This window comes from Actinosynnema sp. NPDC002837 (genome assembly GCF_040295345.1).
Taxonomy (GTDB): Bacteria; Actinomycetota; Actinomycetes; order Mycobacteriales; family Pseudonocardiaceae; genus Actinosynnema.
Genome location: NZ_JBEOVG010000012.1, coordinates 114,645 through 159,248 on the forward strand (window position 1 = coordinate 114,645; position 44,604 = coordinate 159,248).

At 69.2% G+C, this 44,604-nt stretch carries 38 protein-coding genes and 1 pseudogene (1 of these 39 cut by a window edge); 16 read left to right on the forward strand and 23 right to left on the reverse strand.

All coding sequences use genetic code 11. The features are described from left to right. From ABTZ99_RS11910 to ABTZ99_RS11920, 3 genes are all read left to right on the forward strand, one after another. A protein-coding gene (locus ABTZ99_RS11910; RefSeq protein ID WP_499610812.1) for a GIY-YIG nuclease family protein crosses the window boundary here: on the forward strand, nt 1-160 show its 3' portion. Its footprint begins 131 nt before the window's first position; only the last 160 of its 291 coding nucleotides appear in the window; its start codon lies off the left edge, out of view; the stop codon is at nt 158-160. Continuing rightward, nucleotides 138-626, forward strand: a complete 489-nt coding sequence (locus ABTZ99_RS11915) for a DUF4240 domain-containing protein (RefSeq protein WP_499610724.1) — start codon at nt 138-140, stop codon at nt 624-626. Before ABTZ99_RS11910 ends, ABTZ99_RS11915 begins: the two co-directional genes overlap by 23 nt. Before the next feature lie 656 nt (nt 627-1,282). After that, nucleotides 1,283-2,977: an RHS repeat-associated core domain-containing protein gene (locus tag ABTZ99_RS11920; RefSeq protein ID WP_499610726.1), complete on the forward strand. Its 1,695-nt coding sequence runs from the start codon at nt 1,283-1,285 to the stop codon at nt 2,975-2,977. A 486-nt stretch (nt 2,978-3,463) separates the two neighbouring features. On the opposite strand, the gene ABTZ99_RS11925 is transcribed toward ABTZ99_RS11920, so the two are convergent. The 6 genes from ABTZ99_RS11925 to ABTZ99_RS11950 all read right to left on the reverse strand — a co-directional run bounded on the left by ABTZ99_RS11925 (nt 3,464) and on the right by ABTZ99_RS11950 (nt 6,760). Further along, the gene (locus tag ABTZ99_RS11925) at nt 3,464-3,886 is read right to left on the reverse strand and encodes a DUF6346 domain-containing protein (protein ID WP_499610729.1); all 423 of its coding nucleotides are present in this window, start codon (nt 3,884-3,886) and stop codon (nt 3,464-3,466) included. Then, nucleotides 3,829-4,470 carry a hypothetical protein gene (locus ABTZ99_RS11930; RefSeq protein ID WP_499610732.1) on the reverse strand — a complete coding sequence of 214 codons (642 nt, stop codon included), beginning with the start codon at nt 4,468-4,470 and terminating at the stop codon, nt 3,829-3,831. Before ABTZ99_RS11930 ends, ABTZ99_RS11925 begins: the two co-directional genes overlap by 58 nt. A 241-nt stretch (nt 4,471-4,711) precedes the next feature. Next, nucleotides 4,712-5,014 (reverse strand): hypothetical protein, encoded by a 303-nt coding sequence (locus tag ABTZ99_RS11935; RefSeq protein ID WP_499610735.1) that lies wholly within the window; start codon nt 5,012-5,014, stop codon nt 4,712-4,714. Continuing rightward, nucleotides 5,011-5,535: a YbaB/EbfC family nucleoid-associated protein gene (locus ABTZ99_RS11940; protein WP_499610738.1), complete on the reverse strand. Its 525-nt coding sequence runs from the start codon at nt 5,533-5,535 to the stop codon at nt 5,011-5,013. Before ABTZ99_RS11940 ends, ABTZ99_RS11935 begins: the two co-directional genes overlap by 4 nt. Nucleotides 5,536-6,148: 613 nt before the next feature. Further along, complete coding sequence (locus tag ABTZ99_RS11945; protein WP_499610741.1) at nt 6,149-6,517, reverse strand: hypothetical protein; 369 nt, start codon at nt 6,515-6,517, stop codon at nt 6,149-6,151. 87 nt (nt 6,518-6,604) lie between these two features. Further along, nucleotides 6,605-6,760, reverse strand: a complete 156-nt coding sequence (locus tag ABTZ99_RS11950; RefSeq protein ID WP_499610744.1) for a hypothetical protein — start codon at nt 6,758-6,760, stop codon at nt 6,605-6,607. Between the two features lie 458 nt (nt 6,761-7,218). Between ABTZ99_RS11950 and ABTZ99_RS11955 the strand changes: the two genes are divergently transcribed. Both ABTZ99_RS11955 and ABTZ99_RS11960 read left to right on the forward strand, forming a co-directional pair. Next, nucleotides 7,219-12,738, forward strand: coding sequence for a hypothetical protein (locus ABTZ99_RS11955; protein ID WP_499610747.1), 5,520 nt, complete (start codon nt 7,219-7,221; stop codon nt 12,736-12,738). Between the two features lie 53 nt (nt 12,739-12,791). Beyond that, nucleotides 12,792-14,117: a hypothetical protein gene (locus ABTZ99_RS11960; RefSeq protein ID WP_499610750.1), complete on the forward strand. Its 1,326-nt coding sequence runs from the start codon at nt 12,792-12,794 to the stop codon at nt 14,115-14,117. A gap of 231 nt (nt 14,118-14,348) precedes the next feature. On the opposite strand, the gene ABTZ99_RS11965 is transcribed toward ABTZ99_RS11960, so the two are convergent. Together ABTZ99_RS11965 and ABTZ99_RS11970 are read right to left on the reverse strand one after the other, a co-directional pair. Beyond that, entirely contained in the window at nt 14,349-14,522 is a 174-nt protein-coding gene (locus ABTZ99_RS11965; protein WP_499610753.1) for an integrase, read from the reverse strand. Nucleotides 14,523-14,922: 400 nt separating this feature from the next. After that, nucleotides 14,923-15,720: a hypothetical protein gene (locus ABTZ99_RS11970; protein WP_499610815.1), complete on the reverse strand. Its 798-nt coding sequence runs from the start codon at nt 15,718-15,720 to the stop codon at nt 14,923-14,925. 306 nt (nt 15,721-16,026) lie between these two features. Here ABTZ99_RS11970 and ABTZ99_RS11975 point away from each other — a divergent pair, with 306 nt between their 5' ends. Then, nucleotides 16,027-16,437, forward strand: coding sequence for an SH3 domain-containing protein (locus tag ABTZ99_RS11975; protein ID WP_499610756.1), 411 nt, complete (start codon nt 16,027-16,029; stop codon nt 16,435-16,437). A gap of 357 nt (nt 16,438-16,794) precedes the next feature. On the opposite strand, the gene ABTZ99_RS11980 is transcribed toward ABTZ99_RS11975, so the two are convergent. Continuing rightward, entirely contained in the window at nt 16,795-16,935 is a 141-nt protein-coding gene (locus ABTZ99_RS11980) for a hypothetical protein (protein WP_499610759.1), read from the reverse strand. Between the two features lie 123 nt (nt 16,936-17,058). On the opposite strand from ABTZ99_RS11980, the gene ABTZ99_RS11985 reads away from it, so the two are divergent. The 3 genes from ABTZ99_RS11985 (at nt 17,059) to ABTZ99_RS11995 (ending at nt 20,749) form a co-directional block, all read left to right on the forward strand. Beyond that, the gene (locus tag ABTZ99_RS11985; protein WP_499610762.1) at nt 17,059-18,126 is read left to right on the forward strand and encodes a carboxypeptidase-like regulatory domain-containing protein; all 1,068 of its coding nucleotides are present in this window, start codon (nt 17,059-17,061) and stop codon (nt 18,124-18,126) included. Nucleotides 18,127-18,921: 795 nt separating this feature from the next. Next, nucleotides 18,922-19,224 carry a hypothetical protein gene (locus tag ABTZ99_RS11990; RefSeq protein ID WP_499610765.1) on the forward strand — a complete coding sequence of 101 codons (303 nt, stop codon included), beginning with the start codon at nt 18,922-18,924 and terminating at the stop codon, nt 19,222-19,224. A gap of 670 nt (nt 19,225-19,894) precedes the next feature. After that, nucleotides 19,895-20,749, forward strand: coding sequence for a hypothetical protein (locus ABTZ99_RS11995; RefSeq protein ID WP_499610768.1), 855 nt, complete (start codon nt 19,895-19,897; stop codon nt 20,747-20,749). Nucleotides 20,750-21,036: 287 nt separating this feature from the next. Here ABTZ99_RS11995 and ABTZ99_RS12000 read toward each other — a convergent pair whose 3' ends face one another. The 10 genes from ABTZ99_RS12000 to ABTZ99_RS12045 form a co-directional block, all read right to left on the reverse strand. Then, on the reverse strand, nt 21,037-21,888 hold the full coding sequence (locus tag ABTZ99_RS12000; protein WP_498786295.1) for a fibronectin type III domain-containing protein: 852 nt from the start codon (nt 21,886-21,888) through the stop codon (nt 21,037-21,039). A 31-nt stretch (nt 21,889-21,919) separates the two neighbouring features. Further along, on the reverse strand, nt 21,920-22,102 hold the full coding sequence (locus ABTZ99_RS12005; protein WP_498786296.1) for a hypothetical protein: 183 nt from the start codon (nt 22,100-22,102) through the stop codon (nt 21,920-21,922). A 527-nt stretch (nt 22,103-22,629) separates the two neighbouring features. After that, entirely contained in the window at nt 22,630-23,637 is a 1,008-nt protein-coding gene (locus tag ABTZ99_RS12010; protein ID WP_499610772.1) for a zinc-dependent alcohol dehydrogenase, read from the reverse strand. Between the two features lie 265 nt (nt 23,638-23,902). Next, nucleotides 23,903-25,594, reverse strand: a complete 1,692-nt coding sequence (locus tag ABTZ99_RS12015; protein WP_499610775.1) for an AMP-binding protein — start codon at nt 25,592-25,594, stop codon at nt 23,903-23,905. Next, nucleotides 25,581-27,575: an FAD/NAD(P)-binding protein gene (locus tag ABTZ99_RS12020; RefSeq protein WP_499610777.1), complete on the reverse strand. Its 1,995-nt coding sequence runs from the start codon at nt 27,573-27,575 to the stop codon at nt 25,581-25,583. The genes ABTZ99_RS12015 and ABTZ99_RS12020 overlap by 14 nt, the downstream gene beginning before the upstream one ends. 55 nt (nt 27,576-27,630) lie before the next feature. Further along, nucleotides 27,631-29,061: a cation:proton antiporter gene (locus tag ABTZ99_RS12025; protein ID WP_499610780.1), complete on the reverse strand. Its 1,431-nt coding sequence runs from the start codon at nt 29,059-29,061 to the stop codon at nt 27,631-27,633. 23 nt (nt 29,062-29,084) lie between these two features. Further along, nucleotides 29,085-29,630: a flavin reductase family protein gene (locus ABTZ99_RS12030; RefSeq protein ID WP_498786305.1), complete on the reverse strand. Its 546-nt coding sequence runs from the start codon at nt 29,628-29,630 to the stop codon at nt 29,085-29,087. Next, nucleotides 29,627-31,282: an NAD(P)/FAD-dependent oxidoreductase gene (locus tag ABTZ99_RS12035; RefSeq protein ID WP_498786307.1), complete on the reverse strand. Its 1,656-nt coding sequence runs from the start codon at nt 31,280-31,282 to the stop codon at nt 29,627-29,629. Before ABTZ99_RS12035 ends, ABTZ99_RS12030 begins: the two co-directional genes overlap by 4 nt. Before the next feature lie 61 nt (nt 31,283-31,343). Then, nucleotides 31,344-31,823: a DUF4904 domain-containing protein gene (locus ABTZ99_RS12040; protein WP_498786309.1), complete on the reverse strand. Its 480-nt coding sequence runs from the start codon at nt 31,821-31,823 to the stop codon at nt 31,344-31,346. Nucleotides 31,824-31,880: 57 nt separating this feature from the next. Continuing rightward, nucleotides 31,881-33,308 (reverse strand): vanadium-dependent haloperoxidase, encoded by a 1,428-nt coding sequence (locus tag ABTZ99_RS12045; RefSeq protein ID WP_498786311.1) that lies wholly within the window; start codon nt 33,306-33,308, stop codon nt 31,881-31,883. Nucleotides 33,309-33,514: 206 nt separating this feature from the next. Between ABTZ99_RS12045 and ABTZ99_RS12050 the strand changes: the two genes are divergently transcribed. Continuing rightward, entirely contained in the window at nt 33,515-36,190 is a 2,676-nt protein-coding gene (locus ABTZ99_RS12050) for a LuxR C-terminal-related transcriptional regulator (protein WP_499610783.1), read from the forward strand. Nucleotides 36,191-36,196: 6 nt separating this feature from the next. Here the strand turns inward: ABTZ99_RS12050 and ABTZ99_RS12055 are convergent, their stop codons facing one another. The 3 genes from ABTZ99_RS12055 to ABTZ99_RS12065 form a co-directional block, all read right to left on the reverse strand. Next, entirely contained in the window at nt 36,197-36,760 is a 564-nt protein-coding gene (locus tag ABTZ99_RS12055; protein ID WP_499610785.1) for a T6SS phospholipase effector Tle1-like catalytic domain-containing protein, read from the reverse strand. 8 nt (nt 36,761-36,768) lie between these two features. Further along, nucleotides 36,769-37,605 carry a hypothetical protein gene (locus ABTZ99_RS12060; RefSeq protein WP_499610788.1) on the reverse strand — a complete coding sequence of 279 codons (837 nt, stop codon included), beginning with the start codon at nt 37,603-37,605 and terminating at the stop codon, nt 36,769-36,771. 1,016 nt (nt 37,606-38,621) lie between these two features. Beyond that, nucleotides 38,622-38,837 (reverse strand): integrase core domain-containing protein, encoded by a 216-nt coding sequence (locus tag ABTZ99_RS12065; RefSeq protein WP_498783172.1) that lies wholly within the window; start codon nt 38,835-38,837, stop codon nt 38,622-38,624. On the opposite strand from ABTZ99_RS12065, the gene ABTZ99_RS12070 reads away from it, so the two are divergent. Together ABTZ99_RS12070 and ABTZ99_RS12075 are read left to right on the forward strand one after the other, a co-directional pair. Further along, the gene (locus tag ABTZ99_RS12070) at nt 38,825-38,959 is read left to right on the forward strand and encodes a hypothetical protein (protein ID WP_498783170.1); all 135 of its coding nucleotides are present in this window, start codon (nt 38,825-38,827) and stop codon (nt 38,957-38,959) included. The two genes, ABTZ99_RS12065 and ABTZ99_RS12070, sit on opposite strands and share 13 nt — an antisense overlap. Nucleotides 38,960-39,301: 342 nt before the next feature. Continuing rightward, nucleotides 39,302-39,520: pseudogene (locus tag ABTZ99_RS12075) on the forward strand (response regulator transcription factor); the annotation flags it as partial. 20 nt (nt 39,521-39,540) lie between these two features. On the opposite strand, the gene ABTZ99_RS12080 reads toward ABTZ99_RS12075, so the two are convergent. Continuing rightward, on the reverse strand, nt 39,541-40,515 hold the full coding sequence (locus ABTZ99_RS12080; RefSeq protein WP_498783165.1) for an AraC family transcriptional regulator: 975 nt from the start codon (nt 40,513-40,515) through the stop codon (nt 39,541-39,543). A 147-nt stretch (nt 40,516-40,662) separates the two neighbouring features. Between ABTZ99_RS12080 and ABTZ99_RS12085 the strand changes: the two genes are divergently transcribed. The 4 genes from ABTZ99_RS12085 (at nt 40,663) to ABTZ99_RS12100 (ending at nt 44,435) form a co-directional block, all read left to right on the forward strand. Continuing rightward, nucleotides 40,663-41,553, forward strand: a complete 891-nt coding sequence (locus tag ABTZ99_RS12085; protein ID WP_499610792.1) for an enoyl-CoA hydratase/isomerase family protein — start codon at nt 40,663-40,665, stop codon at nt 41,551-41,553. Nucleotides 41,554-41,869: 316 nt separating this feature from the next. After that, nucleotides 41,870-42,259 carry an HPF/RaiA family ribosome-associated protein gene (locus ABTZ99_RS12090; protein WP_499610795.1) on the forward strand — a complete coding sequence of 130 codons (390 nt, stop codon included), beginning with the start codon at nt 41,870-41,872 and terminating at the stop codon, nt 42,257-42,259. A 225-nt stretch (nt 42,260-42,484) separates the two neighbouring features. Continuing rightward, on the forward strand, nt 42,485-43,843 hold the full coding sequence (locus ABTZ99_RS12095) for an alpha/beta hydrolase family protein (protein ID WP_499610798.1): 1,359 nt from the start codon (nt 42,485-42,487) through the stop codon (nt 43,841-43,843). A gap of 175 nt (nt 43,844-44,018) precedes the next feature. Further along, nucleotides 44,019-44,435 carry a hypothetical protein gene (locus tag ABTZ99_RS12100; RefSeq protein ID WP_498783157.1) on the forward strand — a complete coding sequence of 139 codons (417 nt, stop codon included), beginning with the start codon at nt 44,019-44,021 and terminating at the stop codon, nt 44,433-44,435. Nucleotides 44,436-44,604: the final 169 nt, after the last annotated feature.

Here is a 44,604-nt window from a genome sequence, read left to right on the forward strand (position 1 = left end):
CGTTTGTGGTACAGACGAGGATCTCTTCGTAGCTGAACACCTGCGCATGCAGGAACTGCGGGGCCAGGGCGTAGAGTTGTCGAACGACTACGCATCCCCCGGCAAGAGAATCCTGGAAAGAAGGAAGGCCGAAAGCTATGAGCAGCTCACCCTTTGGTAGTTCCGGGCTGGACGTGGCTCGCTTCTGGGCGGTGATCGGTACCAGCGCGGTGCGAGATTCCGGCGAGGTCGCTTCTGCCTTGTATGACGTATCATCGCGCTTGGCTACGCTGGCTCTTGGCGACTTGACCGGATTCGTCGAGAGGCTGCACGAAGCGCTATTTCATCTCGACAGAAAGATTTTTGCGCAAATTCCTGTTGTCCTGAGGGGTGTCGAGTTCGCTCAGACGGGCGATCATTTCCTCTATGCCAGATGTGCCTGCATCCTGGCGGGGGAGGAGGTCTACGTGGAAGTTTTGCGGAGTGGTGTTGGATTCACCCCGTTTGTTTCTCCGTCCGTTCAAAGTGCTGAAGGCTTGCTCTATGTCGCCTCAAAGCGATATGAAGAGAAAGCCGGAGCTTCCATGGATACCACTAAGTTTCTCTCAGTCGAGTCGATGTCAAATGTTGACGGTTGGGCTGGGTGACGTAAACCAATTTGTTCTGCACGATTTAAAGATGTGGGATGCGGCTCGTTGACAAGGGTTAGTGGGTTGATGATCGAGGTTTTGGGATTGATGTCAAGCTGGGTCCAATTGAAATTGGTGACGACTCTCTCGCCACTGAGTCGAACAGGACTTTGACGTCAGCATCGAGGTTGTGCTTCTGGTTGGGAAGGTTGAAAGTGTGCAAACACCTCGTCAGCTCCCCCGACGTCGGACACTCGACCCTGCTCCGGGAACGATAGCCCTCGCGGGCGATGTAGCGCTTGAGACGGCGCATGATCTCCTTCTTCGATATGCCGTCCTCAGGGCGTCGGTCATGTAGTGATGGGGGGTGCGGAGGTCCCAGCGCAGGCCGGACGGTGCGACGTGGTGCAGGGCCGCATTGGCGGAAGTCCCCGCCGCAGTTTAGTCAGTGGCGGTTGAGTCGCTCGAGGGCCGGCAGCGGCGCGGCGCGGGGGAGAACTCCGAACACGGACGCGGATCGCAGCCGCTCGGGGTTGCCGCCGCAGGGCGACAGATGACCGGAGGGCAACCGGTCGTCCGATCTGCCGCGTGTACAGCACGAGGGCGGGTTGCTGTGCGACCTACGCCAAACCGTGTGGGGTGTCAAACGTCGCCACGGAGTCTGACCTGCGTTTATGCTGATCCCCGACCATCAGGGCACCAACCAACTGTCCATCGCCAACGACGCCGCGCAGACCGTCACCCAACGTCGCCAAACCCCCTACGGTGCCACCCGCGGCGCCGCCCCACCGGACTGGCCGGACCGCCTGGGCTTCGTCGGCGGACGCAACGACGAGTCGGGCCTGACCCAGGTCGGCGCCCGCCTCTACGACCAGTCCTCGGGCAGATTCCTCTCCGCGGACCCGGTCATCGACAACAACGATCCGCAACAGCTCAACGGCTACGCCTACGCGAACAACAGCCCGGTCACCTACAGCGACCCGACAGGCCTGCTTGTCAACAACTGCGGCCCCGACGGCGTCCTGTGCAATGGCCCGGATAGGGGTATCCAGGGCCCGAACTGGGAGGACGAGAAGACGACCTTCGGTGCTCGTGATCGTGCGTTGCAGCAGGCCAACGCGGGCAACGACGAGGCCGTCCGGTCCCGTCTGGCCGAGGAGGACATCTCCTGGGAGGACTACCAGCGGGCGCTGTCCGACGCGCACAAGACCAAGTGGGATGTGATCAAAGAGGTCGCCTGGGAGGTCATCAAGGACATCTCCGGCTGGAACGACATCGTCGACTGCTTCACCAAGGGCGACATCTGGGCCTGCGGCGGCCTCGTCGCCGGCCTCGTCCCGTGGGGCAAGGCCGCCAAGATCCTCGAAGCCGGCTACAACGCCGTCAAGGCCGTCAGCCGCCTGGCCGGCATCGTCGACAAGGCCAAGGGCGTCCTCCGCCGAGTCCAGGCCATCACCGACGACGTCACCCGGATCGCCGCCGAGAAGTTCCAAAAGCTGCTGTCCAGGGGCAGCGAGGGCTGCGTGACCAAGCACAGCTTCGTCGCCACCACCCTGGTCCTGATGGCCGACGGCTCGACCAAACCGATCAACGACGTCGAGATCGGCGACAAGGTCAAAGCCACCGACCCCACCACCGGCCACACCACCGACCGCAACGTCGTCGCCACCATCGTCCACAACGACGAAGACGACATGACCCGCCTCACCGTCACCAACGCGGACGGCACCACCGGCACCATCGACGCCACCTCCTGGCACCCCGTATGGGTCGAGACCGAGGGACGCTTCGTCAACATCGGCGACCTCAAGCCCGGCCAGCGCCTCACTTCAGCCGATGGCACTTCGCCACAGATCGCCGACATCAAGCGTTACACGAACCTCGAGCTGGTCTACGACCTCACCATTGAAGGCGTCCACACGTACTATGTGCTGGCGGGTAAAACTCCGGTGCTTGTACACAATTGCAGTCCAAGCACTGTTCAGAGCAGGATGTATGTTGCGGGACGCCCTGGCACGGATGCCACCCCGCAGGCCCCCCTCCCCGAGAGTGCAGTGGTGACTAGGGGAGGAAATCTGCAAGACGGCAATTACCATTACGTCGTGATGCCGGGTGGTTCAGTGAGAACGTTTCACGAGAGCGTTTTCGATGAGGGTATATGGGCGGAGCATACAAGCCTTTCTGGAGGTAGGCCTGTGATCATGGCCGGCACGTTTGACGTATCAAGCGGATCCATCACAGAATTCGGTAATTTCTCCGGCCACTATAGGCCGAATGGGTCTGGGATGGAGTCGGTGGCGCGAGATGCTCTGAACAGGAATGGATTTAACGTGGGTGGAGCGAGGTGGGACCCCTTCAACTTCGGTTGAGTTCCCACAAGTCCGCCCCCCGTCCATCCAAGTGGACGGGCGGGGGGCGGACTTGTGGCCTAGTTATGATCTTCCGACTTCAGGTCGCGGGCAACGTCGATCAATCGCCGAAGTTGTCCATCCGATAGCGAGCTCGCAATCGATACTAGCTCGCCGATCTCAGCCGAATTACGGTAGGTTCTGGGGGCGCTGGCGGTTCGCGTTGACGCAAGGCCAGATACTGCGAGCAAATCGGCTTCGGAGATCTGCAATACTGGCGCGATATCTTTCAGTATTTCCGGTGACGGTGGAACACTCCCATGGAGCAATTGCAGAATGGTCGATTCAGCCCGTGCCGATGCGCGGCTAACAGCCCGGGGTGATAGTCCGCGGTTGTCCATGAGGCCCTGCAAGATATCGGCAAACCGTTGTGTCATCCTTGCACCTTACTAAGTCAACCAAGTTTGGCGCCAGCGTTCGAGCCTGAAGGTGGCCCCGCCGGAGTCTTTATTCCGTCGGGGCTTCCGGGGTGTCTGACGGCAACGGTGACGGCAACGTCAGCGGACAGCTGCTGCGCCAAGCAGGTCGTCCCGTCGGCCGCTCGTCGGACTGAGGGCGTTGCCCAGAGTGTCGATGGCCTGGCGCTGGAGACGGGGCCCGCTGCGTCACCTTCGCCGCGCACGTGTACCAGTAGCCGAAGCCCTTGTAGGACACCGGGCCTCGGCGTTCACAGGACTGGGCGACGGCGGCGTAGCCGGACCCGTCGGGGTCGCCGACCTCGATCCTGTCCCAGAACGCGAAGAAGATCGTTGCCCCGACCAAGTAGCCCACGACGGGCAGCAGCACGAACGCGACGAGGCGGTGGAGGACCTTCACCTGCCTCCCGCCTCCTTCTCCTCTTGCTCCTGCAACTCCCGCCACGTCTTCCACCCGCCGTTGTCGATGATCTTCGCTCCTTCCTTGCGGAACTCGCCGACCACCTTCGGCCCGATGTCCGTCGGCAACCCGGTCACGCCGTCGACGACCGACTGCTTGGCCCCCGTCCACGCGTCCTTGGCCATCGCGCCCCACGAGAAGTCGGCCATGTGGCGGGCGATGTCGGCGTCGGCGCCTCGCTTGAGGACGGTGACGAAGTCGTCGCCGCGCTTGGCCAGCGCGGCCTGGGCGTTACCGAGGATCCGGTCGAGCTTGCCGAACAGCGCCGACGCCTTGCCGAAGGCCTTGGTCAGCTTGCGACACCAGTCCAATGCTTTGTTGGCGTACTTGACGGCGGTCGGCACGCATTCCGCGATGGCACCCGCGATCCCGGCTCCGAGCGCCGCGACGGCAGGCGCCCATCGCAGGCAGATGCTGATGAGCTTGCCGATGGCTTCCGAGATCAGGTCGCGCACGATGTCGCGCACGACCTTGAGGATCGTCCGACAAGTGGTGATCAACAACGACATGCCGCGCGCCGCCAGGGCCACCGCGCCGTAGGTGTCGGCGCGGTCGTCGCCGAAGGCCCGGTAGCGCACGGAGTCGGCACCTTCCCAGGCCGCGGTGTCGGTCTTGACGGCGTCTCTGAGCAGGTCCCGACGCTGCCGGCCGCGCTCGCGACGTTGAGCAGTCCTTCGGCCCAGTTGCCGTCGGCGAAGCCGGTCACCGCCTCGGTGGCATCGTGGAACAGCCCGGCGCCTTCGGTGGCTGCGGCGCCCTTCCCCTCGCGAACCAGCGGGTTCTTCGCGGGTGCCGGCGCGGGGCGTGCCTCAGGTGCGGTCATCGGTTGTGGATCCCGTCGAACAAGGCGGTCTGGTCGTCCTCGTTGTTCTGCACGTCCTCGCGCCAGCTGCGGACGCGCTTGACGTGGTCGAGGGCCGCATCGGAGGCTTCGCGCAGTGCGTTCATCGCCATGTGCTGGGCGGCGGCGCACACGCCCATGAGTGGAATGCCGAGCAGCCCGAACGCCTCGGGGTTCGACGCGGCGTCACCCGCGTCCAGCGCCGTGTTCACCCGCTGTCCCACGTCCTCCAACTTCTTGGCGTGGGCGTCCATCTCCTCGGGGCTGATGCGGTAGGTCAACGCAGGAACCCGCGATCGCCGAAGTCCTCATCGTCCTGCGGCGCGCGACGTCGCGGCGGTGGCTGCGGCGCCCGAGGCCCGGGTGGTGGGACGTCGTCCTCGATCGCGCCCAAGGGTCGCGGTCTGGTGCCCCACCCACCGTGGCCGGGCACGTATGTGGGCGGAGGCGGCGGCTGGGCGCTGCGCAGCTTGTCCACCATGAAGTGCATCGCCTCCGAGTCACCGCCCAACACCGGCGCCATCACCTCCTGCACCGCTGCGGCGACACGGGACTGCGCGGCCTGTACGACCCGCAGCACCTCCTGCCCCACGGCCGCGCCGTCCTTGCGCTGCAAGGAGCTGCCCAACTGGAGGTCCACGAGGTTGCCCGCCTCGTTGATCGTGACGGTGATCTGCCCGTCGGAGCTGCGCTCGGTCACCCGCAGGCCGGTCAGGGCTTCCCGGATCGCGTCGCTCTTGCGCTGCGCCTCGGCGAGCTTGCCTTCGTACCCGCTCAAGATCCGCTCAGGATCGGTCATCATCCCCCGGGATGTTCGCGACTCAACGTCACGGGAGGGTAGCGGAACGTGCGAAGCTCCAGGGCCGAATGACCGGATCGACGACCGGCACTTCACCTGACCGGTGGAGTCCGCACCCGACCGCCAGTCGCCGTTGCGCACGGCGTCGAGAATCGTGACACGTTCGAGACCGGCTTGTTGAGCAGTTAGTCGAGGTTGCCTGGCGTCGTGCCCACGGGCCGCGGTTGTCGCATCGGGCGGCAGTTCCGGGGGGCTCCGGCGAACACGTGGGAGCGGGCAGTGGGAGCAGAATGGGAGCCATCGGACGCGTTCAACAACGCAGAGCCGCATCCAACGGCTCCCGATAGTCGTGTATTTGCTGCGGAGATTTTGTTTCCGCTGGTTGGGACGTTATTCTGGCTTCATTCACACCGAAAGGGTCACTGGTTCGATCCCAGTATCGCCCACGGTGTATTTTAGCTGGTCAGTGGCCTGCGGGCAATCGCTTTCTGCAGGCCGTTGATCGTTTGAGGGAGCAGTGGGGGAGCAAACGATCTTGACTGCAACCGTATTTGTGAAGGTGGTCATGGGTTCGTGCTCCCCGTTTGCTCCCAGTGGTGTTGGAGTGCGGCGAGCATTACGTCGACCACGGGCTGGCCGATCCTTTTGTGTTGCAGGACTTCGGGGCGCGGTCCTCGATAAGCCAGGTCTTGTGGGTGTGGCGTAGGTCGTGGAAGTGCACGGGGTTGATGCGTGGTCGGTCGGTGGCGGTGTCGCCGCGCAGGGCGGGTAGCCGGACGCGGCGGCGGAAGTTGGATCGGCGGTGGAAGCCGCCGTCGGTTCCGGTGAACACGAACCGTGCGGCGGGGTGGCGTTGGCGCTCCAGGATCGTGATTTGGTGCCGCAGCGCCAGGATTTCCACGTCCTCGTCCCGATCATTCATTGGTAACAGGCGTAGCAGCGTGAACGCGTTGGTCGCATTCAAGTAGGCCAGTCGGAGCGGCACAGTCGGTCATCATGCCGCGTCTGCGGCCAGCGCTGTGGACCTGCGGCCGCATCCACAAGACCTCAGCCCTTCAAGCTACGCATGGCCTCAGCCTGCATAAATGGAGTTATCGGCAGGCGTAATGTCGATCACCAAACTGGGCGCCATCACCAGGTCATCGACAATTACCAGCAAGCTCTTATCTTGTTCCGCGCCCTCGGTAATATTACCGACACCGCCGAAACTCTCGACGGCCTCGGTCACCCTTGCGCCGTCTTCGGACAGCGCGATCTGGCCCGTACGGTCTGGCGGAGGCGCTTGAGCTGTATTGGGAACAAGGCCGTGACGCGGACGCCGAACGCGTCCAACGGCGGCTCGGCGATCTCGACAAGCTCACTGAGACAGATCCTGATGTCCCGCGCTGACCGTGCCGCGTCGCAAAGACCGCGCCGCAGGAGTACGTCGCCGGAGGGGCGAAGGGGCCGCTGGCCGGGCGCATTCGCCGATAGCGTCGCCCGGCCGGTGCCGCCCGCAGGAAAGGTGTCACCTTTGGATTACTTATCGCTCACGATTCCATGTCGCGCTGACGCCTCGCCGAAACCGCAAAAATGTGCACTCAGACGCCTTCTTTGCGCCATTCGGGTGAGACTGCGACTCATGCCGGAGTGGCGACCTGTTTCACTCCTTCGTGTAGTTCGGATGATGGGGTAAGACTTCGTTCCGTGACCGCCGACCTTCCTGCCGAGCTGCGCAAGTGGCTGACGGCGCTCAATGACCCGGACTTCAGCGTCCTGCTCGCGGTGTGCGACCAGCTGCGGGTCGCCGCTCAGATGCCCCCTCCGGCCAGAGATGCCCGGCCGCCTGTCCGACGCGAGGTACGGGCCGCTCGGGCGCACGCGGTCAAGATGTCGTCGCACCAGTTGGCGCACCTCGCCGTCAGTGCGCTGTCGATCGCGACCCGGGTGCTGACCACGCACTGCAAGTTCACGCCGGACGTGGTCGGCGACCCGGACCTGGACCAGCTGCGCCGGATGTTGGTCGCCCTGGGCAATCCCCTCGGTCGGTTGGCGCTGTTCGGCCTGCTTCTGGGAGACGTGCCGGTGACAGCCCTGGCGACACGTCATCGGAGCGATCTCGAGGCGGCTCTCAAGGACGCGGGACGGTCACCTACCGCGGCGTTCGCCGAGGTTTACGAGCACCCGTCCGAAGCTCCCCAGGGCGACACCGCGGCGCGTGCGAACGGGAACGTTCCGGGTGTGATCGTTCCGGACATGACCGCCGAACCGCGCCTGGCCGAGTTGGACGCCCTGGAGGAGGCCCTCGAATCCCTGCGCGATCGTGCCGCGGGGTTGGCCGAGCTTCTCCGGTGCGCCGTCGACGCCACCGTCCGCGGTACCGAACCGGATCACGAGCTCGACAGGTCGTTGACCGAGTACCGCGAGCAGCGCAGAGCCTTCTTCGACTCGCTCGCCGGGCTGATCGGGAAGGCCGGGATCTCCGACTTCGACAGTGCCGGCGCCTCGCTGGCCGAGTTCCGCGTCGAGGTGTTGGCGCGCCTAAAAGAGGAAGAGGAGGCGACCCGGCTGGTCGCCGAGCAGCGAGCTGCTGTCGCGCGCATCGCCGAACTGCGGAAGCAGCTCGGTGAGCTCGAGGAGCTCGCCAAATCCGTGCCCGACAACGCCCGCGAGTCCTTGCGGGCGGCGGCGCGGGCGGTGGAGGCCGACATCGAGCGGTTGCGGGTCGCCGCCGATATGCCACCGACCGACACCGACACCGAGACCACTGTTACTGCCGCCACCGCCGAGCCCGCGTTGCCGGTGGCGCCGACTGCCGCGTCGCACGAGGAGCCGACAGCGGTGTCGATGCGCGACGAAGCTGTGAACCCACCGCTGAAGGAGGTGGCGAGCACTGAGGAGACGGCAACTTCCCAGGACAGCGACGAACTCGCCATCGGGTTCCCCTGGGAGGAGGGCCAACCGCCGCTGGCGGTGGAGTTGGCGGGCAGCGGCAGGCTCGTAGAGGCCTACTGGGTGACCGCGATGTCCGGCGAGCCCAACCGGCGCGGCGCCGTGCTGCGGTTCGCGGTGGCCGCGTACGCGATCAACAACAACACCGACGCCACCGCCGTCCTGGCAGCCCTCGAGCTGGACGCGCAGGAACTGGCCGGTGACGCCGACGCCGCCGCGCTTGCGACCACGGCCGCGCTACGCGCTGGGCTGATCGCCGGCTGGGGCCACCCGATGCTCACCCAGCTGCGGCCCGAACTGGTGCTGTCGACCCGCTGGGCGACCCTGATCGACACGACGATCGACGCGGTCCGCCGTGGTTTTCGCATCGACGATGTCCTGGGCGGGCTCCTGCTCGAGGACGACGCCCACGAGGCACGCGTGGAACTCGGTCGTCGAGCCCGCGAGCTGGCCGAGGAGCTGCCCCGTCGCAAGAACACCTACCAGCGGGCGACCAGAGTGTTGCAGCGGTTGATGTTCACCGACCAGCCGCTGGCCACCGCCCTCGACGTGGTGGCCAAGTGGTCGGACGGCCTCGCGGATGGCCATGCCGTGGGCGCCGCGTTGTCGGCGATGAACGCCCCGGGCGCGATCGACGCAATGATCGAGTCCGCCGACGCCGCCATGCGAACTCCGAAGCAGGCGAGGGAGCCCATAGTGGCCACCGCGCTCCGGACGTTGGTGCGCGCGATCGAAGAGGTGCGGACGATCCTGCGCGAAGCCGACTTGGTGAGCAGGCGGTTGACCGCCACCCAGTCGGAGGACCAGGCCGTCGCGACCCGGCTGTCCCAGGCGTTGGCGGACGTCGAATCCGCCGAGCTGCCGTCGGGCATGTCCGGTGTCGCCATGGCGCTGTTCCGCCGGTGGTTGCAGCGGCCCGGCGAAACCATCCGGGCCGGCTACGCCGCCGTGGGCGGCGGTGAGGCCGCGTTCAGCCTGGCCGAGCCGAGTCCCGACGTCCTGCTGGTGCTGCCGGACCTACCCAGGGACGCCTGGGGTCGGCCCAACCCGGAGGACATGCGGACTCCAGTGGTGCTGGCCGAGCTGACCCGCGAGCCGGACCTCGAACGGGCCGTCTCCGCCTACTCCGAGCGCGGCGACCTGCGCAGCGCGCGCCGGGTGGTCGAGCTGGTGGAGGAGGGTTTCTGGGCGGTCGACCAGCCGGCGGGTCCACTCCGCGACATCGTGGAGGGCGCCACCCGGTCGTGCACGAAACTCCACAACGCCGCCCTCAACAGGGCACGCGACCTCTTCGCGCGCATCCGCACCCAGAACCTCCTGGACCCTGAGGACGAGACCGCCGTTGCGGGACGGCTGGAAGCGCTGGCCACCGTGGACGACGGCGCGTTCGACGAGGCGTCGGCGAGCCTGGCGCGGCTCGCCGAAGAGCTGGACGCGAAGCACCGTTCGCGGGTCGAGGACCTGCGGAACGAGATCGCGACCTTGCCGGTGCGGGCTGCGGACCACGATCGGATCGTCTCGCTGCTCGGTGACGGCGACACCGTCACCGCGTCGGAGTTCATCGCGTTCGTCCGAGCCGGCAAGGCCCTGCCCGAGCAGGTGGAGGAGGCGGCCGGAGACGTCAAAAGCTTCGCCGGGATGTTCGCTCACGAGCACGGGCGCATGCCCGTCGAAGCACTCGAGTGGGCCGAGCTGGCGGCGAACGGGGCAGCGCTCACCTCACTCGCGAGCACGGGTCTCCAGGCGTGGGAATCGTTGAAGAACCACGACGGTGCAAGCGGGGACCGATGGGCGAACGCCGTTCGGGACATCCTTCGGACCCTCGGGCTCCAAGCCGCGAACCGTCCGCAGGAGATCAACCGTGGTGCCCGGCGCGGCTTCCGCAAGTTCAGGGTGCAGGGCACCCCGTCCGACGGCTCGTACATCTCGACGCTGGGGTCGGCCGCGAGCAACTACACCGTGACGGTGGTGGTGGAGGAGCACCGTGGGCGTCGGTCGGTGCTCGATGTGCTCGGCCCGGAGGACACCGGACGCGCCAACGTCGTCCTGTACCTCCACGTGATGGACCTGCAGACCAGGCAGGGTCTGGCCGCGGAAGCCACCCGCAGCCCAGTCCAGGCCTTGGTCATCGACCCCGCGGTCATCGGCTGGGTGGCGGCGAACGCGCCCGGCTCGTGGCGTGCCACCCAGCGCATCACGTTGCCGTGGACGGCCCTGAACCCCTACACCCCCTTCGTGGCGGGGCTGGTACCGCCGGAGGTGTTCGTCGGCCGGGTCCGGGAGATGGCGGAGGTCATCGACCCCAACGGTGGGCTGTTCATCTACGGCGGGCGCCAGCTCGGCAAGTCGGCGCTGCTGCGTCGCGTCGAGGCGACGTTCAACGACGGCGAGTACCGGTTCGCCGTCTACATCGACCTGAAGGGCCGGGGTATCGGGGAGGCGGAGCCGGCCAGCCGGATCTGGCGCGAGCTCGTGCTGGAACTCAAGAAGGCGGGCGTGCTCTCCGACCGGGTTTCCCAGGACGCCCCCGCCGACGTCGTGGTGAACCAGGTCCGGACGTGGCTCGACCAGCACCACGGCCGCCGGCTGCTTCTGCTGGCCGACGAGGCCGATGCCTTCCTGACTGCGGATTCCCGCGGGATGCCGACGGCGGGCGGTGTGGCGCACTTCCCCAACGTGCTGCGCCTGAAGGAGCTGATGGAATCGACGGACCGGCGGTTCAAGGTCGTGTTCGCCGGCCTCCACCAGGTGCAGCGCTTCGGGCACCTGTCCAACGTGCCGCTGGTCCACGGTGGGCCGGACATCCTGGTCGGCCCCCTGGACCAGGTCGACGCGCGCAGGCTCGTGGTGGCGCCACTGGCCGCGCTGGGGTACAGCTTCGAGCGGCCGGAGCTCGTCTGGCGCCTCCTTTCAGCGACCAACTACCAGGCCAGCCTCATCCAGATCTTCTGCGAGGAGCTCGTGCGGACGCTGCACAACCGCGTCTCACACGCTCAGGCGTTGCCGGTGCCCATCAGAGAGAGCGATGTCGAGGCGGTGGCCGGCAGCGACCGGGTGCGTGCCCGCATCGCCGAACGTCTCCGGATCACGATTAACCTCGAGGACCGGTACCGCGTCCTCACGCTCGTCATCGCCCTGCTGAGCCTGAAGGACAGGTTCAGCACCGACTACGGTCCCGAGCAGCTCCTCCAGGAGGCGCGCGAGCACTGGCTGGCAGGGTTCGAGGACCTCACCGCGTCGCAGGTCAGCATCTACCTCGACGAGATGGTCGGCCTCGGCCTGCTGATCCGGCTGTCCGGCCAGAGCAGGTACGCGGTGCGGAGCCCCAACGTGGTGAACATGCTGGGCACCAAGGCGAGCCTGGAGCTGGAACTCCGCGAGACGGCGTTCGACCTGCCCTACGAGTACAACCCGCGGGACGCGCGCAGGCTGCTGCTCAGCGCGCAGGGGATCCAGCGACGCAGCCCGCTCACCGACGGCCAGCTGTTCGACCTCGCTGCGGACGGGGCGGTGTCCGTGGTCACCGGCACCGAAGCCCTCGGCGTCGCCCGCGTGCCGGCGGCGCTGAAGGACTACGCGGAGATGCGGGGCAGCCGGGTTGAGGTGCACGCTTCGGCGGTCGACATCGCGAAGGCCGTGACGGCGGCCGTGCGCCGCAAGAGGCCGACCGTCGTGGTAGCGGACCTGCGTGACGGAACCGTGGCGGAGGTCCTGCAGGTCAAGGACCGGCTGACCAAGGACCGGTTGGCCTCCGTCCTGCTGGTCAAGCCCTCGATCGCGCGGGAGGTGGGCGCGGCGGTGCCGGCCGAGGTGGTTCGGCCCGCCAGGTGGACGGCGAGCAGCCTGCGCAGCTGGCCGGAGTGCCCGTTCGACGTGCTGGACTCGCGCGTGCGGCTGATCGAGGCGACCGGTGGGTGGACGGAGCTGGTGGAGGAGGTCATCGCCTGGGTGGTCATGCGCGGTGCGACCCAGGCCCAGGCTCTGGAACGGGTGGTGCAGTCGTCCGCGGACATCGAGTGGGCGCGGGGCTTCCTCGACCGGGCCGGCGTCGGCGGGACGCTCATCACCCGGATTGGATCGTGGGTCGACTACCTGGACTTGGGCGAGGCGGTGTCGACGGTCGACGTGGCCGCGATGCTCGAACTCGACCTGGGGAGTGCCATCGACCTGCTGGACGACCTGGTCGACCTTGGGGTGCTCGACGAGGGCCCGGATGGCGTCGTGCTCGACAGGGTGGTGCACCGCTGCATCGCCACAGTCCGCGGGAAGTCGTGAAGAGCGGTCGCTGGGACCTCGGGTCGCTCCCGGGGCCCCGCCGGCATCTGGACGTGCTGTCGGAAGACCTGGACGGCGGGTGGAGCTGCATCTGGCTCCTGCCGGACGACCTGGTCGGCCGCGGCGCCGCGGACTCGCTCGTCGACCTGCTCGAACTCCAGCTCGACAGCGTGCGGGTGCCCCCGCCGGAGGTGCGCAAGACGAATGGGCAGCACGTGGGCGCCCGCGTCGCGGGGGCCGCCGACGACACGCTGCCTGCTTGGGCGCACAGCACGTCCGGGGTGTTCGACTGGAACGAGTCGATCGACACGGCCCCGGTCACGACCGTGGAGAGCACGTCCTCCGTGGCGGAACGCCTGCTGCTCGCGTTCAAGGACCCGTCCGACGAGGTCGGCGACCCGCTCGCCGTGCTGACGTCGTCGGACTGGCTGCGGCGGAAGGTTGTCGTCGTGCGGGCCTGGGCGGAGCACGACGCGGACGACGTCGCCTCGGTGTTCACCAGGCTGACCGCTTCCTCGAAAGAACACGGTGTGCCACCTGAGGACCGCACGAGGGTGCTTGTCGCGGCCAGGCCGAGTGACCTGCCGTCCCGCCTGCTCGACAAGGTCGACCCGGTGACGACCAGGGTGCACTGGTGGTGGAGCGCGTGCGACCGGCTCGACACGGCGGTGGTCACCGCGGCAACCCGACCCCGGGTCGCACCGCGGGGGCACTCGCATCGGATCGACGTGCGGGAACTCGTGGCGGTGGAGGTGATCGTCGAGGTGGCCGGTCCCGACCTTCTGCTCGCGGAGGGGCTGGCGTCGTCGTGGGACGGTCGCCGGAGCACGCTCCGCGAGCGGATCGCCGCTTTCGCGCACGCGCAGGACGATCTCGCGCCGGACGCCGCCCGGCGACGGCGCGGGGGTGGCGGGCGACCGGCCGAGGAGCTGAGGCCCGCGTGGAACGCCGGTGCCCTGGAACTCTGGGACGGGCAGCTCCGGATCAGTCCTGCGGTGCGCGGGGCGATCGGCTCCGCGGTCGACCTGGACAACCTCGTGTGGAGGGGGCAGAACCGGGCGCTGATGCCGCTCGTCGACAGCTGGCGGGCACGGCTCGAGCAGACGGTCCGCTCAAGGGCGAGCACAGCCATCCTCGCCGAGCTGGGCCGGGAGTTCCGCAGCGGAGCACCCGGCGTCGAGGAGGGGGGCGGTCGCGTCACCTTGGAACTCGGCGCGATGGCGTGGGCGGTGTCCACCTCCCGGGTCAGGCTGTCCCGCTCCGACAGGGAGCTGCTGTTCTGCCTGCGGGACACGCGAAACGCACTCGCCCACCTGAGGCCGCTCGACGACGAGGACCTGGACCGCGTGGCCGCCCTCGTGCCCGACCTGACGTGGTGACGGCGCGCCGTCGTGACCTCGTGTCGCGCACCGGTGGCAGGACCGTGGCGTGACGTGAGCGGGTCATCTCGGTTAATGGGTCACCGCAGTCGGTCGCCCGGGATTCAGAGGTTGGTGGGCGTCCGGTGCGTCGGCGCGCGGCGTAGTCCCACTTGTGGGTTATGAGTTTGCGGTGCCAGGCGAGCAGGGTGCCCTGCGTGACCGGGAAGACCTCTCGCCACCGGCGGCGATTCACCAGTGCGGACAGGGCAGCGAACCAGGGCGGTCCGCGGGCACGTAGCGGACTGGACCGGCGAGTTGCCGACGGAGTACGGCGTTCTCGTGGCGCAGCACGAGCAGTTCAGCGTCCTCCGCCGCTTGGCTGCGTTGCAGCGACGCCGGGACGGACAGCCGCTTCCGGGTCACCTTGTATAGCAGGGACACGATCACCGGCCATGCTCCCGAAGACGACGGCGCCCTCGCTCTGCCGGCGGCGATGACATTTCGAGCGGCACAGGCTCCGACACCATCGGCGTCTACCACCCCAGCACCGACCACTCCTACCTGCGTAACGCCAACTCCGCGGGCGACGCCACCCACCGCTTCCGCTACGGCGTGGGCGGTGACATCCCGGTTGTCGGGGACTGGAACGGCGACGGCACCACCACCGTCTGCGTCCGCCGCTGAGTCCACGGCGGACGCCCTGATCTCCATGGCGTCCGCCGTCTCGTCCCGCAACCGGGGTGAGGTGTTCGAACCTGCGTGCATGTGCCCGAAGACGAACGCGTGCCGGGCGGGGGCGACACCCGCCCGGCACGCGTTCGTGTCAGGGCAGGCGGACCTGGAAGACCGCGACCCGGGCGTCGTGGCCGTCCACCCGCATGTCCACCGTCTTGGTGTCGATGAACTGCTCCTGGACGGTGCCGTCGCCGGCCAGCCAGTTGATGCGGTCGATTCCGGTGCTGAAGCACCGGCGCTCGGCGTCCAGGCTGGTTGCCTTGAAGTAGTTCGGGTTGTTGGTGTCCGCGGTCCAGAAGACCAGGCGACCCGCTTGGTGGTGGGCGAGCACGCGCTCGGCGTGGATGTTCTTGTGCTTGTTCCACTCGTCGCGCAGGTCGGTGCGCTGGTCACCGTTGTAGGCGTTGGCGATGTAGTGCGAGTTGATCAGCGCGAACTCGAGCGCGGGGTGGTTCTGGTGACGCACCACGACCTCGTTGATCCAGCGGGGCGGCGTCACCCCGCTGATGCCACCGTGCACGAACGTCGTCCTCGAACTCGCCACCTGCCACGGCTGCGGGATCGAGATCGGGACCCGGAACGACGTGTCGTGACGCAGGAACGCGTTGTTGTACAGCGGGCCGAAGTAGTGGTCGATCATCGCGGGCTCACCGGTGTCGCCCTCGTTGATCTCCTGCCAGCCGACCAGCGGCCGCACGAGGGGGTCCGCGTTGCGGACGGCGTCGATCGCCGCCTCGCGCGCGCCCAGGTTGTCGCGGCCGATGTTGGCCGTGATGATCGGCAGCCGGATCCATCCGGTCGCCGCGGTGGCTGTTCCCGCACCGGCGGCCAGGGCGCCGAGCGCGACGCCACCACCGAGGGCGAGTGCCCTACGCCTGCTGAGCATTCCGGACACAGATGGTCCCTTCTCGCGGGGTCAGTGGACTTGGCACGTCAAAGTGTCACAGAAGATGGCCGTTTTTGGTCGAGAGATCACCAACTCGCCGCTGGTGCGGCCGGTCGCGGCACTGGTGCCGTGACGGGCGCTTCGAGACCAAGGCGTAGCAGGCAGCCGCACACATACCGCCCCTGACCAGCGCATTGTGGGAAATCGCGGGTAATTCACACGAAAGGCCCTCGACGATGACTCCCGGTCGCCCGGACCACGGGCGGCACCCCGACAGAGGGCAACGAGAGGGGCACGATGAGGAAGATGAACGTCCTGACCCGGACGCTGGTGATGCTGTTCCTCGCGGTGGTCGCCGGGATCTCCGCGGCCGCCCCCGCGAGCGCCGCGGCGGGCCCGTCGGCCGGGTGGTCGACGGTGGCGGACCGCGCGGTTTCGGCCGTGGACAGCGGTTCCTCCGTCACGCCGGCCGCCTTGGCGCACTGCCCCAACGGCTACATGGTCGCGACGTACGGCGCGAACGTCTACAGCGGCTGGGATAGCTTTCGGGTCATCGGCACCGTCCAAGCGGGTGATGTGGTCCGCTGCTACGAGGGTTACGACCTCGGTCGCCGGTACACCGCGTGCGGCGTGTCGAACGGCAACGGCTGGGTCCGGCTGATCGCCAACGACGGCACCCGGGGTTGGTCGCCACAGGCGTGCTTCGCCGACCTGTGACCTGCTGACACGGCGAGGCGTCCGGACGCGGGTCCGGACGCCTCGCCGTGTCAGCAGGCACCTCCGCACTGTTCATGTCGATGCTGAACGAGCCAGGACGGCTGGCGAGCAGGATGCGTTGAGGAGCAGGTCGACGGCAGGTGGGAGTCGCGTGGCCAAGCGGCGGCGCTCGTTCACCCCAGTGCCGGCTTGTTCTCCACAAGGTCGCCCGCGCGGGTGGGGCGAGCCACAGGACGTTCCGAGATGACGGATCCGGCCGCTCCGGCTCCGACCGTTTGGCGGGAAGTCGCAGGTGTCAGTCGACGGAAGCGCGCCAGTAGTCGAGAGCGAGCTGGGTCATCTTCGTGATCTCGTGTGTCATGCCAGCACGCGCGTGCAGTCGGTTGCCAAACCGGTGAGCGAGCGGATCGCCTTGGCCTTGTGGCCGGACGCGCCCAAGTGGACGCCGTGCTGGTAGCGAGCGGCCAACGTCTCCACGTGGTCCTGCCACCCGTCCACATATCGGTGGGACGGCGTTGGTGCATAGTGTCCTGCGGTGTCATCGGCCGATGTCGCCTGCTCGTGGAGAAGGTGGTAGGAGTGACGATGCGCTCACGAGTCCGATGGGCCTGGGCTGCCGTGTTGATCGCCCTGATCGGGGGGACGTTCGGGGTGTCCGCAACCCCCGCGGCAGGCGCCCCGGTACCCGTCAGCATCCTGAGCGTGTCAGCCGAGAACGTGAAGCCCGGCGACCAGGTTCAAGTCCAGTTCCGCGTCACGAACAACGGGAGCAAGGCGGACACAGCCATCGTGGTGGTCGGTGGCGGCCTGAAGTGCACCACCGGCTGTCGGGCGGAGCCGAACCTCAAACCTGGCCAGAGCCAGGACTTCCAGGCCACCGTCGTCGCGCCCGAGGTGAGCGCGGGCGAGACCCTCGGTGTCAACATCTCGGTCGCCGTGCGGCTCGGTGAGCAGAACAGCGCCGACTACAAGATGGTCTACATCCACGGCGCGGGCGCGACGCAACCCGATGCGGACCAGCCGTCGTCCGAGGTGGATGGGGTGTCGGGTTGGGTCCGCGACGCCAGTGGCAAGGCGATCGGCGGCGTGGCGCTGACCGTCGTGGACAGCGCCGGGCACGAGTTCCGCACGACGAGTGACCAGAACGGCCGGTTCTCGATCAAGTCGGGCGCCGGCAAGCCGATCGCCGCGGGGCAGATCACGGTCGACGCGGCTCTGGACGGCTACCGCCCCACTCGCGCAACCGTGCAGGGCTCCGCAGGTGACACGGCGAGCGTGGAGCTGACCTTGGCCGTCGTGGCCGCGCCGACCGAGACTCCGCCTTCGACCACCGCGACGACGGCGGTGGACGAGACTCCCGAACGGGAGATCAGCGCAGCCGCAGCGCCACAACCCGCCCTGGAAGCGGGCAGCGACGGGGGCAGCGGTTCGCTGCCGTTCATCCTGGGCGGGCTGCTGGTCGCCGCCGGCCTGGGCGCACTGGCACTGATCGTGAAGCGCCGCCGGAGCACATCGGACGGGCCGGCGAGTCAGCCGACGGTGCCGGCCGGAGCGGGCGTGAGCGACGCACCGACCGTGGTGCTGTACACGAGACCGACGGCCGACGGTTCTCCCGGCCCGTACCGCGGGCCCACGCAGGGCGGCGACGAGCAGCGCAGCGACGGCCCGTACGGCGGGCCGGGTCTCTAGGAACTCCTATCCCGGTCATCCCGCCGTCGACGAGCGGGATACCGCGAACGTCTGGCAGACCCGCGCTCCGTTCGGGACCGCTAAGCCTACGGTCAAAAACAGTTTGCAGTACGGCATCAAGGCTCACGGCTGGTTCAACTTGTATATTGCCGGGAGGAAGGTGAAGTAGCGGAACGACGGCGAGATCGTGATGTACGATCCTAAAATCGACTACTTCGGTGTCGTGACGCGAGATGGTGGGTCAAAAACCTTACTCGTTCCGAATCCGGTGTATCATGAGTACCCTGCGAACCCGGGACTATTATAATGCCCAATGAGTTGTACCGATGCCGCGTATGCGGTCTGCTCCGAGAAGAGCCTCCCTGGGGTGAGGACGGCTCGACGTCTACATTCGACATATGTGAATGCTGTGGCGTCGAATTTGGTTACGAGGATTCAACGAGGGAGTCAGTTCTTAAGTATCGGGCGACCTGGCTCGCCTCGGGCGCCAAGTGGGCTGACCCGAGCGAGAGGCCGCCGGGGTGGAGTCTGGAGGGCCAACTTCAGGTCATTCCCGAGAAGTGGCGATAGGTTGCAGTTACTTCGCGTTGGTCGAGTTCGGACGGACAGTGGAAGTGGTCCGGCCTGCAATTGCGTCGCTTCCGTGAGCGTACAATCGCACGCTTGTACGCATCATGATCGATGCTAGTGTCTCGTGATTCTGCGGGCTTTATGAACCGTCACGGGTTTGAGACCGCTTCCCACCTGCTGGACCCCTCAACCATCAGAACCTCTCGGGACGACACGGACCGAGCCGTGACCCACGCCTACGGCACACGCACCACACGTACCGGCCCCACGCCGGACAGATCGACTTTCGGCCGGAGGGTGCTCCGGTGGCTGACCAAGGCGAACAAACGCTGGACGGCCGCCATGACGGACCAAGGCCGCTTCTACCTGGAACACGGACACCACCAAGGCTGCCGGTGCCGCGACGGATCGGTGACGATCACGGCCGACGGCGTCGACATACTGCCGTCGATGCCCGAGTCGCCGACCCTCGACGCCGACATGCTCCAGCCCTATCTCGACGGGCGGAGCGAATGCGGACCACGTTGACGTGACTCGCAATGCCTGGTCGACCGCTGTCGGACAGTGGAACGAGCGACGTCCCGCTGATCGTGCGATCAATCAGCCGGACCGGCACGGAGGAAGGGCCGGGCCGATGACCACGGCTGGGCGTTGAATGCGCGGTAGTCGGAGAAACCCATCTCGCCCGCAGCCGGCAAGAGCCCGGCTCCTACCTTGACGGTCAAGCGATTCCAAGTGGTAACGCCATCGGGCACAACTGCGAGGTACATCCTGGCGAAGGGTGGGAATTCATGCGGTTCTGGGCATTCCTGTCGTACTCGTGGTCCGATCGGCAGCGAGCGGCTGTGCTACATCGCCGGCTGGAGAGGTTCGTCGTGCCACGCCACGCCCGGCGCGCCGCCGACCCGGCGGGACCACCCGGTCGGCGCCTGCGTCCGGTGTTCCGCGACGACGACGAGATGGCCGTGTCGGGTCCACTCGCGGATCGACTGGGAGCCGCCATCGACGAGGCGCCCGCGATGATCCTGCTGGCTTCTCCGGCGTCCGCGCGATCGCACTACGTGAACCTCGAGGTGGCGCACTTCCTCGCCAACCACGACCTGAAACGCCTGGCCATCATCGCGACGGGCGACGACCCCACCGAGGAACCGGACTGCCGCCCGCCCTCGACCACGTCGACGAACCGCTGTGGCTCGACATGCGAGGCGCTCGCAAGCTCACCCGCCGCGACCTCGTGCGGGTCGCCGCCGTCGTGCTGGACGTGGGATTCGACGCGTTGTGGCGCAGGCACGTCCGCTACCTGCGCCAGCTCGCCGCGCTGTGGTGCGCGCTGGTTCTGGTCGTCGGTGTCGTGGTGGGCACCGCGATCGTTCGCCAGGTGGAAGCGGAGAAGCGCAGCCCGGAGCAGCAACGCGCCCAGTTCTTCGAGTGGATGACCGAGGACGTGCAGTCGGCCGGTCTGCCCGTCAGCGAGGTCAAGCTGAACATCACTCGTGTCGATGATCTGGACAACGACGGCCTGATGGAGTTCTTCGTCGTCAACGAGACCATGGAGTTCTGCGGGTCAGGAGGGTGCATGTTCGCCGTGTACCGCACTGTCTCGCCCGGCGAGTACGTGCGGGTGCTCGAACTGCTGGGCACCTCGACCGCACGGGTGCGCCCGGTGCAGGACGGCTCAAAAGAGATCATCGTCACCGATCTCTCCGTGAGCAGGGAACGCCTCTACTCCGTCTACACGTTGCGCGGCGGCAAGTTCGAACTCGAGCACCACGAGTTCTGCGACGGCTTGATCTTCGAGGCGTGCCACGAACCGACGGTGATCACGCCTGTCGCGTCGGAAAACGTGCCTGCTGTTGACCAATACGCCGTACCTGTGGAGCGGCCGGCTGCGGACGCGCGGGTGGTCAGGATCGGGGCGGCAGGTACGAAACTCGAAGACGGCGCCCATCCCCTCAAGGTCAGGGGCACGGTGGAAGGCGGCGATTGGTACCTCGTCGAGGTATGGAAGGGGTCGTGCGGGTTCGTCCCCGCCTCTGCCGTGCAGCCGAACTGATGTTTTGACCTGGTTGTCAGCGGCCCGTGGCGCTACCTGGACGCCGAACCCGACCCCGAACGTCGGCACGTCCGACCGGTGCCGGTGACCGACCTGCCGCGTACGGCGGTCGAAGAGGATCGTCGGACATCCTTGTGGGGTGTCGGAAGTTCGGCCTCATGGCCCGACCCGCCGCAGGTTTGACCAGGAGCGCCTCGACCCGGGAGGCCGCGAAGGACTCCCGGGTCCGCGATGGCTGCGCGGTGGGTCCTAGGTCGATCTCCGCCCGACCCGAGGCGGATTCACGATCACCGGCCGCGCGGTGGCGTCGCGAAGACCAGCCCCTGGCTCTTCGGGGACGAGAAGCCGTACGAGTCCTTGGTGGTGACCTTGACGCGGTGCTGGGTGTCGGGGCTCAGCCCGGTGAGCGTCGCCTGCTTGTCGGTCACGAAGGCGACCTTCACACCGTCCAGGAACACGTCGTAGCCGATCGTGGGGAACCACCACGAGGTCGAGTACCAGCTCAGCGAGACGCTGGTCGGCGTCACGGCCGTGACCTGCAGCTGCGACGGCCGCACCGGGTGCTCGATGATGCTCGACTCGGACTTGACCACGGTCAGCAGGTCGCTGGGGCCGGAGTGCCGGCAGGTCACAGTGGTTGCGGTGCCCGCAGGGGTCCCGTCCGCGCGCTCGGGCCGCAGGGACAGCGTGAGGTCGCCCAGGTGGATCGCGTAGTCCCCGGCCGGGTAGAGGCCCAGCTGCGGGAACCCGCCGGCGGCCTTCACCGGCCCGCCGGACGAGGTGAGCAGGGTCGGCGCGAAGCTCAGCGCGGCCGCGGTCGCCGTGGTCCCGGCGGGGCCGACGAGGGTCGCCGCGAGCGACGCGGTGCTGTCCCCGTCGATCCGGACGCCGGCCGGCGCGCGGTCGAGGGCGAACGTCACGTCCACGTCGATGTATGCGGATTCGAGGTACGGGACGTTCCCTCCGGCCATCCCCTCGTCGGGCACGACGGCCGTGACGTCGGCGTGCACGACGACCCCGGGTCCACAGGTGTAGTCGAGCCCCAGCCCGACCGTTCCCGCGGACGCCGTCCCGACCGCGACACCGCCGGATAACACCGCGGCGACCGCGGCCCCGATGACAAGTCTTCTCCCCAGCACGATTACCCCTTCGCCTTCGTTGGTGGCACTGTCACCCGACCAGGGTCCCTCCGTCGGAACCCGCAAGGTACTTCTGCGGTGTGTGGTTCACCGCCGCGGTGGAGGTCAGCTGCGGCCGGTTGGCGTTGACGCCCGCGCCCGTGTTGGCGTGCTCGAAGAACCGCGCGCTGCGCCACGACGTGGGAGCCCGTGGTCGGTACCGCAGCGCGTTCACCGCCGCCTTCACGGTCCGGTACGCCCGGTGCCGTCCGACCCGACGACGACGGTGGCGGCCGTGATGTGCGCCGCCGCGAGGACGGCACGGCGCATCGCCTTGACCATGTGCTGCTCCCCGTCGAGTCGCTTGGCGTTGGCGGCGTAGGTCCGGATCTTGTCATCAGGCGGTTTCCGTTCAACCGCCGAACGAATGCGTCAGCCGCGGCGCGATGCCCGGGCGAGGTTCGCGGGGGAGTGCGAACCGCCCGCGCAGACCTCGACACCGCCGGCGGTCCGCTGCCCGAACTCACGTGGAGATCGCGTGAACCCCTGCCGCCACCGCCCGACCACCCCGCCGCACCTTGACGACCGGTCCGCGGCGGGCTCGCGGATGGTCGCGGAACCGTCAGCTCGGGAAGCGGCAGGCGCGGCCGGCGCCGCAACGCGCCCGCGGGGGTGCGGAAGCTCGGTCGGCACGCGTCACCGCGGGTCTGCGGTCGAGGTGGCGCGAGTCGCCGTGCTCCGCCGAACGCCGACCGGGCCGGGTCAGTACCTGATCACCAGGTGGGCTCGGGTGTTGTTGGCCAGGACGTCGGCGAAGGTTTTGTTGATCTCCGCCAACTCCCGCGGTTCGACCGTCACCACGGTGTGGCCGGCGGCGTGCAGCGTGAAGACCTCCGTGAGGTCCTCGCGGGTACCGACGACCGAGCCGACCACCGAGATGCCCCGGGTCACCGCGTCGAAGATCGGGTCCGGGATGCCGCGTGCCGGTAGGCGGACGCACACCAGCCGGCCCCCGCGACGGAGGGAGCGGAGCGCGTGTTCGTAAGCGCTCGGCGCGGACGTGAGCGCGATCGCGATGTCGGCGCCACCCTCCGCCTGGATCACCACGGCCGGGTCGCGGGTGCGCGCGTCGATCACCTGCTCCGCGCCGAGTTCCCGGGCGTGGTCCAACTCGTCCGCGTCGACGTCGACCGCGGTGACGAAGCCGCCCGCGTGCCGCGCGTACTGGAGCGCCAGGTGGCCGAGCCCGCCCAAGCCGAACACGGCGACGTGATCGGCGGGACCGACCTGGCCGGCCTGCACGGCTTTGTAGCCGGTGACCCCGGCACAGGTCAGCGGAGCCGCTTCGAGCGAGGGGACGCCTTCGGGCACGGGGACGGCGTAACGAACGTCCGCGACCGCGTACTCGGCGTGGCCGCCGCCGACCCGGTAGTCGATGTTCTGCTGAGACTGGCACAGCACCCTCCAGCCCGCCAGGCAGAACCCGCACCTCCCGCAGGCCCAGCAGAGCCACGGCAGGGCCACTCGCCGGCCGACCCGGCTCGCGGCCACACCCGTGCCCACCCGTTCGACGATGCCGACGCCTTCGTGGCCCGAGATCAGTGGCAGCGCCGGCCGGTCCGGCCAGTCACCGCAGGCGATCCGGACGTCGACGTGGCAGATCCCGCAAGCCTCCATGCGAACCAGGACCTGGTGTGCCCCGGGCTCCGGGATCGGCACCTCCCGCAGTTCGAGCGGAGCCGAGAACTCGGTTATCACGGCGGCACGCATCAGGGTGCTCCTTGCCAGACAGCCCCCGATCGCGACTGGTCCTCGATCGGGATCCGTTCCCCCGTTGGGAGCACGTCGAAGCGTAACCGATTCCGGCTCGTTCGGCAGGGGCGCGACCGGTGCGCGGAACCCGCCGATCGAGGCCGTTCGGGCGGAACGGCTCGTGGTCGAATCGAGCGCGTCGCGTCGAACGGCCGGGGTGGGGGAGGTCGGGCAGATTTGTCGCCGATGTGTCGAAATCGTCGTGGGTTTGCGCGCGCAGCGTTCACCCGGACGGTGGGGCCGGGTCGGACAGGTCGTCGAGGAGGTACTCACGCGGACCGCCGCCGTTGTGCTCCTCCGCCCGGAGCTCCGCCCGGCGGATCTTGCCGGACGTCGTTTTCGGCAGCGTGCGGAACTCCAGCCGGCGGATCCACTGGTGCGGCGCCAGGTGCTCCTGCGCGTACCGCAGGATCGACCGTGCCGCCGCCACCGACGACGGGCAGCCCTCGGCCAGCGTGACGAAGGCTTTGGGGACCACCAGGCCGATCGGATCGGACGCGGGGACGACCGCCACCTCGGCGACGTCGTCGTGCCGCAGGAGCACGCTCTCCAACTCGAACGGGGAGACCGGGTGGTCGTAGGACTTGAACAGGTCGTCAGCGCGCCCGACGTAGGTGAAGTAGCCGTCGGCGTCCCGCCGGGCGATGTCACCCGTGTGGTAGCGACCACCTGCGAACGTCCGCGCGTTCTTCTCCGGGGCGTCGACGTAACCGGGCATCACCCCGACCGGCCGGTCGGCGAGGTCGACGCAGATCTCGCCCTCGTCACCGGGCTCGCCGGTGAGCGGGTCCAGCAACACGATCCGGTAGCCGGGCAACGGCTTGCCCATCGAAGCGGGCCGGACGGCGAGACCCGGGGTGTTCCCGATCTGCGCGGTCGTCTCGGTCTGGCCGTAGCCGTCACGGACCGTGAGCCCCCAAGCCCGCCGGACGCGGTCGACCACCTCGGGGTTGAGCGGTTCGCCGACGCTGCCGGCTTCGCGCAGCGCGGCAGGACGGGCGCCGAGGTCCTCCTGCAGCAGCATCCGCCACACGGTTGGCGGTGCGCAGACGGTGGTGGCCCGCTGGGAGGTGAGGACGTCGAGCACGGTCGGCGCCGGCGCGGTTCCGGTCTTGACCGTCAGCAGGGTCGCCTCCGCGTTGAACGGCGCGAAGAAGCTGCTCCAGGCGTGCTTGGCCCAGCCGGGGGCGGAGATGTTCAGGTGCCGGTCGCCGGGCCGCACACCGGTCCAGTACATGCCGGACAGGTGACCGACCGGGTAGCTGGTGTGCGTGTGCAGGGCCAACTTGGGCCGCGATGTCGTTCCCGAGGTGAAGTACAGGAAGAGCGGGTCGTCCGCGCGGGTGGTGCCCTGCGGGGTGAAGTCGGCCGGCTCGGCGTAGGCGTCGCGGTAGGGAGCCCAGCCGGGGACGGGTTCCCCGACGACGATCCGGGTCAGGCGGTCCGCGATCCCCGTGAACCGGTCGGCGAGCTCACCGTCGGTGATGACGTGCGTGACACCGCCCCGGTCGAGGCGATCGGCCAGGTCGGTGGCGGAGATCGTCGTGTAGGTGGGGATGACGACCGCGCCGAGCTTCATCGCCGCCAGCAGGACCTCCCACGTGGCGAGTTGGTTGTCCAGCATGACGAGGACGCCGGTGCCGCGCGCCACCCCGCGGCCGCGCAGCCAGTTGGCCGCCTGGCCGGACCGCGCCGACAGCTCCGCGTAGGTCGTCGACGCCACCGAGCCGCCGTCGACGATGCGCAGCGCCTCCCGGTCGCTGTCCCGTGCGATGGGGTCGAACCAGTCGAGTGCCCAGTTGAACGTCTCGAACCGCGGCCACCGGAACCGGGCGCACGCGGCGTCGTGGTCCTCGCGCAGCTCCAGCAACAGGTCCCGGGCCGCGCGGAACCGCTCGGTGTCACCGGCGGCCACGGTCGCCTCCCGCCGAGCAGGTCAGCGGCCGGTCGACGCGGATCCCCCCGGTGTGGGCGGACCCGTTCGCCGCGAGTGCCACGACCCCGGTGCACCCGCCGTCCAGGACGTCACCGGCGACGGCGTCCGCGTCGGCGTGGAACGCGCTCAGCGGCCCCGGCCGTCCGTTGCCGATCTGCGTGAACCACCGCAGGTTCTCGGTGGGGATGCCGAGCACGTACAAGTCACGGTTCACCCGTCCGTCGGCGCCGACGGCGTGGAACGGCGCCCGGGTGGAGGCCATCGCTCCGGTGGTGAAGACTTCGTCGGCGAACGAGCCGGCGTTGACGTACTCCGAGATCAGGCCGTCGGCCAGCAGCTGCCGGGTCAGCGGCGAAGCGTCCTGCCGCACCGAGGGGCGGGGGATGCGGGCGTCGATCAGCGTGCTGACCACCTGACCGGCTCCGGTGACCTGGGCTGAATCGAGCAGGAAGCCGCCCGGCGCGAGGCCGACCCGCAGGGCCGGCCCGACCAGGTGCAGCACGTCGGCCTCGATGAGCGCGCGGACCTGGGCGAGCCTGATCGCCGGGGGACCGGCGGAGAGCATCGCGTTGATCGGGGTGAACCAGCCGACGAAGTCCTCGCGGTGCGACCGCGGCCGCAGGCCACCGTGGTCGACCGCCGCGCGGACGGCGCCGCGGAGGTCCCGGAGGATGTCCAGCGCGGCCTTGACCGGCCCGTGCACGTTGCCCCGCAGAGCTTCCACCAGGTCCTGCCCGAGCAGGTCGAGCACGTCCCGGTGGAACTCGGCCGGGTCCGCGTACCGCCGACCGGCGAAGGGCCGGGCGATCCGCTCCAGGTCGATCGTGGCCGCGTGCGCGATGCCGGCCTCGACCAGTGCCTTGTCGACGAGATGGGCCGCCTTGCCCCCGGCGACAGCCAGGTGGAGGCGGGCGAACCGGCGGGCGGCCTCGTCGCCGGAGTGGTCCCGGATCAGGGTGGTGTAGTAGACGTGCTCGACCTCCAGTTGCACCAGCGGCAGCACGTCACGGCGGAAGTCGAGCCGGGCGGACCCGGTTTCGCGGCGGGCCCGGTGCCGGGCTTCCGCGAGTGCGCCGCAGGTCAGGAACTTGGCTTCGTACCGGTACTCCGGAGCCTTCTGGTTCACCCCGCGGGCGAGGATCGGCACGCCGCTGCGAGAACCGGCGAAGACGCGCGGCTCCCGGCCGCTCGGCCGGTAGCGCAGCTCGCCGGCGGGGCCGGGCTCGAACCGGCCACCGCGGCCCGCGGTGAGCGCCGCGACGACGTCCAGGAAGGTGAGCCCCAGCCCGAGGACACCGACCGGTTCGCCCGCCCTCACCGGGTCGAGGTCCAGGTCGGCGGCGGAATCGCCGCGGACGTACCGCACGCCCGGCCGGCTGTCGGCGTGGTCGAGCAGCTCCCGCTCGCGCGGTCCGGGGGTGGTGACCGGGTGCCCGGTGGTGAGCACGAGCTTGTCGGCGAGGACGACGTGGCCCGCACGGGTGACCAGGCGCAGTCGGCCCCCGTGCCGCTGCACGCGCTCGACCCGTGACCGCACGGCGTGGATGGCCACGTTGTCCGGCTTGTGCGCGACGAGGTTGTCGAACACGTCGCGCAGGTACCGCCCGTAGCACGCTCTCGGCGCGTAACCGTTCTGCCCCAGCGCGGTCCACCGCGGACCGGCTCCGCCCGCCGAGAGCCACTCGTGCAGCGAGGGCCCGGCACCCGCTCTCGGTGGTCCCTCGTCGCGATCGCCCGAGTACATGCTCACCTCACCGGCGGCGGTGTTCATCAGGAACCAGTCGGGCTGGTCCGTGCGCCAGATGCGGCCCGCGCCGTGCTCCCCGGGGTCGAAGACCCAGATCGACGCCGCGGGGCCCCGCCGTCGCGCGAGCCGCACCAGCAGACGTTCGAGCACGGACAGCCCGCGAGGCCCCATGCCGACGATCGCGACAACGAGTTCGGAGCAGGTCTTCGTCACGTCGGGTCCTCCCTGGTTTGCGGTGGTCGTGTGGGTGACGTCCGTGAGCCCGTGCTCAGGCGGGACCGGTGGCCGGCCGGGTGTCCGCCGGGGTTCCGCCGAGCCTGAGCCGCCTGAGCAGGGGACCGGTCATGGCCGTCGTCACCAGCGTCATCACCACGAACACGGCGAACAGGTCCGGTCCGATGACGCCGAGGGACAGCCCGGTGGAGACCACCACGAGCTCGGTCAGGCCACGGCAGTTGACCATGACGCCGAGCCCGAGCGACTCCCTCGGGGTCAGCTTGGTCAGCCGGCCGACGAGCGTCGTCGTGCCCACCTTGCTCACGACGGCGACCAGGACCATGAGCCCGCCGAGCAGGAGGTCGCGCGGGTCGTCCAGGAACTCGACGTGCACGCTGAACCCGATCACCGCGAAGAACAGCGGGAGGACGAGCGCCACCCCGCGGCCCACGGTGCGCCCGAGATCGCGCACCACGCTGTTCTCCCGCGGCACGACGGCGCCGACCAGCAAGGCCCCGAAGATCGCGTGGATGCCGATCCAGTCGGTGACGGCGGCGCCTGAGAGCGCGCACAGCACCAGCACCGCGATGGCGATCCGCCGACGGCTCGCGGTGCTCTCCGCGGCGGCCAGGAACCGCCGCAGCGCGGGACGGACGACGATCAGCGTCACCGCGGTGAACAGGACCAGCCACGCCGCGGTCGGGACGACCGCGGCGGCCGAGCTGCCTCGCGCCAGCGCGACGACCAGGACCAGCAGCAACCACGAGAAGGCGTCGCCCGCGCCGGCGGTGGCCAGACCGAGCGTGCCGATCCGGGTCTGGATCAGGTCGTGCTCGGCCAGGATCCGGACCAGGACGGGGAACGCGGTGATGCTCATCGCGGTGCCGACGAAGAGCAGGAACGGAACCGACCCGACGCCGGTCGGCCGGTAGGTCCCGGTCAGGCCGGCCGCGAGCAGGAGCCCGCAGCCGAGCGGTACTACCACCATGCCCGCACCCAGCGCGGCCACCTGGCCACCCGACCCGCGCAACAGGTCCAGCGGGAGTTCGGTGCCGAGGAGGAAGACGAAGTAGGTGATCGCCAGCTGCGCGATCAGGCCGAGCTCGGGGATCAGCTCGGCGGGGAACAGCGCGTGCTGGACCGCCGGCGCGACCTGACCCAGCAAGGTCGGCCCCAGCGCGATCCCCGCCGCCATCTCGCCGACGACCCGCGGTTGGCGGCACCGGGCCGCCACCCAGCCGCCGAGGCGCCCCACCGCGATGATCGCCGCGACCGCGAGGAGGAACCGCGGGACGAGCGACCAACCGCCGTTCCCCAGGTCCCGCAGCTGCCCGAAGGTGGGGACGGCGTGGATCATGCCGACCGCGATCACCGTCAGCAGCGCGACGACGGCGACGGCGTTCGGCCCGCGCTCCACCGTCCTGCGCCGCGGTGGCGGCACCGCCTCCCGATCGGGGTTCTTGCCCTGGGCTGCTGCCTTCATGGATTCCGGCCCCCCTGGTGCTGTCACGAGATGAAGTCGTAGGAGAGGAAGGCGTCGTCCTCGGCCCAGGTCCCGTACCGGCGCATGCCGTACAGCAGTGGCGCGGGCGTGCGGAGGCTGGTGATCCCGGCGATCTCGGCCAGGACGACGACGTGGTCGCCGACCGCGTGGTTCGCGCTCACCGCGCAGTCCGCGATGGTGTGCGCCGCGTCGACCAGGTGCGGGCCGCCGTTCGGCGCGGGTACCCACGGGACCCGCTCGAACCGGTCCGGCGCCCCCGAAGCGAACAACTCGGCGGTCGAACGGGCGTTGCGGTGCAGCAGGTTCACCGCCAGCGCCGAGCTCTCCAGGACGGCGTCCAGGGTGGGGCTGCCGCGGCGCAGGCACACGAGCAGCGATGGCGGGTCGGGGGCGACGCTGCACAGCGACGTGCAGGTCATCCCCCAGGGCTTGCGGTCCCCGGCCTGCGCCGTGACGACCGAGACACCGGTGGGGAACCCGACCATCAGTCGCCGGACGTCGACGCGGTGCCGTGCCGAGGTCTCCGCCCCGGTGGGCCGGCGGCTCACGACCCTTCCTCCGCCTTGGCGATGGCCATGTTGTCCAGCGCGTTGAGCATCCGGGGTCCGATGTCCGCAGGCGCGCTCGCGCGTGCCCACAGCCTGGCTCCCTCGACCCGGTCCGGGGTCAGGTGGTAGCAGCCGTTCTCCGGCAGGCCGAACTGGTCCGCGTACGGGAAGAAGTCCGCTTTCCGGACGGAGGCGAGGATCTCCGCGGCCGCGGCCGACGGCGCCAGTGCGCCGCGTTCGACGGCCTCGCACAGTTCCCGGGTCCGCGTGCCCAGCCGGACGAAGCTCTCGCTGATCGGCAACGGGGATCCCGGGTGGCCGTAGCGCTCGACCTCGACGAAGACGCTGTCGTCGCCGGTTCGCCGGAACCGGTGGTGGGCGTCTTCGAGCATCATGTTGCCGCTCATCGTGCCGAGCATCCAGGTGCGGTTGACGGCGTTCCACAGCTCGTAGTCTCGGAACCCGACGAACGAGCTGTAGACCAGGTCGTCGTGGAAGTCGAACAGGCCCTGCTGCAGGTCCTCCACGTAGGCGAACCGCTCGGTCGACCAGTCGCCGTCGCGCGACGCGTCGATCAGCCGCCGGCCGAGCGCGTTGACGACCGCGAGCGTGTTCGCCAGCCCGCGGGAGTAGAGCGCGTCGATGAACCCGGCGGCGTGCGAGGTGAGGCAGTACCGGTCGCCGACGACCTTGCTCGCCGAGTACTGGAGCCTGCCGGTGGACACCCACGGCCGCACCGCGCGCGCTCCCTCGAACTGCCAGGCGATCTCCGGGAAGCGGGCGAGGAACTCGGCGAACTCGCGCTCGGGCGGGAGCGAGCCGTTCGGGTGCTTGCGCGGGTCCAGGGTCAGACCCACGCTGCACAAGGGGTTGACCGCGCCCGGGTGGTTGTCGAACGGGATCACCCAGAGCCAGCCACCGTCGAAGACGTGGTGCAGCGTGCCGTGGTGCCACGGGTTCGGCTGCCCGTGGTTCGCGGCGGTGGGTGATTCGTCGAAGGGTCGCACCCCGATCATGTGCGTGAACAGGCACCGGGAGTGCGTCCTCGCCCGCGTCGGGGTCTCCCGCAGCCCGAACCGCTCGGCCAGCGGCGACCGGTAACCGCTGCCGTCCACCACGTAGGCGGCGCGGAACTCCTCGCCCCGGTCCGAGCGCAGCACGACGCCCTCGGCGGGATCGATGTCCACGTCGGTGATCCGGGTCGCCAGGCGCGCTTCGGCGCCGTACTTCACCGCGACGTGGAACAGGTAGGCGTCGACGTCCTGGCGGAACAGGTGTGACTCCGTGCGGAAGGCCACGGGGACCACCAGCTGGTTGACCTGCCGGGGGTCCTGCGGCTCGCCCTCCCGGTGGTAGACGAAGCCGAAGTTCTGCTTCTGGCCGCAGAAGGGGGAGACCCTGACGGTCCCGTCGTGGTTCGACAGCGCCCGCAACTCGGGCACCTGGTACCGGTCGGCGATCAACCGCATCATGCCCGAGGTGTAGGGGATGGTGGACTCGCCGACCGCGAACCGGGGATGGGCGCCGGCATCGATGATCAGCACCCTCACCCCGTTGCGGGCCAGCACCGCACCCAGCATCCCGCCGGCCATGCCGCTGCCGAGGATGGCCACGTCGTACCTCTCCGCCGCGGCGGAGTCATTACCCGGCACCCGACTCACCGGTCCTTTCGTCATTCGCTCGTCCGGTCGGAAAAATGCGTCCGCTGATCGCTCAGTAACCGTTGCCCGTCAGCCACTCGACCACGCCCAACGGGTCGTTCATCACCACGAGCGGGTCGATGATGGGCCAGATGTAGAGCAGCCCCTCGCCATCGAGCCGGAAGAAGTTGTGCACCGTGTACTGGGCGCCTTTCGTGGTCGTGATCTGCCACAGGCCGCTCGCGGTCGGGAAGTCCACGTTCACGTTGAGCACCGTCACCGCCAGCACCCGGCTCGACACGGGCTGGATGAAGCTCTCGATCTGTTCGCGCCCTTTCAGTGCGAGTCTGCTGATCGGCGGGAGGAATTCGGCGTTCGCCGAGAACCGGACCTCCGAGAAGTCGTGGGTCTCGAAAGCGCGGAAGTAGGACTCGATAATCGTGCGGTAGGTTTCCTTGTCCAGTTGTCTGCCGTTCGGCGTCGGATTCGCGGGGTCAAGCGGGTGGGTCGCGGCCCGGCCGTTCTCGTCCGTCGAGGTCGATGTCGTGGTCATGGCTGCTCCAGGGTGTTTTTCGGTGAACGAGTCGGTGGATCCGCGCAGGGCGTGCGGTCACGTCGCCGGTCCGGCGGCGTTGGCCGCCTTGAGCCCGTTGGCGGCGAGGTCGTCGGCGATGTCCATGCCGAGCCTGACCCCGCCGACGTTGCGGGAGAGGTCCACGTCACCGGCTTCGTCCACGGCGAAGGCGTCGAACACCCAGTGCACCCCGAGGTAGACCCGGCTGAAGCCCTGTTCGATCATCATCTGCCACATCCCGCCGGGGAACGTGCGCACGATGCGGGTCCGCACGTTGCCGGTGGTGTCGGTGCTGATCCCGTCGAGCTCGTCGGAGACGAACTCGAGGCCGTCCGCCAGGTCGTCGGGCCCGTCCTGGGTCCGGCCGTAGAAGTGCCGGACCGTCTGGAAGGCCGCCCCGCCCTCCGACGCGTGGCCCGACGGGTACGCCGGGAAGCTCGGCGTGAAGTTCCGCCCGCCGGTCACGTTGGTCGCCTGCGCGCCGAGCGGCAGCCAGAACGGATCGGCGTCCGAGTCCAGCGCGGCGTCGCCCACGCCCGCCGGGCCGGAGGACGAGTCGTGCTCACGGACACCGAGCACGGGACGCCACAGGTCGTACTCGTACTTGTCGGCCCACGCCAGGATGGTCGAGTCGGCGATGGCCGCGTTGACGAGGGCGAACAGCCGGGCGTTCTGCGCGGTGTCGTTGCCCTGGGCGACCGCGACCTTGCGGATGATCTGGTTGTACAGCCGCGTCGGCGTGCCGATGCGGCTGGCCGCTTCGTAGCCCCAGAACAACCCGATGGCGGTCTCGTTGGGCGTGCGCGCGGTCAGCAGGTCGGCCGGGAGGGTGCCCATGAGGTGCGGGGCGATGCCCTTGGCGCGCACCTGCTTGAGGGCCTGCTCGTACTCGGCGCTCCCCGGCTGCGGGGGCGCGTCGAGGTGGTGGCGGGTGGTCGCCGCGAAGCAGGCGGACCGGGCGCCGTAGAACGGGCCGTAGAAGCCCTGGCCGGGGTTGTCCGGGTCCTGCCGGTGGTGCCCCGGTGCGACCGAGGAGCTGTGCCCGTTGTCGCCGAAGCCGGGGTCGTTCGCGCGGAGCGCGAGGATCTTGGCCGCGACCTTCCGACCGAAGTCGTGGCCCGCCACGTCCGACTTGCCCGCGGTCAGCCCGGCCGCGGCGTGCCGGGCGTCGAAGAACGCCTTCTGCGTCGGGTAGAGCGCGCTCAGCGTGGCGTGGGCGGCACTGGCCACCGCCGCGGCGGCGTCGGCGTCGGCGGCGACCTCGGGCAGGTCGTCCCCCAGGTAGGGCTCGTACTGCCCGGTGTCGATGCCGAAGTAGGCGTCGTGCATGGCCAGGTGCACGATCGCGTTGCCGCGCGCCCCACCGGGGCCGCCGCGGACGCCGAGTTCGCTCGCCGGGAGAGTCGTGTGGGTGACCCGGTCGGCCTCGGCGGCGACCTCGTTCCAGTAGAGGATGGGATCCATTGGTGCGTACCTCCAGGGCGTTGCCGTTCTGGTCGGGTGGTTGTCGCTCCACTGTGGTCACTCCCCGATGTCGTGGTGTGAGTAGTCGGGTACTCACCTCTCGGACCTGCCCGCGCCGGAGAAAATGAGGCGGGCCGCCGGTATCTGCGCCCGGTCTCGTCCCTCTGGTTTGTTACCTGTGGTGTCATCGGTGGGGGAGAATCCGGATGAACGGGATGATTCCGGTGCGCCAGGAGCCGTCCCGGTCCGCGACCGGGCGCTGGCCCCTGGTCGGCCGGACCGAGGAGCTGAACCGGATCTCCGCCTCGATCCGCCGCCGCCCGGACGGACCGGCCGGGGTGGTGCTGATCGGCGCGGCGGGGGTGGGGAAGACCCGCCTGGCACAGGAAGCGCTGACGGTGGCCGCACAGCGGGGCGCGCTGGTCCGGTGGGTGGCGGGCACTGCTTCGGCGCGGATGATGCCGTTGGGCGCCTTCTCGGCGACGCTGAACCTCGCCGACCTGGATCCGGTCAGGGCGGTGCCCGAGGCCGTCGAGGTGTTGCTGGCGGACGCACGTCCGGCCGGGGTGGTCATCGTGGTGGACGACGCGCACCTGCTGGACGAGCGGTCCGCGGTACTGGTCCACCAGCTCGTGCTGCGCAAGGCGGCGAGCGTGCTGCTCACGTCCCGCGCGGGGGAGCCGGTGCCCGACGCGGTGACGGCGTTGTGGAAGGACGGGCACCTGCCACGGCTGGAGCTCGAACCGCTGTCCTGCCGGCAGACCGCGGCCTTGGTGGAGACGAGGTTGGGTGGTCCGGTGGACGACGCCGCAGCGCAGCGGCTGTGGTCCATCACCCGGGGCAACGTGCTGTACCTGCGGCAGCTGGTCGACCACGAGCTGGCCTCCGACCGGCTGCGCGAGTCCGCAGGGGTGTGGCGGTGGTCGGGGCGGCCGGGTTTGTCGCCGGCGTTGCTGGACCTCGTGTCCACCCGGATCGGTGGGCTGCCGCGGCGCCAGCTCGAGGTGCTCGACCTGCTCGCGTTCGGCGGTCCGCTGGAGGTGCCGCTGGTGACGGAGCTCACCGGCGCCTGCGCGATGGAGGAGATGGAGGCCAGGGGCCTCATCGAGGTCTTCCCGCACGGGCGGCGCTGGCAGGCCCGACTGGCCGACCCGATGTTCGGCGAGGTGCAGCGGCGTCGGGCAGGCGCGCTGTACGCCCAGCGGCTGCGCAGGCGCATCGCGGACGCGCTGAGTGCCACGGGCGGGAGGCGGGCCGACGACGCACTGCGCCGCGCGGTCCTGCTGCTGGACTCCGGTGCGCAACCCGAGGTCCCCCTGCTCACCGACGCCGCCCGCCGGGCCGTCGAAGTGGGGGACCTCGCGCTGGCCACCCGGATCGCCAGGGCCGCGGTGTCCGCCGGTGGCGGGTTCGAGCCGCGGCTGCTGCTGGGCAACGCCCTCGGCTGGACCGGCCGCATGGCCGAGGCCGGTGGCGAGTGGGCCGCGCTGCGCGCCCTGGCCCGAACCGACCTCCAGCACGCGCAGGCCGCGATGGTCCGGGCGAAGATCCTGGCCTGGGCCGGCCGACCGGCCGAAGCCGAGGCCGAGCTTGCCGCCGCGGCGCGCAGGACGAGGGACGAGTCCGCCGACCTCGTGCTGGCCGGGGTCCGTTCGGTGCTGGACGCCTACCTGGGACGCGTGGTGCGGGCCGCCGAGGCGAGCACCGCGGTGCTCGCCCACCCGCGCTGCCCCGCGGCTGCGGTGCCGTGGGCGAGTTGGGGACTCGCGATGGCGAGCGGAGGACTCGGCCGCCTCGACGACGTCGAGGCGACCCTGCGGCGGATCGACGCGCCGGGCGTCGGGCTGCACGAGCGGGCTGTCGTGGTGTTGTTCTCGATGCGGGGGCTGCTCCTGGCCGGCCTGCCGGACCAGGCGGACCGGATCGCGGAGCGGTTCCGCGGGCCGTGCACCGATTCTCCGGGACGCCCGGTCGACGCCTTTACCAGTCTGATGGCCGCGGGGGCGGCGACCTTCCGCGGCCAGGTCGAGACCGCGGCACGCGGGTACCGCCAGGCCGTCGCGGCGCACCACGGGGCGGACTCCAGCGGCTGGTCGTTCATCGGGCTGGTGGGCCTCACCATCGCGCTCGGGATGCGCGGTGAGCCGGCTCCGGCCCTCCGGGCCCTGGTGGAGATGACGGCCGAGCACCACCCCACGTGCGTCTTCCTGGCGCCGGACGTGCTGCTGGCGCGGTCCTGGGTGGTCGCCGCGGAAGGCGGGGTGAGCGAAGCCGCGGGCCTGGCTCGCCAGGCGGCCGAGGTGGCCGCGTCGCAGGGCCAGCCGACGGTGGAGGTCCTCGCGCTGCACACGGCGGTCCGCTTCGGCGACCGCGCGGTGGCCGACCGGCTGGCACGCCTGGCCACCGAGGTCGACGGGCCCGGCGCCCGGGTCGCGGCCGCGCACGCCCGTGCCCTGGCCGCCGACGACGGACCGGGTTTGGAGGCCGTCTCGGTGCGGTTGGAACAGCTGGGCGCACTCCTCGTGGCCGTGGACGCCGCCGCACAGGCCGCGTCCGCCCATCACCGGCACGACCGCCACGGGTCCGCCCAGGCCGCGACGGCACGCGCCCGCAAGCTCGCGCAAGCCTGTGAAGGCGCCCGGACCCCCGCGCTGGCGGCGCTGACCGCGCCGCCGGAGCTCACCGGCCGACAACGCGAGATCCTCACCCTCGTCGCCGGCGGCCTGTCCAACGCCGACATCGCGCAGCGGCTGTTCGTGTCCGTCCGCACGGTCGAGAACCACCTCTACCGCGTCAGCACGAAACTCGGCATCTCCAACCGCGTGCAACTGGCCGCCCTGGTCCACGGCATCGGCACGGCTCCCGACGGGGTCGGGAGCTGACCGGCCTCAGCGACCTCCCCGGATGACGTCCGAGTGGACGCCGGAGAACCACACTTGCTCGACCTCCTGGGACGGCGCCGACTTCGACCGGCGGGAGTCCGGGATCACCGGGTACTCGCGGTGAGGTCTGCGCTTCTCGTCGATCGAAATGGCGGGTCGGACGGTGAGCGCGTTCGCGACCTGCCTGGTGTACGGCCACCGCATGTTCCACTGCAGCACGCCCGCGGCCTTGACGGTGTCCCAAAGGCCCATGTAGTGGACGGGGATGCCGAACCGGCCGTTCGACGGCGCGCTGAACGACTCGGCGAAGCGGTGCACCCGCCCCCCCAGTCGTCGTCGGTGATGGTCTTGTCCGGGCACGGGCAGCGGGACGTCCTCCAGGACGCGGTCCAGCATCAGCTCGACCAGTTCGTCCTTGGTGGCGACGTGGGCGGACGCGACCCGGAAGCGCGAACGGCGTGGGCCGAGGCACTCGACCTCCTCGACCGCCAAGGCCGCGCCGACGACGCGACACGTGTTCGAGGACAGATCGAGGCGCTCGACCGAGCGACCGCGGATCAGTGAGGGCATTCGCGGCGTCAATCGTGGCCGTTCGGTAGCACGGGTGTACCCGAGTTGTCCGAAGCGGTGCGGAGCCGGCTCGCTGAGTAGGCCACCAACACGACGAAGCTTCCCACCAGGATGGTCGCGACCAGGGAGATGGAGTCGGGAACCGGTGCGGAACTTTCGGTGAAGCCGACGAGCGTGGTCACGCCCAGGACCGACGCCGAGGCGAGGACGACCGCGATCCCGGAGATGAGCCGGGTGAACGCGGGGTGGTGCTGTGGTCGGTCGAAGAACTTGACGGCGCACACGAGGACTGCCAGGACCACGAGAAGAAGAACCGATAACACCGCCCAGTCGAGGCCGGTGAAGCCCGCCGCGGCACCGTACTTCTGGGTGACATGGTCACGTGCCCCGCTCCACATCGACAGGACGACGACCGGGGAGAGCAGGAAGACGATGACGGCTCTGATCAGGTTCGCCATGGCCTGGCTGATGGCTCGACTCCGCGGAGCGTCGCTCTCCAGTCCGCGGACGAGGACGAGCATCGAGTACAGCAGCATGACCCCGGCAACACCGAAGCCCACCCCCGACACCGTCAGGAGCGAGGCCACTCGTGCGGTGCCAGCGGTTTCACCAACCACCACGGCGTAGTTCAGGCTCGACACCCCTAGGGCGATGAACGCGGCCAGCAGGGGGCAACCACTCTCCAGGGTCTTGCCCGCCGAATGGTTGGTGGTCAGCTGAGCCGCAATCAGTGCGATCAGGCTGGCGAAGGCGAAACCGGCCATGACGCCTGCGAGTTGGGAGTAGAGGCCGGCGACCGCAGGGAGATTGGGCGGCACCGGCTCGACCGAGGCGATGATCAACAAGAGGCTGCCCCTCCATCCGTTGTCTCCGCCGGCGACATCGTCCTCGCGCGGCACGGGTTACCCGCTCGGACGACACGAGTCGCGCTGGATGGTCATGTCGGCCATGTGGCGTGCCAGAAGTCGGCCGCATGGTCTGACCTGCGGTTAGGCTGCTCTGGGTTCGTACTCGTTGATTAGGCCGCCGACGACCGGGCGGCGGCGTATCGATGTGTGGCCCCGGCTCTGCGGCGACGGCCGACGCGTGCGGTTCCTGATCCGCGACCGGGACGGGAAGTCTCCGCCCTGCTCGACTCTCGTGGCGGCGCGGGCCGGCGTCGACCGATCAAGGCGATGATGGGTTTTCATAGTCGTGCGCCTTGCTGGATTATTCTCGAGTCCTCCAGTTTACCGAGGTCTCGGCATCGGCGCAGGAGCAAGTAACACGCTGTACGCGACGGGTGTGGACACCGTCGCTCGGTGGTCTACTGGCCGGACGCTGCTGTACAGCAGCGAAGTAGAGCAGTCGCGTCAATCGAAGACGACCACGGAGGACCGGCATCGACTGTCTGACGCCGGCAAAATCCATATATGACCTTCCCGCCGTAGTTCGTCATCGAATCGGACGGCAGATGGGAGAGCTCCGGCGAACACGTGGGAGCGGACTGTGGGAGCAGATTGGGAGCCGTGTGGCGCGTCCAACGGTGTTGATTCGCATTCAGCGGCTTCCAATGGCCGTGTTTTTCTTGCGCTGATCCTATTTCTGCTGGTGGAGGCGTTATTTCGGCTTCATTCACACCGAAGAGGTCACTGGTTCGATCCCGGTATCGCCCACAGTGTGTCTTACCTGGTCAACGGCTCGTGGGCGATCTTCGTCTGCGGGCCGTTGATCGTTCGTGGAGCAAGACTGGAGCAAAAGATCTTGACCACCTTTGCTGCTCCGAAGAGGTCGCAGGGTTTTCTCCCATATTGCTCCCACCGGGCTTGGAGTCCGGCGAGCATGGCGTCGGTCATTGGTCGGGTGACGTGGGAGTAGACGTTCATGACTCTGTGATCGGCTGGTCTGGTCGTGGTGGTGCGAGCTGTAGCGCCTGGTGTGGTCGGTGGTGGTTGTAGTGGGCCGTGTAGCGGTCCAGGACCGCTTGCAGGTGGTGTTCGTTGAGGATGGGCCGTCGGTCGGTGACTTCGCGTCTGACGGTGCCGACGAACCGTTCGGCGTGGGCGTTGGCTCTCGGGCAGCGTGGTGGAGTTCTCACGCAATTGGCTGGCGCTCTTCGGACGCTCCTCCGCCGCCGAGGACGTCGAACTGCTGGTGCTGCGGCACGAGGTCGCCTTGGTGCGCCGGACCAACCCCTCGCCCGCGGTTGGACTGGGCTGACCGCGCCGTGCTCGCCGTGTTGGTGCGTCGACTCCCCCGACTGCTGCGTGAGCATCGGTTGGTGACACCGGGCACCGTGCTCCGGTGGCACCGGCGCCTGGTCCCGAAGAAGGTGGACCCACCCGAAGCGGACCGGGCGCCCACCGATCGACGACACCGTCGTGGCGTTGATCGAGCGTACGGCCCGGGAGAACGCCGGCTGGGGCTACCGCCGGATCCAAGGTGAACTGCTCACACTCGGCCATCGGGTCGCCGCCTCGACCATCCGCCGCGTGCTCAAGCGCCTACGGATGCCGCCCGCACCCCAACGCGACACCGACACCTCCTGGCGAAAATTTCTCCGCGCGCGCCGCGCTCACGCCGCGCGAACGCGAGATGGTCGCTCTCGTCGCGACCGGGCTGTCCAATGTGGAGATCGCCGATCGGATGTACCTCAGCCCCTTCACCGTTCGCGCCCACGTGCAGCACGCCATGTCCAAATTGGACGTCCGCGACCGCGCGCAACTCGTTGTCATCGCCTACCAGACCGGTCTGGTGGCAGGAACGGAGAATGCCTTCTAGGCGGCATTTTCCTTGCGGTCCTAACTGATCGTCAGGCTCGACGGGGCGGGCGTCTCCAACCGGAAGGTCGTACCGTGGTGGCTGCGCGTCTCGCTGCGGTAGCGTCCGGGCGTGCGTCCGTGGGCCCGGGTGAAGGCGCGGGTGAGTGCCGGCACCGAACCGTAACCGACCGCCTCGGCGATCGTCTCGAGGGAGTCATGACTGTCGCGTAGCCGCACGGCGGCTAGATCCATGCGCCAGTTCGCCAGGTACGCCGCGGGGGTGTATCCCGTCGCGGCCGGGAAACGGCGGGCGAGGGTCGCACGGGAGACCGAGATGGCTTCTGCGAGCATCGAGGTCGTCCAGGGAATGGCCGGCTTCGCGTGCAGGTGCCGTAGTGCCTTGCCGATGACGGGGTCGTAGAGCGCGCCCAGCCAGGTTCCGAAGCACTCGGGGGGACTCACCGCGAGCCAGGCACGCAGCATCTGCACGAGCACGATGTCGACGAGGCTCTTCAGCACGGCAGGCGTGGCGAGCTGCGGATGGGCGAGTTCCCGGGCGAGCATGCGCACCGCATCGGTCAGCCCCGGCGTCCCCGCCTCGGCTCGCACGTGGACGAGAGCGGGGAGCACGGTCAGGATCTGGGTGAGCGCGGCCGGGTCGCTGTCGTAGTGAATCGTCACGATCCGCGTGGTCGAGGGCTGCGCCCCGAGGCTGATCACCTCGCCGGTGCCGCGCCCGCGAGCGACCACCTGCTCACACCTGTTGCCCTTGTTCGTGGGGTCGTCGGTGAGGCCGTGCGAGGTGCCGGCAGGCAGCAGGACCACGTCGCCGGCCGCCAGTTCCACCGGTTCGTGGCCGTCCGCCGTGAGCCAGGCATGGCCTGCGGTCACGGCGTGCAAAGCCGTCCCGGGGTAGTCGTCCAGGGTGATCGCCCAGCGGCCGCCTGCTTCGACTTGGGTGCTCAGCGCGCCTTTGACGCCGGAGATCGCCAGGGCGTCGGCCAGTGGATCCACGACGGTGACTTTAGCACTTGGATCAGGTCACGATGAGGCAGAGGATCAATCTTTTGCGACGTTCGGGCATGGCTCGCCTCAGGCTCTGCTTCATATGGTCTTGGGGCCGGATGAGTCGCATCCGGCCCCATCCGAAGAGGAGTCACCATGGACTACAGCACCTGGGCCGGTCTCGAAATCGCCGTGGGGGGCGGCGTCGCCACCGTCTCGCTCGACCACCCGCCCCTCAATCTGATGGACGGCGTGCTGCTGCCGTCTCTGCGTGGGTTCGTGCACCAGGTGCGCACCGACGCGGACGTTCGGGTCATCGTGTTCCAGAGCGCCGATCCGGAGTTCTTCAGTGCTCACGGTGACATGGCCTACGTCACCGACCCGGAGGCCCTGCCTGCCGCCACCCGGGCCGCGATCGACGCCGCACCGGGGGCTGTGCTCCCTGACGGCCTGAACATCCTGCAGGCCCTGAGCCTGGAGATCCGCGACCTTCCGCAGGTCACCATCGGCAAGGTGGCCGGGTTCGCCCGGGGCGCCGGCAACGAGTTCCTGATGTCCCTCGACCTGCGCTTCGCCGCGATCGGCCGGTCCGGTCAGGCCCAGCCCGAGTCCACGCTGGCGATCCTCCCCGGAGGCGGCGGCACGGTGAACATGACCCGTCTGCTCGGCCCGGCCCGGGCCCTGGAACTGCTCATCGGCGGCCAGCTCGTCGGCGCCGAAGTGGCCGAGCGCTACGGCCTGGTGAACCGGGCCCTGCCCGCCGACGAGATCGACGCCTTCGTCGACACCCTGGCCCGCCGGATGGCGGGAGTGCGCCCCGAGGTCATCGCCGCGATCAAGGCCACCGTCCGAGCCGCGACCCCGCCCGTCCCCGACAAGGCCTACGCCGTCGAAAACGCCGCCCTGTACTCGCTGTTCACCGAGGACATGGTCGAGATCGCCCGGAAGCAGCTGGCAGCGGGTGTGCAGACCCGTGAGGGCGAGCGGGATCTCGAGGGGCTCGTCGACAGCCTGTCACCCGGCTTCCGGCACGTAGCTCAGCGGTAGGGCCTCACGTCCCTGAGGCGACGGCGTCCGTCACGGATCCGGCCAGACGTCCCCCAGCCGGTCGGCACCGGCAGGTCACGGCCGGGCCGCTCGGTGTCGCCGTCGTTCTGGTACTACTGGCGGGACCACCCATGCCCGCGCGAAAGCCTCGGGCTGGATGTGTCAGGGGCATCAGTGAAGGTGGTCCGGCGGACTCTGGCTATCTCTTGGGTCAGCTGCCGGACCGTGGCGGTGACGGGATCTCCTATTGCTGCGTTTGAACCGACCGCTCCCGTGGTATCGGTCAAGACCATTGCTTTCTGCTGCGGAGGTGCGAATGCAGATCCAGGTCAACACCGATCACAACATCAAAGGTGGCGAAGGACTGGCCACCTTTGTAACCGCCGACCTGGAGAGTGGTCTGTCCCGGTTCAGCGGCTGGTTGACGCGGGTTGAGGTGCACCTCAGCGAGGACGGGGGAAGCAAGCCGGAGGACATGAAGTGCGTCATCGAGGCGCGACCGGGGGGTAAGCAGCCGGTGGCGGTCACCCACCACGCGACCACTGTGGATGAGGCGTACGCGGGAGCGGCGCACAAGTTGGGAAGGGTGTTGGATTCCCGTTACTCCCGCGCCCACGACCACAAGGGCAGCGACAGCATCCGTCACATGTCCGCTCCGGAAGACCCGGAGCGGGTTGGCGCGATCGAGGACGAGTCCCGGGGCTGATCAAGGCGACATGACGCTGTAGGCAGCATCGGTCGAACCTCCGCCCGCGCACCATCCACTAACGCAACATTGCGCAACTCGTCACGGAGCCGATTGTCATTGACGGTCGTTGCCGCGGCAGAACATCATGAGTCTGCTCGTGGTGGTGCGTGCCGGGTGAGGCGCGAATCGGCCGGACGGCGGTTCGCGGGTGATGCCGACCTTCCGGCGGGACTGGAGATCCAGATGTCCGCAGTGCGCAAATTCGGTGTCGTGCTGGCAGCCGCGTCGATGCTGGCGGCCGGTGCGCCTGCCGCGGTCGCCGCGCCAGCGGACGCAATGCCGTGCCTGGGAACGGCGGCTTGCGCGTCCGGGCAGCTCCCCGACGGCACCCCGTACCAGTTCGTCAAGCCGAACCGGTGGAACGGCGTGGTGCTGGTGGACATGGACTTCGCCGACGGCGGGCTCACCGCGCCGCTGACCGCGGGTCTCGTCGAGCGCGGCTACGCCGTGGGCGGCACGAGCAGGGCTGTCACCGGGTGGCGCATCGCCGAGGCGATCGACAACCAGGCCGCCGCGCTCGGGCGGTTCGAGGCGGCGTTCGGGCCCGCGCGGTGGGCGGTCGCGGAAGGCCGCTCGATGGGCGGGTTCGTGGCCGCGGGCGCCGCGCAGGTCCACCCCGACCTGTTCGACGCCGCCATACCGTTCTGCGGCGGGCTCGGTGGTTCGGTGGGGCAGTGGAACCAGAAGCTCGATACCGTGTTCGCGCTGAAGACGTTGCTGTTCGACGACAGCGCCTTGCCCGTGACCGGGATTCCCGCTGACGTCGCCGGTGCGCGTCAGCAGTGGATATCGGCCCTCGCCGGGGCGCAGTCCACGGCGGAGGGACGGGCGCGCATCGCGCTCGCCTCCGCGATCGGGCAACTCCCGGGCTGGGGGCTCACGGCGGACGGCACCGCGCCGCCGGTGCCGGCGTGGTGGGACGCGACGGGCATCGAGAACGGCATGTACCAGGCGTTGGCCGGAGGTCCGCTGCCGTACATCGGACAGGCGATGAGCAGCAGGCGCGCCATCGAGCAGATGTCCGGCGGGAACCCCTCGTGGAACACGGGGGTCGACTACGGCCGGCAACTCGCGTCGGCCGAACCCGGTCAGCAGCTCGCCGTCGTGCGGCTGTACGCCCGTGCCGGGTTGGACCTGCGGGCCGACCTCGGGCGGTTGGCCGCGGCTCCCCGCATCGCTGCCGACCCCGCTGCAGTGTCGCAACTGTCCAGGGGAATCGTGTTCACGGGCGACGTGCGCGTGCCGGTCCTCACGGTCAGCGGGCTCGGCGACCAGATCTCCACCGTGGCGCAGCAACAGTCCTACGAGGCGCTGGCCCACCGCGAGGGCAACGGCCGGTTCGTGCGTCAGACGTACGTGCGGACAGCGGGGCACTGCACGTTCACCGTCGACGAGCAGGTCGCCGCGATCGACCGGATGTGGCAGCGGTTGCGGACGGGCGTCTGGCCCGACCTCTCGCCTCGCACCATGAACGGGCTTGCGGGCGATGGCCGTTACGTCGACTACGTCCCGCCCGTGTTCAACCGACCGTTCGCGGGCTGACGAACACCCGTCGACCACGTCGGCGAACATCGGATCGCGTGGTGGTGCCGCGTCCTCGAGGATCATCGCGGTGATCTCGTCGAGGATCCGGATCGGCAGGTCGTGGGTGCCGTACCTTCGGTGGTGGGTGTCGGATCACAGCCGCGGCGGACCTGCCGCAATGGGAGGTGTCGGCATGATCGCTGCCATCGCGGGCGTGGGCGTTTTCCTGTTCCTGGCGGTCGCCGTTCTCGTCCGCCTGCGTGGCCGGTGGGCGGTTCCCGGGACGATCGGCCGAGCGCTGCGGTGGACCGGGGTCGCGGCGACGGTCGGGATCGCGGTCGCGTTGCACCCGGGGCTGTCCGCCGAGGGAGGGGGCGCCGCGGTGGACCTGCTCGGGGTGCCGCTGGTCGCTGCAGCGGCAGTGTTGGTCTCGGATCTCGCCGGCCGTGCCGTCGCGTTCGTCACGACGGTCGCGGCACTGGCGATGGCGGCGTGGGGGCTGGTGCTCGGCCTCGGGCTCGGGTTCTGCTTCGTGGTGCCCGCCCTGGTGTTCGGGATCGCGGCGCTGGCCTCGGTGCGACCGCGCGGCCTGGCAACGCCGAGCGCCTGATCCCGGGGTTCTCTCCGGTCGTGCCCGGGTGAGGTCCGACCGGGTGGATCCCAGCCGCTGACCGCGCCACGGAGCAACGTCACGCAGGAGACCCGGTTCCACTTCAACCACTGGTTCAGCGGTCGCAAGCACGTCGTGGCGCACGTGATGGCGCACGAGTCCGTCGCCG

Bases quoted from the DNA above. Each gene is read 5' to 3' on its own strand.
- ABTZ99_RS12025 (WP_499610780.1), bottom strand. From the start codon at position 29,061: ATGAAGGCAGCAGCCCAGGGCAAGAACCCCGATCGGGAGGCGGTGCCG.
- ABTZ99_RS11920 (WP_499610726.1), top strand. From the start codon at position 1,283: ATGCTGATCCCCGACCATCAGGGCACCAACCAACTGTCCATCGCCAAC.
- ABTZ99_RS12100 (WP_498783157.1), top strand. From the start codon at position 44,019: ATGATCGCTGCCATCGCGGGCGTGGGCGTTTTCCTGTTCCTGGCGGTC.
- ABTZ99_RS12050 (WP_499610783.1), top strand. From the start codon at position 33,515: ATGAACGGGATGATTCCGGTGCGCCAGGAGCCGTCCCGGTCCGCGACC.
- ABTZ99_RS12045 (WP_498786311.1), bottom strand. From the start codon at position 33,308: ATGGATCCCATCCTCTACTGGAACGAGGTCGCCGCCGAGGCCGACCGG.
- ABTZ99_RS12090 (WP_499610795.1), top strand. From the start codon at position 41,870: ATGCAGATCCAGGTCAACACCGATCACAACATCAAAGGTGGCGAAGGA.
- ABTZ99_RS12040 (WP_498786309.1), bottom strand. From the start codon at position 31,823: ATGACCACGACATCGACCTCGACGGACGAGAACGGCCGGGCCGCGACC.
- ABTZ99_RS12010 (WP_499610772.1), bottom strand. From the start codon at position 23,637: ATGCGTGCCGCCGTGATAACCGAGTTCTCGGCTCCGCTCGAACTGCGG.
- ABTZ99_RS11940 (WP_499610738.1), bottom strand. From the start codon at position 5,535: ATGATGACCGATCCTGAGCGGATCTTGAGCGGGTACGAAGGCAAGCTC.
- ABTZ99_RS11970 (WP_499610815.1), bottom strand. From the start codon at position 15,720: ATGCTCAGCAGGCGTAGGGCACTCGCCCTCGGTGGTGGCGTCGCGCTC.
- ABTZ99_RS12085 (WP_499610792.1), top strand. From the start codon at position 40,663: ATGGACTACAGCACCTGGGCCGGTCTCGAAATCGCCGTGGGGGGCGGC.
- ABTZ99_RS12095 (WP_499610798.1), top strand. From the start codon at position 42,485: ATGTCCGCAGTGCGCAAATTCGGTGTCGTGCTGGCAGCCGCGTCGATG.
- ABTZ99_RS11975 (WP_499610756.1), top strand. From the start codon at position 16,027: ATGAACGTCCTGACCCGGACGCTGGTGATGCTGTTCCTCGCGGTGGTC.
- ABTZ99_RS12055 (WP_499610785.1), bottom strand. From the start codon at position 36,760: ATGCCCTCACTGATCCGCGGTCGCTCGGTCGAGCGCCTCGATCTGTCC.
- ABTZ99_RS11995 (WP_499610768.1), top strand. From the start codon at position 19,895: ATGCGAGGCGCTCGCAAGCTCACCCGCCGCGACCTCGTGCGGGTCGCC.
- ABTZ99_RS11915 (WP_499610724.1), top strand. From the start codon at position 138: ATGAGCAGCTCACCCTTTGGTAGTTCCGGGCTGGACGTGGCTCGCTTC.